Raw genomic sequence first — 57,671 nt, forward strand, 5'->3', positions numbered from 1 at the left:
GAATTCTCAAAAAGAGCCATAAGAACAACTCAGAAATGGTCATTAAAAAATTTACGACGCTCAATCCGCGTGGTCATCTGATCTTCCGTGAGAACCCACCCCGCGCCCGCCACGTCAGCGACCACACGTTCAAACAGATTCAGGCTGCCTTTAACAGCTATCGCAATTATGTCAGAGAAGACATTCGCGTTTTGCTGGCCAGCTATCATCTTTCTGACGTGATTCGCTACAGCGTCGGCGTCGGCAGCTTTGGCACGCGCTGCTTTTTACTGCTGCTGACTGGAATAGACGGCAGTCACCTGGTCCTGCAGATGAAAGAGGCCTTGCCGCTACGCTATAATCTGCTGGCCATGCCGGTTGCCGAATCGATCAAAAGCAGTCTGAATGCCGGGCGGCGAATCGTTACGGCACAAAAGGTTCTGCAGTCGGCTTCCGATCCCTTCCTTGGCAGTACGCATTTTGATGGTCGCGGCTACTACCTGCGCCAATTTCGGGATATGAAGGAATCAATCGACGCGACCCGCCTGGATTTTGAAAGTCTGAGCGTTTATGCCGAGATCTGCAGTTTTCTGCTGGCCATGGCGCATTTCCAAAGTCCCACCGCACCTCGCATCGCCGGCTATCTGCGCAAGCAAAAACAGCTGGATGCTGGCTTGGCCAACTGGGCAGTTCAATATTCCAAGCAAGTCGATCAAGACTACCAACGCTTTTTAACTTATTTAAATCAATAGCCATTATAAAAACACCTCGCCTGGCGAACTGCCAAGCGGGGTGTTTTTAGCTTCAAGAATCGTTAAGCAACTGGTTTGGTAGGCTTCTTAATTCGACGCCGCACCAAGAAATACATGGCAATCAGAATCAGCAGTGCGACCAATGCCCCGCTGCAGCGCTTAAAATCAGCGTTAAACAGCGCATCACCGCCAAATGCATACAAAAACGAGGTTGGCAGCATTCCACCAGCAATCATCAGCAGAAAATGCCCGCGATCAAGCTTCATTCTAACTCCGGCATAATCAACCAAAATACTGGGAATTACCGGAATCATATAGCCAATCGTCAGACCGATCAAAGGATGATGCTGGTCGGTCAGTGCCGTCAGCAGACGACTGGTCTTGATTTTTTTCGAAACGTCGACATGCTTGATCAGCCCAACGACCAGACAGCTGCCAAAGACGTTGCCGACCCAGTTCATCGCAAAACCGATCCATGGTCCATAGCATAAGCCAGCCAAAATGCAGAGCAGCGAATTGGACATTCCCGGAATCGCGTTTAAAAGACCAATCACGATGGTTAACAACACGATATCAGCCGCCCCATGCGAACGAATCAGCTTCATCAGCTGATGCCGGTGTGCCACGGTTGGGTCAATCACCAGCATTAATTCATGGCGGAAATCCCAGGCCAATAAAATCAGACCTAAAAACGCCAAAATCCCACCAATAATCAAAATTACTCTGCGTTTTTTCATTGCAATCTCCCTCAGACTAAGACGACCCCTGTCCAACTGATCAGCCAGGCAGGGGTCGCGCAATAGGTGTGTATATAGTATACGGATTTATTGTATGAAACTTTACCGCCAAGTGCAACTAAATTCATCAATTCACTGACGGTCAGCATTCCATCCAATTCAGCCTTTAGTCACTTCAGCAGGACTTTTTAAGTATTATTACTCGTCTGGCCAATAATCAGTCAATTTCACCAGTAGCCTGGCAAAGCCTTAGTCCCACCAGGTATTGATGTTTTGGAGATCCAGCTGTAGCCGAGCCCACTGCCGATTTAAGAGATGATGAGCGGCTGTTTTTAACTGAGCTGCCGTGACATTGCAATCACTCGTCAAACCGCGCTTGGCAAATTGATGCGCGCTGGCTTTTAGATAGACCGCGTATGGTTCGATCAGCGCTGGGGAAATCTGCAGCTTTTTTACTAAAACTCCTGCCATCATTGCAGTGGCCTGCTGATAACGCTGTTTTTCCAAATACCCGTCCAGCTTGTCAGCCATTTCCTCAATCCATTGGTTAAGCGGATCGTCTGGCGTTAGATCTTCTAGAAACCTTAGATTAAACGACCAATCCCACCAAGGATGCTCGCCCACAAACCAGCGGCGCGCCGTTTGATCTTGAACCAGTGGCGCCAGGCTCTGGTACAGTCGCTTGGTCTGCAAATGGCCAAACTCATTTGCCGGCCGATTCTGTCGGTCTGCAATCACTGGTGCCGCATGGGTTTTGGCAATCAGCTCCCATTGACACTGACCATCATTAAGCTGTTTGAGACTAAGATAGCTATCAAGCGGCACAGTTATTTTTTGCCATTGATCAAATGAATTTACCAGGCCCATATTTTTCCTCACTGATTAATCTTTTTCGTTTTCCAAGCGGTGCAGCGCATCATCCATAGCCGCCTTTTGCTCAGCGGTAACTTCGGGGAAGGAAAGATCCAACTTGCCCAGACGCTTGGTCAAGATATCCGAGACGACCAGCCGCGAGTACCACTTGCTATCGCTAGGAATTACGTACCACGGATTCTTTTTGGTAGCCGTTTCGTTGATGGCTTTTTCATAAGCCAGCTGGTATTCATCCCAATATTGACGCTCCTTGATGTCTGAAGCCGAGAATTTCCAGTTCTTTTCCGGCATGGTGATGCGCCGTTCAAACCGCTTCTTCTGCTCACCTTTTGAAACGTGCAGGAAGAACTTCAAAACCACATAGCCGTTGCGCGTCAAATATTTCTCAAACTGGCGAATATCTTCATAACGGCCATCCCAAAACCGATCATTGACATCATCAATCGTTAGGACGTTTGGCAAGCTGGCATTGAGAATTAACTCAGGATGCACCCGTGAAACTAAAACGTCTTCATAGTAGGAACGATTCAAAACGCCAATTGCCCCGCGTTCAGGAAGTTTCTGGTGGATTCGCCACAAATAGTCGTGACTCAGATCAGTCTTGCTGGGCTGCTTGAAGTTATTGACCGTAAACCCAACCGGATCAATTCCAGAAAAGATGTGGGCAATCATACTGTCTTTACCGGCGGCATCCAGTGCTTGAAAGACCAAAACGACGCCATAGCGTGATCTAGAATACATCTTCTTTTGAAATTTCTTCAATTTTTTTAGATTGGCTTCGATCTGGCCCTTCACGTTTTCAACCATGGCCATGTCGTCATCGTTATAGCCGTCGATTTTGGTTGGGGCCGCTTCAATATCAAAGTCCTTGCCAACAAATTTATACTGTTTGGTATCCATTGCAAAAACTCCCTTCAAAACATCATTAAAAACCATTATACCGCATTGGACGATAACAATTCCGTCAATCAATCGAGTCAGGATGCATTCTTAGCCAATTGTGCAAAAGTCATCCTCAAAGAGTACCGTTGCGGCAGTGCTTAGGTTTGAGAATGAGTGAAAACCTGGCTTATAATTATGTCAGCATTACCAGAGGAGGATTTTTAAATGACCGTGCAAGCAACTCTAGATTGGCAACATGAGATTCACCATGCCATTATTGCCGCATTGCCCAACCGCGACTATGAGCTGATTGCCTTTAATCAGGCCAAGGCGACCGAAAGCATCTATGCCAACGTTTTGCATGGCCAGCGCTTATTTTATCTGCGTTTTTCCTGGCATGAAAACGAACGCTCGCGCCGCTTTGCCGATGCTTCTTTTGATTTGCGCCGGTTCGGCAGTCATCGCGAGCTGGTTGCAGATCTCAGGAAAAACTTCCAGCAGCCGCGCTTTGGCAGTATCAAGCTTGGGTATTGGCATTTCGTCTGGCTGGCCATGCTGGAAAAACTGGGCCAGACTGGCAATGAGCCGCTCCGTTTTGATAACGATGGCGTTTTGATCAACCATCAGCTATTCAGCAATCCGTCGGCCCTGCATCGCTTGCGGGCATTGATCGACTTCGGTTTGGCACTCGCGGTTCATGAAAATGCCTACCTTGCCATCAGCAAAGACGGCCTCAACCTGCTCAATCATTACTGGGACGTTGCCAACTTTTCTGACAGCCGCCAGTGGGACGATAATCCGCGGATCATGACTATTGATGAACTAACCTGGCAGCTAAACAACATCAAACCCCCTGCTCGGCGTGCCAAACGCCATTAAATATCATCGCGCCTTCTCAAGCTTGCGAGGGCGCTTTTTTATGAATCCGCTTGATTGAACTGATGAACCGATCCTTCATTTTGCCAAGTCAGATAAAGCGATTGATCAACAGGATGCTTCAGCAGCAGCTCCACGCCAAAAATCGGCTTATTGGTACCTTTTTGTAAAAACTCATGCGCAGATTCTGGCATAACCTGGCAAGGACCAAGATAGACGAACTGCGCTTGATCCTGTTCATCCGAGTTTTTAACGAACAGATGCAGACTGGCGCTGGGATTCAACAGCTTTTCGGCATCGCGGCTGGCCAGCGTGCGATTAGTCTTGGAATAAAAGGAAAGCTGCGTCCGGCTGCGAAACTGATTGTTAAAGTCAACCGCGGCTCGTGCGTGTGGGTGATGGTAGGTCACAAATAAAATTCCCGTCTCGCCCATAAAATAATAGCCGCCGATTCCATTCGGCACCATGTAGTGTGCGTTGTTCAAAAGCTTAACGGCATCCATACGAGTATAGCGCTGGTTGAGCGTCAGCGGCTTTTTTTGGTCATATTTTGAGGCCTGTAGTCGGCCAGTTTCAATAGCATCATTCCAAAACAGCCTGAACTCAGCGTCCGCCAGGTATCTTTGAATCTGGGGATGCAGCTGGATCTTCTGACCAGTCGTGATAATCAAAGGCTGATTGCCATAGCGAATCCGGCTGCCAATCTTGCCTTTAGTCAGATAATACTCCAACGTCAAGACTCGTTTGACCGATGCTAAAGTCGCGTCATCAACCCAACAGCCATTCTGACGCAGCTGCTCGCTAAAATCAGCGACCGTAATCGTTGACTGCTTGGTTAGGGCAGCCAATAAAATCAGTTCGTGCTGACGCTTGCCATTGGCCAACTCCTCAGTCAGAAACTGTAAAACCGATTCAGTTTGGGGCTTGAGCCTGACTGTTTCTCCCATTTTTTGAAGGAAGCACGGATAAGTCTTAAACTTTTCAGCAAAGATGCTTTCGTCAAGGATTCCTGCTCTTTGAAAATCAGCCATTAAAGGTGTTCTTCCCAGCCGCTGTTTAAGTTGGTTAAACTCGCTTTTGAGCAGACTCATCCCAGTCAGCTGGGCTTTTTCAACTGAAGTCAAGATGCGCTCATAGGCCAGACGGGTAAACGAGATCGTTGAAATTCCCAGCGTGGGCTCGGCACTCAACGTTTGAATTGCCCGACTGCGCTGATGAGAATGGTCATCAGTCAATGCCTGGGGAATCAAATAGTTGTGCTGGTAGTTGCCGATAAAATCAATAACCGTCAAAAACTGCTTACCCGGCGCTTTACGCAGTCCGCGTCCCAACTGTTGCAGAAAAACGATTGCCGACTGCGTATCACGCAGCATGAGCACTTGATTGACGCAGGGAATATCAATCCCTTCATTAAAGACATCAACCGTGATCAGATACACCAGCTCACCGGCCTGCAGTCTGGCAACCGCCTGCTCTCTTCTGGCTGCCGAATCCTGTCCCGTCAAGGCCTGCGCTGGATACCCTCTTTGCGTCAAAAGCGCGGCCAGTTCCTGGGCCTCCTTGGTTCGCGAGCAAAAAATCAAACCATGCAAGACATCCCCGTCATGCCCATAATACTCAGCCACTTTAATTATCCAATCCACTCGTTCAGGCTGAAGCAAGTGTTTAAGCGGCGTTTTTTCGCTAACGGTCTGTCCTTGCCAGACATAGTCACTGACACCGACAAATTGGAATGGACACAGCATTCGTTCGCTTAACGCCTCTTGAAGCCGAATCTCGTAGGCCAGTTGATAGTTAAACAAGGCATAGACGTTGAAATCATCGGTTCGATCCGGAGTAGCCGTCAGTCCCAGCAAAAAGCGCGGCTGCAGCCAGTTGATGATCTTTTGATAGCTGGCCGCGCCGGCATGATGAACCTCGTCAATAATCACATAATCAAAATCAGCAGGTTCAATCTGATCCAAGTGCCTTGCCAGCGTCTGTACCGTAGCAAACACGTATCGCGCGGTGCCAGGCTTTTGTTGACTGGTAAAAAAACCATAGTCCTGATTCTGACCGCCAATGATCTTTTGAAAGCTGGCCCGCGCCTTTAAAAGCAGCTGCTCACGATGGGCAACCACCAGCACGCGGTTGGGCTTGGCACTTTGAACGGCAAACGCGGCTAGGTACGTTTTCCCCGTCCCAGTTGCTGATATCACCAAAGCCCGCTTTTCACCAGCCTGGCGCAGCGTTTCGATTCGTTCACAGGCTGCTTTTTGCATAGCGTTAGGCGTAATCAGAGCAGATCGCCTCGTTTGCAATGCTGGTCTTAAGCCTGGTGCCTGCCAGTCTTTTCGATATGCCGTCAGCCATGCCGCGGTCAATTGAGCAGCCGATTGCCACTGATCGCCAAACTCAGCTGCAAACTGCTGCACAATGGCTCCTTGATGCTTAGAATTGACTTTAAGGCACCACTCGGCATTTTTTAAGAGCGCGTCCATCGTTAGGTTGGCACTGCCGATAATCAAAGTCTCATAGTCTTGATGGTCAAACCAGTAGCCTTTTTGGTGAAAGCCAGTCTCCTTCGTCAGGCGTACCGTCAAATTGGGAATCTTCATCAGTTCGGCAAAGACCTTGGGAGCATTGAACTGCAGATAGGTTCCCGTTAAAAGCTCGCCACCAATGCCTTTTTGCGCTAGATCCATCATGATCGACTTGATTGGCACTAAAACAGCCGGTGTAATAAAGGCAACTGCCATCTTAAAACGCGTACAGGTGCGCAACTCATTTTTTATTTCACTAAAGATCGTATTGCCTTGTCGATTGGTTAGAATTTCCGGTCCCAGTGAGCCAGCCGGCAGACTGCTGTCGATAAAGCCATTTTGTAAGTCAGCTCGCAGCTGATTATCCATCCACGTCATAAAACACTCCTTAAGCTAGCAATGTTGATCATGATATCTACTTTAGGGTAATTCAAAATCTGTGACAAAGCTTTTGCCTATAATCATGGCAGAACCGCTTCAAAATTCATGAATTCTTCAATTTGAGGTGTTAAACTATTTTAGTCTTTACAAAAGTTTTTATATTTTAAATAAAAAAATCATGGAAGGAAATTGTAATGAACCAGCGACCAGCACGAAAAACTCAGTTTAAACCCAATCGAAGGCGCCGTCTTTTTAAATGGCTGACGATCATCTTAATATTCCTTGCCTTAGGATGTACGGCTGGTTTGCTGATTCCTGGTCTGAACCGCTCCCGCAACGCCAGCGTTAAATTATCCTCACCCTTAAAAATCGTTCAAAAGGTCGTCTCTAATGGTTCCTCATCGACTGACAGCAACACCCAGCTTCAAGAAGCCTGGAAACCAACTCTGCAGCAGGCGGACGGGCACGTGGCCATTGCCGTCTACTCGAATCAAACCAAAAAGACCTACACGGCATCCAATGCTGCTAATCATTCATATCACATGGCCAGCACGGTCAAGGTCTCAATTTTAGTTGGCCTCTTGATGAAACAGGGTACACTGAACAGCAGCGAGCAGGCTAATGCCCAGGCAATGATTGAAAACAGCAGCAATACCGCTGCTTCAGCCTTGTTTGTTGAGCTGGGCGAAAAAAACGGCCTGCAGGAAACTTTTGACAAACTGGGAATGACTGACTCTACAGCACATGAAGAATGGGGACTTTCAACCACTACTCCCAGCGATCAGCTTAAACTGCTCAACGCCATTTTCTACTCATCCAACCTCCTGAGCACCAGTCAGCAGTCATACGTGCGCAATCTGATGCAAAACGTAGAAAGCGACCAACAGTGGGGAATTTCAGCCGGCAGCACCAACTTCTACCTTAAAAACGGCTGGCTGGATGAGGACGATGGCTGGATCATCAACAGCATCGGCTATATTCCAGGTAACAATGGCGCCAGCGACAGCTATACGATTGCCGTCTATACTGATGACAATTCTTCAATGCAAAATGGTGAAAACACGATCGAAAAGCTGGCCAAATCAACCAGCAAAATCTTAAATAAATAGGTTCAGCTTAGAATCGGTTTTACTGATTCAATGAAAGTTCAATGAAAGCGCTGATCCAGGCTTTGAGCAGTCTGAATCAGCGCTTTTACTTTAGCTTCAGGGCAACCTGTGGCATATCGTTGGGCGTTAGCGTACTTTCTTTCAGCGTTCCCTTTATCTTAACCGTCTTTTTGCTAAGCTTAGTGTCTTTAGGCAGCCACAGCGTCGTTGTTTTAGCCGCTCGTGCCGTCTTTTGACCCGCTTTGATTAGCGTACCTTTTTTGATCGTTTGTGGTGCAAAACGACCCAGCACGCGATTATAGAGGTTGTTGGTCTGTTGGAACTGATTGTTGAAGTCGCCAGGAACGTTTAAGACTACCGTTACCAGGCGACGATTGTTAAACGTTCCGGTGCTGACAAAGCAGTTGCCGGCTGAATCAGTCGTCCCGGTCTTTAAGCCATCAATTTCGCCATCCGCTCGATCCAATGCCGCCCCCTTGATCATCAGATTGATGTTTTGCATATGATAGGTCTGCGAATCGCTGACTGGGAAGTCTTCTTGGGCTGTCTTGGTAATATTGACGACATCTGGATAATGATTCAAAAGCCAGCTGGCAATCTTAGCCAGATCAACCGCGGAAATTTGATTTTCAGCGTTTTTAGAAACGTTTTTTAAGCGCAGCGTACCCAGATCGCCATTTGAGAGTCCGATCATGTTATAGATCCTGGCATCGGTCACACCAGCTTCTTTGGCCACCTGCTGCATCTTTGCGTTGAACTTGGCCACGCTGCCGGCATCAGCTAAGGCTAGCGCTTCGGCACTGCCATCAGCCGAAACCAGCATCATTGAATCAACCAATGACTTAATCGTATAGCTTTCACCTTCATTCAGCGGAACGTTGGAAAAACGCCAGTCATTGGCCATGACCGCCACTGGATGCGAGATCGTTACCTTTTGATCCCAGCTTAGCTTATGGGCTTGAATATCTTTTTCAATGACGGCCAGTGTGAGAATCTTAATGGTGGAAGCAACCGGATAACGTTTTCGTGCGTTTTTTTGATATAGCACCTGTCCCGTTTTGGCATCCATGGCAATCGCTGCCTTGGCATCAACGTCTTGACTCGTCCCAACGTTTTGTCCTGACTGGTGGCCGTTGCTGTCTGATGAGCTGTTTTGAGCAGCTATCGTTGATTCTTCAGTGGCCTCACCGTCAGCTGCTGCCAGTGAGGTTAAGCCCAATAGGCTCAGGTTTAAACTGAGTAGCATCAAAATCAGGATCTGCAGCCGTTTCTTCCAGCTATGTCTATTCATCTTTGTATCAATCCTTATAATGAGTTCTTTCTTACACTGTCTTTTCTATCTTACCGCAAACCATTGTTGATTTTTAAGACCAAAATAAAAATCTCTTCAACCATTTCAGTTAAAGAGATTTAATGGAAACTAGAGATTCTTATATGGTAGCATCGTTTACCCACACATGCTCTCTAATGTTTATTGTTTGCATAATGATTCAAATTTTCCTATGCTAAAATCGTGAAGGTTAAATAACAATTAATATGAACGACTGACGCTTAAAACGTATTTTTAATCAATTGTTCTAAGCAGATTATTATCAAGAAGACAAGGTGATTCAATGCAGCTAAAGATTACCCAATCCGCCCAGCAATGGCTGATTAAGCAACTGGATCTTAAGCCGGGAGCTGGCGTGCGCTTTTTTACGCCTACTGGTGGCAGCAATGGGCATGTCAATTATGGTCCCAAGCAATCTTATCAACGCGAGGATCAGCCCAAGCAGCCGGTTTTGCAAAACATCGTTGACGAGATCAACTATCATATCGATGACCAGGACAGCTGGTTCTTTTCTGGTAAAACTACTATTATTGACTATGATAAGCAAAACGGTCTGACATTCAGCTTCTACAATGCCAATGGCGATCAGATCGATGCCAATACTGCCGCCTCAAAAGGCAATACGCGCTTTGAAGGACTGTGGGATTAGAAAAAGCAGATGGCTTTGACCATCTGCTTTTTCTAATCTATTTTTCAACTGCTTTGGCAACTGCCTCATTGACTGCAGTCTGCTCATTTTCAATCAATGCGACTCGACTGGCAATCACTTTCTCATCCATTTGAATTTCTCGCTTCAGCATCGGATCGCTTTCTTTGGGTTCAAAGAACTGCTTAAACTCATTCAAACGCTCAGACGTCTTAAAGATTCGTGCAATTACGGTAATGTAGGTTGGAAATTCCATGTCACCGCCAACCGTTTTTTCCAACCATGGCCATTCCTGCTGAATCCAGTCCCAAGCTGCCTGCTGACCATGATCGTTAGCCAGTACGCCTCTAAACCAAGCCCGCAGATCCTGCGGCTTGATGGTATCGGCATCTTCAAAGCACTCAATCAGCTGTGCGATCAGCTTGGAATCTTCAGTCTTGGTCAAGGCAGCACAGAGATCCTGTTTGAAGCCAGCATCCGCCGTATCGCGATAGCTCTGCAACAGCCGGTCAAACAGTGACTGGCTGCCATAGTTTTTAACCTCACTGGCCAAGACCAGCCCACGAACGTCAGCTGGCAAGGTTGCCAATTGGTCGTGATGCTTTTCAAACAGCTCATGAGCAGCTTGAACGGCGGCTTGGTTTTGAGCATACAAAGCTGCACTCAAGACAATCGGCCGCGTCAGCTGATCATCGTTGCTCTCACCGGTTTTAGAAATCCATCCCAAACGCTCAGTCTGCTTGGCACTGAGTTGGTCAAACAATTGCTGCAGATGTTTTTGCTCAACAGTATCCGGCTGGACGAAGTTTTTCAAGCTGTTGGCCACATGATAGAGCATTTCATTGACGATACCGGATTGACTGTCCTTAAAGCGGTTCAGTAATGGAACGATCTGGGCATAGGAAAGCTGGCGACCTTCAGCCAGTAACCGCAGATCCTGTAGCAGCTGCAGCTGATCGATTGCCCCCAGTTCATCGAGATGATCCAAGATATCATTTAACAGTGTTTCATCATATTTAACGATAACGTGTGAATTATCCCCAACGTTAACCCGAAATGGCTTGCCGTTTTGGGCCCGCAGCTGCTGGTAGTCGCCCAGATCCAGGCTTTGTTCGCTAAAGATGGCTGGTGCCTGATCGTAGTTAGCATTTAAAGGAATCTGCCACAACCGGCCCTTATCTTGACCATCACCAATAAAGAACTGACGTTGACTAAGCCGCAACTTGCCATCTTCAATCTTGGCCTCAACCACAGGATAGCCCGGATGTTCCAGCCATGACTCCATGATCTGGCCAACGTTCATTCCTGAAGCCTCGCCTAATGCCTGCCAAAGATCAGCTCCCGTGGCATTGCCATATTGATGGGCAGCAAAGTAGTTCTTCAAGCCTCTGCGCATCGCTTCATCGCCCAGCAGTGCCCGTACCATCACCAGCATCCGCGCGCCTTTGGCATAGACGATTGCTCCATCAAACAGAGTGTCGATCTCCGCGGGGTTATCAACGGCAACGTGAACCGACTGCACGCCATCCGTAGCATCCCGCTGCAGCGCCATTGGAACCTCCGAAGTCTGAAACATCTCCCAAACGTTCCATTCCGGCTCCAGGGCATCGACGGCCACGTATTCCATCATGTTGGCAAATGACTCATTCAGCCAAAGGTCATCCCACCACTTCATCGTAACCAAATCGCCAAACCATTGATGTGCCAGCTCATGCGTGATAACCGTAGCAATCAGTCGCTTTTGATTGAGTGTCGTGTTGTCCGGATCCAAAAGCATGTAGGCCTCACGATAGGTAACCAGACCCCAGTTTTCCATCGCGCCGGCCGAAAAGTCTGGCAGGGCCAATTGATATGAATGCGGCAGCGGATATGGCGTCTGGTAAAAGTCTTCATAAAACTCAATCGCGCGTTTGGCAATATCCAATGAGAAATCAAGCTCTTTGGGTTGGTGGGCCTTAGTGGAAAAGACACCAATCTCAACGCCGCTCTTGGTTTTGGCAAACTTGCTCTGCAACTCGCCAAACGCAAAGGCAACCAGATAAGTCGACATCTTGACGGTTTCTTGGAAGTAGTGCACGCCATTTTCAACATGATCTTCTGGCATATTGGCAATGATGGTTTCACCTGGCTGTTCATCATACTTGATGGCTAACGAAAACGTCGCCTTGGCTTCTGGCTCATCAATACCAGGAAAAGCCTGCCGCGCTGCCGTGGTTTCAAACTGCGTGCCAACCAGCTGCTTTTTTTGACCAGCGACTGTGTAATATGATGGATAGATTCCCATCATCGTGTCGGTCAATTTGGCATCATAAACGATTTTCAATTCTACGTCACCGGGATGCGGCAGTTCTATTTTGATGGCCTCTTGACGGTCGCTAAAGCTAAACGGCACGGCTTGTCCATCAGCCTGGACGCTGGTAACGTCTAAGAACTTTTGATGCAGCGCAATCTTAGAATCCACGGCATTGCCCTTGATCGTCGTAACCCCCTTAAAATTTTTGGCGGCGCGGTCAATATCCAGGTAGATGTCATAGTGGTCAGGTTGAAATTTTTCATAAAAACGCGTTGAGTCTGCCATTTTCTTTCCTCATTTCGTTAATTTTATTGAATATTATAACGCCAATTGCTAAAAAGATTAAAACAGAGCGCCTGGTAGGCATTTAATTCTTAGGATTTTCTAATTTTGCGTGGTATTCTTGGTCAGAATCGGTATAATGGTAGCTAGTTATTTTTAAGGAGTTTTTATGCAGTTTTCCATAACTAATTAAATATCCATCTGATTATGGTCAGCTGCTGAAACGTCTTGATTAAGCTTAACGATAATGATGAGCGTTTCATAATTTGAAGCGCTCTTTTATTTTTGGAGGACACAGCATGAGTGAGAAAAACCACGTCGCGCCAAAATTAAAACGCACGATGACGGCGGGACAAATGGAAATGATCTCTTTAGGCGGCGCGATTGGCGTTGGACTGTTTATGGGATCAAAATCAACCATCAAATGGACCGGGCCTTCCGTACTTTTAGCCTATGCCTTTGTCGGTCTGATTCTGTATATCGTAATGCGGGCTTTGGGTGAGATGATCTACGTCAATCCCAGCACAGGATCGTTTGCTGATTATGCCACGCATTACGTGCACCCAATGGCCGGCTACATGGCAGAATGGGCCAACGTTTTTGAATATATCGTAGTCGGGATGTCAGAAGTCATTGCCTCAACCGAATATCTCAAGTACTGGTGGCCGCATACTCAAACATGGGCTGCCGGTCTGATCATCATCATCTTTTTAGCGCTTGCCAACCTGGCCAGCGCTAAAGCATATGGTACCTTGGAATTTTGGTTTGCCATGATCAAGGTCGTAACGATTATTTTAATGATAATTCTAGGCTTTTTGGTGATCCTGCTGGGATTTGGCAATGGCGGTCACCCCATTGGCTTTAGCAATCTTTGGACCCATGGCGGCTTTTTCACCGGTGGTTTCAAGGGCTTTATGTTCTCAATGTCGATCATCGTGGGCTCTTATGAAGGAATCGAGCTGCTGGGAATTTCGGCTGGTGAGGTTGCCAACCCGCAAAAAGCCGTGGTCAAGTCGGTTAAATCGGTGCTGTTTAGAATTCTGATCTTTTACGTCGGCGCGATCTTCGTCATTGTTACGATCTACCCGTGGAATCAATTGGACAGCGTCGGCTCGCCATTCGTTGAGACGTTTGCCAAAGTTGGCATTACTGCAGCGGCTTCGATTATCAACTTTGTGGTTTTGACGGCCGCTTTATCTGGTGCCAACTCAGGAATCTACAGCTCTAGCCGGATGCTTTTCCGCTTGGCACATGAAGGCAATGCTCCACGCCTGTTTGGAAGACTTTCCAAGCACGTGGTTCCCGATGCAGCAATTCTGGGAATTTCTGGCGGAATTCTGATTGGCTTTGTTTTAGACATCCTCGCTGAATATTTCAGCAAGTCAACTGCTGATCTTTTCGTCGTCGTCTTCAGTTCATCCGTTTTGCCGGGGATGATTCCTTGGTTTGTGATATTGCTGGCTGAACTGCGATTCCGGCAGCACAATCCTGAACTGATGCAGGATCATCCGTTTAAACTGCCGCTTTATCCATTTTCAAACTACTTTGCGTTTGCAATGCTGATCATGATCGTTATCTTCATGTTTATCAACCCTGACACGCGCGTCTCAGTAATCGTTGGCGCGGGCGTTTTAGTTTTGGCCGCTATCGTCTATCTTTGCCGCAATGGTCTGAATGGCAAAGAACAAACTGCTAAATAATCAAAAAGCCAAGCTGGTGGATACACTCCATGCTTGGCTTTTTATAGTTAGCTTATTGACTGGCGATGCGAAAAGACCTGCAGCGGCATCATCTGTAGGAAGGTTGCCAAAATAATCAGGCAGCTGGCCAAGATATTGATTGGGCCAAACTGAGTGTGCAAAAGCACCACTGCCAGAATCGTTGCCACCAACGGTTCAAATGCTCCCAGCATCCCCGTCGTACTTGGATCAACGTACTGCACGCTGGCCAGATACAGGGTATAGGCCAAAAGCGTGCCACCAATGATGATCCAGCCAATTAAAGCCACGTCTAACGGTCTCAGTACTGGTATTGGCATGATAAAATACAGCGGAATAAAACAAACACCGCAGATCAACATCGACCAGGCCGTGACATTAAGCGTGCCATAGCGGGCAAACAGTCGACCAGGCGCCATCGTACTGATTGCATTGGCCAAAGCAGCCAAAAGCGCCCAAAAGCATGCTTGCGGCGACAGCGCCAGATGATTCAGATTGCCGTTGGTCACCAATAAAAACGTCCCGAGCAAGGCCACGATGATCGATATCACATCGATTCGGCGTGGCAGTGCTTTCTGAGCAGCCGCCGTATAGACAATAATGATGACTGGTGCCAAGTATTGAATCACCGTGGCCGTGGGGGCATTGCTGTATTTAACAGCCGCAAAATAAGTCAGCTGCGACATGCCCATCCCAAAAAAGGCAAATAAAATCAGCTGCAGCACATCATGACGATTGCTAAACAATGCCTTGGTCGATGATCTTCCAGTAACCTTGGCTAAGATCAGCAGCAGCGTGCCAGCGCCTAAGAGCCGTAACCCGACCAGCCAAAATTCACTGACCGTCGTCTCGCCAAACAGATACTGTACGGCAACGCCAGACGTCCCCCAAAAGGATGCTCCAGTCGTAGCCAGCAAAATGCCCTTGGTTCTTTTTCTCAAATCTTTTCCTCCCTAATCCTAGGTGTACTGGACAAGGATAAGCGTTTCTTAAGTAAAGCACAACCATCATAAAAAAATAAAACGCTTGCCTAAATAAAAAAATCCCCACTTCATTTTTGAAGTAGGGAATAGATCTTCACCAATACGATTTGACAAAGAACCATAAAAATTATCCGATTGATGACTGCGAGACTTCCAGCCAGTCATAACTAAAAACGTTTGGCTAATAAGACTTTGGTACTCAGCCACGGGCCACCCCACCAGCCCCTAACACCGCATTTTTTTACCATAACGTTATGAAAGCCCAGATTTTCCAAGACCTTTTGATACTCATCAACATGTTCAATGTCGATAATAGCAAGCGTTCCATCGGCCTTTAAAACGCGGGTAGCCTCTTGAATGGCCCGCGCTCGATTAATTGCCGGCTTGACGTTATGGATCGACAGACTGGCAAATACACAGTCAAACTGATGATCATCAAATGGCAAATTGATCATATCGGCTGTCTGCACCTCGGCTAAGTCAGCCAACTCAGCCGCTTGCAGGTTGGCTTGAGCCCGCTTAAGCGAATTATTGGACTGATCGGATTTTTTCCATAGATCAATGCCAATCACGCGTCCCGGTACTTCTAAGTGCTGCGCAATTCTAATCAAGGCTGCTCCTTGCCCACAGCCCAGATCCAATACTTGCGCAGTCGGCTTGAGGTGTAGATTCCGAATCGTCTCATCAATAATCTGATACTTGCCATTTAGTGAAGCATTCAAATACATTCCCAAACAGATCAAGACCAGTAAGGCCGCCAACCAATACAGCCATTGATGATCAGTGATTGCCGAGACAATCAAAAAGACTGCCACGATCAGCATAATCAATGGTCCCATTGGCGCGTCAATTGCACGTATTTTCATGAATTCCTCCTATGCCTGCATCCACTTGGAGACGGCCATGCTTAAGGCAACACCCAGTCCTAGTGGCAATAGGGCCGAAAAGTTCAAGTGGCAAACCTCAAACAGCATAAACATCGCCATCAGCGGGGCTTGTTGCGTAGCCGCCAGGAAAAAGGCCGCGCCTAAAACGGCAAACTGCATCAAAGACTCACCAGGGATTACTTGAATAAAAATCATCCCCAGCAGCACGCCTAAAGAAGAACCCATCGCAATCGATGGCGTCAGCGTCCCGCCATAGCCACCGCCGCTAATCGTTGCCAAAGTCACCAGTCCTTTGGCAAAAAAGCCGAACAGCAGTAAAGCAATGGCCGAATGAGAAACACTGGTCACATTGATTGCCATCTGGGCCACGCCTCGGCCATTACCCATGATTTCTGGGAAAAACCAAGCCACGGCACCAGTCAGCGCACCTACCAGCGGCATCGTGACAAAAATCCGCCGATCTTTGACACGCATTGCACTGGCGCGGCCAATCAAGCGTTTGTAATAAGTGCCCAAAAAGCCCATCAGCGGTGCCACAATCACCACAAAAGGAATCAAGCGCAGTGAAAATTGACGCGATGCCACCAGATAGTATGGCTGCCAGCCTTTGACGATCGCACCGACCATCGTTGCAATTGAAGCCATGGTCAGACTGACGATGGCCGCTTTTTTATCAATCTTTTGATAGAGGATCTCCAGACAAAACATCGCTCCCGTAATTGGGGCAATGTAGACACCAGCAAACCCAGCCCCGGCTGCCGCGGCAATCAGCAGGCGGCGGTCTTCTGGCGCCAGCTTAAGCCAGCCAATCCGATCACCTAATCGGATCCATGACTGAGCCCACATTGCGCCAGCTTCTCTTGGGGCCAGTTCCCGACCGATGGATCCCCCAGTACCGACATAGAATACTTGGGCCGTAACATGCATGATCGTGGCCCCCATTGGCATTTTTTCACCATCAACGGCCTTGCCCAGCTTAACTGGTCGATAGTGCAGCTGCATGAAGTACCAGATGACTGATACGATCAGAGCCCCAATAATCGGTCCCAGCAGCCGGTTTAATGGCGTGGCTGAAAATGCGACCGGAATCGCGTTGGTTTCGGTAAAATGAAAAAATACTCTTTCCGTTGCGTCCAAAACAATGCTTAACAAACCGGAACTGGCTCCGGCAATAATTCCCATGACAATCGTTGCAATTGCCAGCGCGCGACTGTCACTTGACTTCTCTGTTCTCAATTCTCTCTTCCTATCCTAATCCGCTACAAAAACCAAATTATCATTCGTCGATGCCTGCTCATCATAATGATAGCCAAGATCAAACTGCTTTACGACCGCCAGATCATCAGCCTGATGCTCAGCCAGATAGCGCACCAGATTACCCCGCGCAATCTTGGCCCGAGTAGCTTGAGTCTTGAAACGGCCGTGCTCTGCTTTGACAAACGTACAACTGACCAATTGGCGCTTACCTTTAACATAAGGAATGACTGCTTTGGCATATTCCTTTGATGCCAGATTCAAAACCAGCTTATCTTGTGCATAAAGCTCATCGGCCAGCCGACTGCCCCAAAACTCATACAGATTCCTGGTACCCGCAACCTGCGCTCGATCACCCATGCCTAAGCGATAAGAAACGATCCCGTCAAACGGCCTCAATAAGCCATAAAAGCCCGACAGGATGCGCAAGTGGTCTTGAACGTAGCCAAGCGCCGCCTCATCAAAAACGCCTGGTGCCATCCGCTGATACTGCAGGCCGGTAAATGCCAGCAGCGCCGGGGTCAGTTGATGGTAAAGATCCATCTGCTGCACCCATTGATAGTTGGGAATGGCAATTTTTTCGCTGCAGTCCCACCAAAGATGATGGAGCTGATCGTAGCTTAGACTGCGCAGATAATTTAAAATCGTTTCCGTTTGCGGCAAGAACTGCGGTAAGCCTTGAATCGGCAATGAATCCGGATCAGCTTTCATAGTTCGAGCCGGAGCAATGATAATTTTCATAAAAAACTCCTTTTATCGACCCATCTATTTTAGCATGTTCCTAAATAGGCACCACTAACTAATCAAGCAATAGTTGTCATAGTTTAGATAATCAGCTAAGATTAGAAGAAATTTTAGATCACGGAGGAATTATCTATGATTGCACAACCGCAGCGGACCGGGGTTACCGTTGGCTATCAAGGCGTACCGGGATCATTTTCTTCCCAAGCCATGCATCAGTGGTTTGGCCAAGTCGAAAGTCGAAATTACCCTAAGTTTGAAGACGTTTTTTTGGCCCTTAAAAAAGGTGAAATCGATTATGGCGTCGTCCCCATGGAAAATTCCTCAACTGGCGCCATTAATGACAACTACGATCTGATCAACAAGTATCATTTTTTCATTGTTGGCGAGCAGTCCATCTACATCGCCCAAAATCTGCTGGGCGTTAAGGGAGCCCAACTTGCTGACATCAAGGAAGTCTATTCGCATCCCCAGGGACTGTTGCAGACCAGCCAGTTTTTAGCCGCGCACCAGATTCAAGGAAAAGAATGCCTCAATACGGCACTGGCAGCTAAAATGGCCGCTGAAAAGCAGGATCCGGCAGTCGGCGCGATTGCCTCAACTGAAGCGGCTGAATTATATAATCTGGACGTTTTGGCACCCAGCATTGAAAACGATAAGTCCAACCACACGCGCTTTATCATTTTTGGCCGGGAACCTGAAGTCTTACCGGATGCTGATCGGATTTCATTAATCTTTACCTTGAAAAACGAGGTTGGCACGCTCTATGAAGTTATGCGCGTCATTAAGGAACATGATATCAACATGGTCCGCATCGAATCGCGGCCATTGCTGGGCAACCCTTGGGAATATTATTTCTACGTTGACTTGGATGGCAACCTGGCTGACCAACACATTGCCGAAGCTTTAGCTGAACTGAAAAACTACACGACTTCACTGCGTCTGCTTGGTAATTACCATCGTCAAGAAAATTAATCCCGCAAGCGCAAATTAAAAAGGCACACTGTTCAAGAACAAGCTTGACAGCGTGCCTTTAATATTTTCTTTAAGCTGCCGCTTTTCAATAAAGATTGACTAGCGCAGGATCTCAATCAGGTTCTTATTGGCAGCTTGTTTAGCCGGCAAGATCCCAAAGATGATTCCGACTGAAGCTGAGACCCCAAATGCCAGCAGGAACGAATTCAAAGTCACGACGGCATGAATGTGGTAAGGCATGAAATTGCTGATTATGCCCGCCAGCAGCCAGCCAATGACAAAGCCCAGCAAGCCGCCGCCAACCGTTAAGACGATGGCTTCCAACAAGAACTGGGCCATCACGTTTTGCGGCGCGGCCCCAACTGCCAGCCGAATTCCGATTTCTTGCGTTCGTTCAGAAACCGAAATGTACATCATGTTCATGACCCCAATCCCAGCGATAAACAGTGAGATCCCCGCAATCGCACTGATAAAAGCCGTCAAGCCGGTAATCATTTTGTTGACCTTGGTTAGTTCCGCGCCGGCATCGACTGCCATGTAGGTACCGTCATGTGCACTGGTTCCCTTCTTTTCCATGTACTTCTTGATTTTTTTGGTAACCTTGCCGGCATTAGCGCCTTGATAAAAGGTCAGCTTAATGCCATAACCGGTTGTCGCCGTAGTACCGGAATAAAACAGCCTGGTGCCGCCAATGAGATCCGCGCCATATTTATTGTCACCATAAGTATTGGCCTGCGAACGATACACGCCGACTACCCGATAATCGGTATCGCCAATCGAAACTGAGGTGCCGACTGCGTTTTGAACCGTGTGATACTGCTTTTTAGCTAACGACTCTTTCATCAGAATAACTGGTTCTTCAGTCAAAAGCTCATTGGTCGTAAGATTGCGGCCCGCTATAATGGAAATTTTGCTGGTTGGCCGCTTAAACAGCGAAATCGTTACGTTATTGATTCGTCGATTGCCAACCAATGGCGAAACGGAGGCATTATTGGTTTCATGAGAGATTGCAGCTTTTTTCACCTTGGCGCCAAACCGTTCTTGAATCGCGTTTAAGTCAGTTTCATTAAAACCGGTCGCTGCTGATTGCGAATCGTTGGGCGTAAAGTAAAGATAGGTATACTGCTCACCATTTTGGGAAGTATTAAACTCGTCGCTGAGCCTTTTTTTAACCCCATTTCCCAGTGCCAGAATCGTAATTACGGCCGCGATCCCGATCGTAATCCCAATCGTCGTCAGAAAACTGCGCTTGGGATTGGCTTTTAGTGATTGGAGGGCACTACGTAAGAGTTCGGCATTTCTCAATTTGCTCCCACCTTTCGATCGTCGACAATCTGACCATCAATAATCTTGACGACGCGCTCGCACTGCTCGGCAACCCGTGGATCATGCGTCACCATAATGATGGTTGTATGCTGAGTCTGGTTGAGCTGCTTAAACAGATTCATAATTTCCTGACTGGTTTTCGTGTCTAAAGCCCCCGTAGGCTCGTCGGCAATCAAGAAATCAGGATTGGCAATGATGGCTCGTGCGATTGAGACCCGTTGCTGCTGACCGCCCGAAAGCTCAGTGGGCAGCTTGTCGTCATAACCGCCCAGACCAACACGTTCCAAGACCCGCGCCGCCGTCTTTTTAGCCTGCCGCCGACCTACTCCCGCGTACAGCAGCGGCAGGATTACATTTTCGGCAATGCTGATGTCGCGAATCAGCTTAAAGTTTTGAAAGACAAATCCCACATGCCGATTGCGCAGCTTAGCAAAATCTGCCCGCGTATAGTCATGAATCGCCTGTTCATTGTAAAAATAGTTTCCTTCAAAATCATCATCCAAAAAACCGATAATATTAATCAAGGTCGACTTGCCAGACCCTGATTCCCCGATAATGGCTAACAGTTCACCGGCATCAACCTGTAGATTGATATCATGCAGCACGTGAAAACGAGTTGCACCCTGGCCATAGTATTTGTTGACGTGTTCCAGTCTAATCATTGCCATCAGCGTTCACCTTGGTTCCGTTATGCAGCTTGCGATCCGGGTTGGTGATGATCTGCTGACCAGCCTTGACGCCGCTTTTGACTTCAAAGTATTCGTTGACCCGCTTGCCTTCAACGGCAACTGCCTTGGCTTTACCATTTTTAACAATGTAGACTTGGCCGTTTCTAACGCTGGACTTTGGAATCCGCAGCTGATTTTGTGCAACTGAGGCCTTGACCGTCTGCCCATCCATAAAGTCTTTGCTGCTCAAATCGGCATCGACCTCGTAGCTGGCATCATTGCTTTGCGAGTTCGTCGTCGGTACCGTTGCCAGGTAGCTGATCGTCGTGTCGGCCTGCTTGCCGGTTGCCAGTGCCCGCACGTGAATCTCCTGACCGGTTTTAAGCTTGCTGTAGTTATATTCCGATACCTTGGTCTTAAGCTTCAGATCATTAGAATAGATCGTGATTACCGGTGCGTCCTGTTTGGTGTCGTCAACCGTGACCGTGCCATCAAACGGTGCCGTTAAAGTCTGAGTAACCTTTTGGCTCAGCGTATTGACCTTGTTTTGAGCTGCCGTAACATCGCTTTGCGCATCAGCCAGACTGGCTTGCGCCTGGGCAACGCTGCTGGCCGAGCCGGCAGTCGTGCCATCATCGCTTTGCGCCGTTGCATCCTTTTGCGCGGCACTGACATTATTTTGCTGAGCCGTTACGTTGCGTTGCGCCTTAGCCAGTTCCTGTTTGGCATCGGTCAGTTCTTCATTGGCACTTTCACTGTAGGTCGTTACCAAAGGATCACCCTCACTGACTTTTTGACCATTGGCAACCCCGATCGACTGCACCTTGCCTGATGGCAGACTCAAGACCTGCTGCTGTTGAGCTACAACGGTCCCGGTCAGCGTCAAAGGCGTCGTTTTAGCAACCTTGGCAACGACATAGCGTGAAGACTGCGCGGCCTTATGCTGCTTGATCTGATTGATAATCCCCATCCCAATCAGCAAAAGCAAAACGATTGCCGTGCCGATTGTTGTCTTACGGTGATTTTTTACCCAATGTTTTATTTTTTGCATAATCTTCCCCAATTTCTCCGTTTCAAAAATCCCAAATACGACAGATGCTTCAATTGCGATTGTCATCTTAGTTAGTTACTCAAGTAATTAACTAGATAATACCAGATTATTTACAAAAGGCAATCCTTATTTTCAGATAATTTTATTATTCCCCTGTTAAAGCTATTAGATTGGTGCTTTAATGGATATTGAAATAAAACAACTCTGTCTGGGGTGCCATTGATTTGGCTGAGAAATACCCACATAACCTGATCTAGTTAGTACTAGCGGAGGGAGACAGCTTAATTTTGGCATAAGCATAAATACGCGCTTTTGATAATGAATTAGGCACTCTTTCTCGATTCCGGGAAGGAGTTTTTTTATTGGTTGATGATGCTAAAGTTCTTTAGGAGGAATTCATGAAAAAGCGTACTTATAAATTGGTTTTGACGGCTATTTTATCTGCATTGGCCGTTTGTGGCGGCAGCATCTTCTCGTTTCCAATCGGTTTTGCCAAATGTGCACCCACACAAAGTCTGATCAATATCGTATCAGGCGTTGTCTTAGGGCCGGAATGGGCAGTCGTGCAGGCACTATTGACCTCAACCGTTCGTAATCTTTTGGGAACCGGCACCATTTTGGCCTATCCTGGCAGTATCTTTGGCGCCTGGCTCAGTGGTTGGCTGTTCAAGCGCTTTGGCAAAATTTGGCTGGCAGCGATTGGAGAATTGATCGGCACGGGACTGATTGGCGCACTAACCGCCTATCCGATTGCAGCTGCCTTAATGGGTGCCAAGGGATCACTTTTCTTGTTCGTACCTAGCTTTGCGATCAGTGCCATTGTCGGCGGCTTGTTAGCCTGGGTCATCTTAAAAGCCGCCTGGCAACCAATCCGACACTTCGCTAAGATTGAGTAGTTTTTATCAGGCAGTTGGTTGGCTTTTTTAGATTGATTCTTATATAATTCAGTTATCAAGTTACAATCGTTTTCTCGTCAAGGAGGAATCATTAATGGAAAAGACATTTACCTTAGCTGAATTAAAGCAATTCAATGGCCAAAATGGTCAGCCGGCCTATGTTGCCGTTAAGGGCACGGTCTATGACGTAACTGAGGTATCAGCATGGCAAGGCGGCAAGCACCATGGCGTTACAGCAGGCACTGATGCTACCGCGGCCATTGCCCATGCTCCTCATGGCGAAAGCGTCTTGGGCAAGCTGACGGTAGTCGGTAAGCTGGCTGACTAGCTGCCGAGATTCATCGACATCATCTAAACGCAAAAACAGTCATGGCACTTAGCCGTGACTGTTTTTTGATTGAAGCGCTTGCTTGATTCGATTATGATGGTAATAAACATTCAAGAGGTGACACAAATGACTAAGGGTTCTGCAATCGCCTACCAAGAACTGCTTGCCGAGCTGCAAAAATTGGATATCAAATACGAAATGGTGGATCATCCCGCAGCTACGACCACTGAAGAAGCCGACGCCTATATCGCTGATAAAATCGGTGTCTGCACCAAGTCAATGTTTCTAAAGGATAAGCATAAAAACTTCTACCTGGTAATCATGGACGATGCCAAACGTATGGACTTTAAGGAGTTTCAAGAACTGACCGGCGCTAAACGCATCTCAATGGCTCACGACAATGAGATTGAAGAGCAGCTGGGTCTTGAGGCTGGGATCGTCTCGCCATTTGGTATTATGAACAACTCGGCTCACAACATTCAGATCTACTTTGATCAAGATATGCTGGCTGAAAACATTCCATTGACGTTTCATCCCAACATTAACACGCATACTATTTTTCTTTCAGCGGCTGATCTGATGAAGTTTATCAAAGCTCAAGGATTCGACTATCAAATTATTGACCTTTAAGACTCAAAGCGTCTATTCAAAAAATGAATGGACGCTTTTTTATGCCTTCGCGCTATTCAGCAACGCGATTGCCCAGTTCCCAAAATGCTAGGGCCGAGGCTGCCGCGACGTTTAAAGAATCGACTCCTGGGGCCATGGGAATCTTGATCGTAAAATCACTTTGTTCGATCGTTGACTCCTTTAGTCCCGGACCTTCCGAACCCATGATAATCGCCAGACGGTCCGCCGCTGCCAACTTAGGATCATCAATGCTGACGGTATTATGCCGCAATGCCATGGCTGCCGTCTGATATCCGGCCTGATGAAGCAGCTCGATACCGCCATTCTGCCAGGTTTTGGCATCAATATAGGTCCAAGGCACTTGAAAAACGGTGCCCATCGCCACGCGCGAAGAACGACGATAAAAAGGATCTGCCGAGTCGCTGGTCACGATGACGCCATTAATCCCCAAAGCCGCCGCCGACCGGAAAATCGCACCAATGTTAGCTGGGTTGACCACACTCTCAAGGACGGCAATACGGGGATGCTCAGTCGGCATGGTCGCCAAAAAGTCAGCCAGCTCCAAACGCTTAACGCGATGCATCGCCGCCAGCGCCCCACGCAAAAGGTTATAACCCGGCAGCTGGCGAAGCAGTTGGCTATTGGCAACGTAAATTGGCGTTTGACCTAAGCCGCTGGTCTGATTAGCCGCCATTTCACGATCCAGATCTGCTAAGTCGCGATCCAAGGCTTTCTCTTCTACCAATAGCGAGGCCGGTCGATAGCCAGCGCGCATGGCCCGTTCGATTACCTTGGGACTTTCCGCGATAAAAAGGCCAGGGTTGGGCTCCAGGGCATGAAACAGCTGGGCTTCATTCAATCTTACGTATGGGTCCAAATCCGAGCCATTCAGATCATCGAGAAAAATTAAGTTATGCATGTTTTTTACCTGTCCTTAAAAATCTAAAACTATTTTAGCATAACTAACCAATGCCCTTTAGTTAGGCAGTCGTGCTAAAGTTAATCGAAAAGCCCGACAACGTTCGCACTTGTTTCAAAATTTCCAGCTATAATTGCTGATTAAATCAATTGGAACGAGCAACAATATGAAAAACATCTTCAAAAACAATCGCGCGGCCGGCTTGATTATCCTAACGATTGGCCTGTTGCTGACTGGTCAAATGATTACTGGACATGGGATCGTCGGTGCCGACAGCGTTTTTCACTATAACCGTTTTTATGAGACCTACTCACAGCTGAAACATTTAAACTTCAGCTGGTTTCAGTCAATCTATGGCTTTAACCAGAGCGGTCGGATCGTCAATGTCGTTTATGGCCCGCTGTTTGCCTATCTAAACGGTAGCCTGCTGCTGTTGGTACGCAGCTGGTATCAATATCAGATCGTCTCCAGCATCATTATCTACCTAATCGGTGGCTTTGGCATGTACCGGCTGTTAAAACGCCTCCGTATCCGCCCCATCATCGCGGCAATGATGGCCAGCTTCTATCTGACGGTAGGCTGGATGCCGCGCTGGCAGATTGGGAACAATACCACTGCCCTGGGAGCAATGCTGATGCCTTGCCTGCTGGTGATCACGTTTGACATGATCACGGATGCCAACCGTCCCATTCGCTGGAAAAAGCTAGCTCTATTGATGAGTCTGACTATCGAGATCCATTTGCTGAGCGCGCTTTTATTCATGCTGGTGCTGATTCCGGCCTGGCTGTACGCTTTAAAAATCGCCAACGATAAAACGCAAATGCTGCTTGATACCGTTAAGGCGGTCTTGACAGCCATCGTTTTAACGGCCAACACCCTGGTTCCACTGATTTATCTGAGCCTCACCAACCACTTGGCCATGCCTGCTGATTTTGACGTTATAAAGAATACGCTGCGCCTTGACTCATTAAACAACACGCATACTACGATTACCGTCTTTTTACTGGGCATCTTGATTCTGCAGATGATGTTGGCGATCTTGAACTGGCGTCATGACCGTTTGAATCTGATCGTTACACTGCTGGGCGCCATCTTTTTGGGAATGAGCTCGCGATTCTTCTGCTGGTCAATCATCGTCAGCCATTTTCCCATCATCAGCCGCCTGCTGCAGTTTCCCGTTCGCTTGACGATGCTGGCCTATCCGTTGCTCATCGTTGGCTTGGCAAGATCTTTTGAAACGATCAGCAACCTACCAGGTAAAAATCGCTTCTTTAACCAGCGCCGGCTAAGCGTTGGCGTTTTAAGCGTCATCTGGCTGGTCTGCTTGGCTCAGGCTGGACTGTTCATCAATCAGAAAGCACGGATTGGCTTTATGCCACGCGTTTTAAGCAGCAAAACCACATCAATCGGCAAAAACAACAATCAAAATGACCAGCGAAACGTCTTAAAAGCCATGCATGCCAGCGACTACCAAACATTTTTGAAACAGCTGCAAAAACGCGTCCCTGACTACCTGGCCACTACCAAGGCCAATGTCAACGCTATGCAGGTCGCCTACAGCTATGGCGCTTCAGTCGTTGATCAAAAATCAGCGATCAAGATCCAAGCCGTCAGTCATGGCCGCTTAAAGCTGACTTGGCAGGCTGATGGCGGTGAAAAGATTCAACTGCCAATCGTCACTTACCATCAGTCGCGACTGATCGTCAATGGCAAAAATATGACTCATTTTAAGCGTTCCTTGGTTGGCTCGCCGACGATCGCTCAAAAGTCAGGGCATAACACTGCCTATTTAAGCTACGCCGCGCCATTATGGCTCAATGCCTTAATCATTATTTCATTGCTGAGCTGGCCGGCTTGGGCGCTCAGGATGGTTTTTAATCATCGCTATCCCCAAACCAATGATCATTTCGTTTCAAAAGACGAGCTGGCCGTAAGATCTTATCCATAATCTTGGAATTGTTCTGCCCACTGCTGTCTAAAAAGTCAACAGAAAAAGCCCCATGACCACGTTTCAGTGAATCACCGGGCTTTTGTTTTGAGTGAGATTGGTTGGCAGAAATGCCGTTATATCAACTTTTCTCTTTAATCAATCCCTATTCCCATTCAATTGTCGAAGGCGGTTTACTCGTGACATCGTAAAGAATCCGGTTAACGTGATCAACCTCATTTACGATGCGAACCGAAATCTTTTGCAAGACATCCCATGGAATCTTGGCAAAGTCAGCCGTCATTCCATCGATACTGGTTACGGCTCGGATACCAACCGCGTAGTCGTAGGTCCGACCGTCACCCATCACGCCGACGGAACGAATGCCAGGCAGAACCGTAAAGTATTGCCAGATTTCTTCATCCAGACCGGCCTTCTTGATTTCTTCACGCAGAATCGCGTCACTTTCGCGTACGATTTCCAGCTTTTCAGGCGTAATTTCGCCCAATACCCGGATCCCCAGACCAGGACCTGGGAATGGCTGACGCCAAACCAGATCATGAGGAATGCCAAGCTTTTCACCCAGTTCACGAGTCTCATCCTTAAACAGACTGCGCAATGGCTCGATCAGCTTAAAGCCGAGCTTCTTTGGCAGGCCACCGACATTATGGTGTGACTTGATCGTTTGTGCCGTGTCGGTACCGGATTCGATAACGTCAGTGTAGAGCGTACCTTGCGCCAGATATTCAGCATCCTTCATCTTCTTGGCTTCTTCATTGAAGACTTCCACGAATTCCTTGCCAATGATCTTACGCTTTTGCTCTGGATCGGAAACGCCCTTCAGTTTGCCTAAGAAACGATCGGCAGCATCAACCTTGACGATCTTAACGCCCAGGTCGCGGCTCAAGGCATTCATTACCTCATCAGCCTCGTTTTTGCGCAGCAGGCCGTGATCAACAAAGATGCAGGTTAATTGATCGCCAATTGCCTTGTGGATCAAAACAGCCGTTACACTGGAGTCAACCCCACCAGAAAGGCCAAGGATAACCTTTTTGTCGCCGACTTCTTTACGAATGCTTTCAACCTGCATGTCAATAAAGTCGTCCATTGACCAGTTCGCCTTTGCACCACAAACGTCAAAGGCAAATTTCTTCAAGATGTCCAGACCATATTGACTGTTGCGGACCTCAGCGTGGAACTGAATGCCGTAAAGCTTCTTTTCGTCGTTGGCGATGGCTGAGATTGGGCAGTTTTTACTGGTAGCTACGACCTTAAAGCCTTCTGGCGCCTCAACGACGCGATCGCCATGGCTCATCCAGACGTACTGCTTCTTTGGCAGGCCTTTAAACATTACCGCGTCGTCATCGATAACTTCAATATCAGCTCGACCATATTCAGAATCATCGGCTGGTTCAACTTTACCGCCCAGATCGTAAGACATCAGCTGCATGCCGTAGCAGATCCCCAAAATTGGAATGCCCAGCTTGTAGATTTCTGGATCGACCTTAAAGGCGTCCTTTGCATAGACACTGTTGGGACCCCCAGAGAAAATGATGCCTTTGGGATGCATCTCTTTGATTTCTTCAGCGCTCAGCTTGTGGGAGAGCAATTCGGAATAGATGCCAAAATCGCGAATCCGGCGCGTAATCAGCTGGTTGTACTGACTACCGAAGTCGAGCACGAGGATCTTGTCGAATGCATCAAGATTGACGTTAGCCACTTAGTTTCCACTCCTTTTGTAAAAGATCATTGTTATTAAATCTAAAGGCTATTTTACGGGTAAAACCGAACAAGGTCAATCCTCAAGATGATTTTATACCGTATATTGCTTAACATATTTCACTAAACTAGCATTCTCATACCACATTTACGGACAATTCATTCAAAATCAACCGGTTCAGAACAAAGCAACCGCTTAATATCCGAACTGACAATCGCTAACCAAGACTTAGCAGACGCAAACCGACTAAGATCAAGCAGGTTATTTCTTAAGGTTTATTTTAATAATTCTTCAGTTTTATTTCTTAAGTTAAAACCTATTTTGCGTTAACATTAATTATTATCAGCAATCCGTTTTATAGAATTGAGGAATGATGGAAATGGAAATCTACGGTCCGTGCGCCGACAATCTGCCGCTGATTCTAAACGACGTGCTCGAGCGGATCAAACAGTTAAGCAACACCCAGGTTGCCAACGGTCATCCCAAGCTGTATGAGCACTTGATTGGTCGGGTTAAGGCCAACGACAGCATGACTGAAAAATGCCAGCGCAAAGGCTACCCAGTAACGCCCAAGTCAGCCCTGCGCAAATGTCGCGACGCGGTCGGCATTCGCGTAGTCTGCAACTTCATCGACGATGTCTACCGCTGCATCGATCTTTTACGTGATGCTGACTGGTGCACCATCGTCAAGGAAAAAGACTATATTGCCAATGCCAAACCAAACGGCTACCGCAGCTATCATCTGATTTTAGACGTCGTGACACCATATCAGGATATTGATGGACAGACGCCTGGTCATTATTTTGTCGAAATTCAGCTGCGCACGATCGCAATGGATTCCTGGGCCAGTCTGGAACACGAAATGAAATATAAGCATAACATTGACAATCCAGAACGTATCGGCAAAGAACTGCGCCGCTGTGCCGATCAGCTGGCGGCCTGCGATGTCCAGATGCAGACGATCCGTCAACTTATCCACGAAAATGATTAGGGGGATTTTTCTATGAAAATTCTGCTTGCTGAAGATGAAAAACAGCTTTCCCGCGTACTGGTCATGGCAATGAGGAGTGTCGGCTATGACGTCGATCCGGTTTTCACCGGTCAAGAAGCAATTGAGCATGCTCAGGCCAATGCTTATGACGTCATGATTTTTGATATTATGATGCCCGTCAAAACCGGTTTGGAGGCCCTTAAAGAGATCCGTGCAACCGGCGACCGAACCTATGTCATTATGCTGACTGCCATGGCCGAAATCGATGATAAAGTAACCGGTCTTGATGCCGGAGCCGACGACTATTTAACCAAGCCGTTCTCACTTAAGGAACTGCTGGCGCGGCTGCGCTCGCTGGAACGCAGGACTGAAGAATATGACAGCGACGTACTGGCATTTGGCGATCTTAAAGTTGATCAGGCCGAACAGCGCTTAGCAAGTCACAACTCAATGAGTCTTTCAGGCAAGGAAACTCGTCTGCTCAGTTATTTCATCTTGAATGCCGATAAAGAGCTCTCCACGCAACAGCTGCTGAACCAGGCGTGGGATCGTGATGAAAACGCCGATGCCGAAGACGTATGGATCTACATCTCATATCTAAGGCAAAAACTGCAGGCAGTAGGATCAAGCACCACTATTGATGGTCAAAAAGGAGGTCCTTATCAGTTAAGCCAACCAGCTTAAAGGGGGTACGCCAATGATTCAAAGACTCCGCAACAAATTTATTGCTATTTCTACGGCGGCCTTGGTAGTCGTTTTGATTACGATTATTGGCAGCATGGTTTCAGTTTCCAGCATCCATGCCCATCGCGAAACGAATGATATTTTGACCCTGCTTTCTCAGCATAATGGTCAGCTTTCTACCAAAAATGCCAATGCCGCGGCGAAAAAACGGTTGGGCTCGCGGTTCAATCGCGAGGAAATGTTTCAGTACCGCTATTTTAGTGCCAACATCAGCAAAGATGGCAAGAATATTAAGATTGACAATTCTCATATCCTGACGGTCTCGCCAGATGCAATTGCCGATCTGGCGGAAACCGTTCAGCAGCGTGGACGATCGCGCGGCGTAATCCGTTATCAAGGTACCAGCTATGCCTATAAGATGGCCAAAAAGAAAAATGGTCAGATTGGCATCGTCTTTTTGGACCAGTCGATGATTTTCAAAAACACGCATGATCTGATACTTTCAGGCACCATCTTAGGCATCGTAAGTTTAATTTTGTTTGAATTCGTGCTGATCATGTCATCAAAGCGGGCCATCAAGCCGGTCATCGAAGCCGAGCAGCGGCAAAAAGAATTTATCACCAATGCCGGTCATGAATTGAAGACGCCACTTTCAATCATTTCGGCCAATACTGAATTAGAAGAGATGATGAATGGCGAAAGCGAATGGACCCAGAGCAACAAGCAGCAGATTCAGCGGCTCACGCACCTGATCAATTTGATGATCTCATTAGCCAAGCTGGATGAGCGCCCCGAACTGCAGCTGCAGGAAATCGATCCAGCGACTGAAGTACAAAAAGTCATCAACAACTTTAAGGCCGTTATCGCTCAGTCCAATCACCAGCTTAAATATCAGCTGCAGCCTGGTCTTAAAATTAAAGCTGATCCTAATTATTACTATGAGCTGATCAGCATTCTATTGGATAATGCCAATAAATACTGTGATCCCAATGGTACGATCTTCGTTAACGTCAGTGCTGACAAGCATGGCAAAAACGTGCTGCTGAAAGTCGGCAACAGCTATGCCGAGGGTCAAAACGTTGACTACAATAAGTTCTTTGAGCGGTTCTACCGCAATGACACCTCGCATAACAATGAAAAAAAATCTGGTTTTGGAATTGGTCTTTCAATCGCCCAAAACCTGGTCAAAAACTTCAAAGGCAGCCTAAGTGTTGATTGGAAAGACGGCAATATCTATTTTACCGTCAGCTTCAAAAGTCTCAGGCAGTCCACTCGCAGTACGTCAAAACAGCTAAATAAAACACAGTAGATTACTACGACTTTGATAGATAACTAGTCACGGTACCGCGATCAAAACAATAGCGCCCCAACAAGCCTGCTTGCTGGAGCGCTTTTTTAATCGGATCAAAATTGCTTTTTATTGTAAATTCAGCTGGCAATTGTCAAAAATCGGCGCGGCTTACCTTAACCATCTTACTATTGCCAAACTACCAAAGCCATTGCTGTTCCTTGCCATCAAGCTTTGTCAGCCAGTCACAAGCCAACTATCCAATGCTGCTGACAGATTGTCTTCACCGTCTCGCCATTATGGTTTGGATAGCGTTCTTTAGTCCTCACGCAGATAAATCTGATCAATATGATGATTTTCGGCCTTATGCAGAATCACATCAGCCCGATTACGCGTTGGCAAGATGTAATCGCGCAGATTAGGCAGATCAACCGTATCCCACACTTCCCGCGCCATCGCAAAGGCTTGTTGACGATTGCCCTTGGTATAAGGATAGTAGTAGTTGCTTGGATCTTGAAAAGCCGTGTCCAAAAGCATGCCGAACCGTTCTAGGTACCATTGTTCAATCAATTCCGGCTCGGCATCAATATAAATCGCGAAATCAAAAAAGTCGCTGACGTAGATCCGCTGAGTGGTTGGCAGCTGTAAGACGTTAATTCCCTCAACGATTAAGACGTCTGGCTTTTCAATTACCTGGTACTCGTCAGGAATAATATCATAGATACTATGCGAATAGATTGGCGCCTGCACGTAATCCTTACCAGCATTGACGTCATTTAAAAAAGTCAACAGCTTTTCCATATCGTAGCTTTCCGGAAATCCCTTGCGCGCCATGATCCCCCGCTTTTCCAACTCTGAATTGGGGTAGATGAAGCCATCAGTGGTAATCAACTCAACCTGTTTATCTGGCATCAAACGTTTCAGCAAAATCTGCAGCAATCGCGCGGAAGTACTCTTGCCGACTGCCACTGAACCAGCGATTCCAATAATATAAGGTATTCGCCGCATGGGTTTACGCAAAAAGGTCATCTTCTGCAGCTGCATCTGCAAGTAGTTTTGATACTGCAGCTGGATCAGCTTAATTAAAGGCAAGTAGACCTCGCGTACATCTGTCAGCGAAATCTGGTCATTGAGCGACTTAATATCATCAAGGTTTTCCTGGGTTAAGAAAGTTTTGCCATATGGAAAAAAACTATGCCAGGTTTCACGATCAAAACGATCATAATTCAGCCATTCATCCATCTTTTTGAATCCTTTTTTATCAAATTTCCTTTAATTTTATCACAACCGACAATCTTAGGTGAAAACGTTCGCAAATACAAAATTAATCGTAATCTTTTCTCGCGTGCCGTGATGTTGACTAATCTTATAGTACGACATCAATCAGTTGCTGCTAAAAGATTCCTACTCAAAAAGCCCAGCCATTTAAACGACTGAGCTTTTTTGGTTATTTAGTCGGGAACTTCAGCGTAACGCCCTTTAATTCAGGTGCATCGGTCGTGTATTGATCCAGCGTTGATTGGTCATTATTTTGACTCTTCAGGCTGGTTTTGCTCTTCTTTTGCGCCTGTTTAAGCTGTTTCAAGCCATTCTTCAGCGTGTATGAGTAGTTCTTCTTATTGACCGTCTTAAAGCCTTTCAGTTTGTAGAAACGCAGCAGGTCGCCATTGACGACTTTATCCGACAGACCGAGATCCGTCGTGACATACTTTTGAATCTTGGCAAACTCAGCTTTCTGGGCCTTGGTTGGCGACTTGATCTCTTTGCCGCTGCTGGTGTAGTAGTAGTCCCCATTGTACTTAGTGTACTTATTGGTTACCCAGTCGCCATTTCTAAACGGCACGATCTGGTTGCGGTTCTTAGAAAGCAGATCCTGGCCAAACTGAACGTATTTATTGGAACTGATGCCCAAAAGATCCTCGATGGTTGGCAAGACGTCAATCTCGCCACCATAAGTATGGTTGACGCCACCCTTTAAGCCTTCCATGTTGATCATGAACGGTACTTTCTGGAACATTGCCAGGTCATAATTATCAACTGACTTCTTCCCAAGAATCTGAGCAATGGCCGCCTTATGGTTGTTGGAGATACCATAATGGTCACCATATAAAACCAGCATCGTATTCTTGCGCAGACCAGTTGAATCCAGGTAGTTGAGCAGTTCGCCGACCGATTCATCCAGGTAGCGAGCTGTTTGGACATAATGATCAACCGTACTGTCACCGGTATTCCATGACTTGATTGAAGTGTTCTTTTTGTCAATGATGTAAGGATAGTGGTTTGAGACCGTAATCAGCTTAGCATAGAATGGCTGTGGCAGCTGTTCCAGATAGTACGCGGATTCTTTTAAGAACAGCTTGTCTTTGACCCCATAACCCATGTCTTCATCCTTAACCTTTGGCAGATAGTCCTTGCTAAAGAAGTACTGGTAGCCAAAGCTCTTGTAGGCATTGTCACGGTTCCAGAAACTAGGCACGTCACCATGGAATGAAGCCGTACTGTAGCCCAGCTTTTGTTCCAACAGAGCTGGAGCTGACTGGAACGTGTTGGTAGTCCCATCAGTAACCATGGCCGAACCTTCTGGCAGACCATACAACGAGTTTTCCAGCATTAATTCCGCATCGGCCGTCTTCCCTTGACCAACCTGGTTAAAGAAGTTGTCAAACGAAATCGTATCACTGGCATGATAAAGCTTGTTTAAGTTAGGCGTAACCTCTTCGCCTTTCCACTTGTAGTCAATCATAAACTGCTGGAAGCTTTCCAAGTGAATGATAATGATGTTCTTGCCTTTTGCCTGACCATAATATTCAATATTTGGCGAAGCATAGTTTTTCTTTAAGAACTTCAAGACTGGCTTAATGTCGTTGCTGTTGGCCTTCGCCTTAACCGCACTGTTGTGGGTGGTCTTGATACCATCATAGATCGTATAAGCTTGCAGTCCCAAGTATTTGACGATGTAGTTGTTGTCAAAAGTCCGCGTCAAAAGCTGAGGACGATCCTTTTCCGCCATGGCCAGATTAGCACCAAACAGCACGAAGCCAATCATCGTGATCGTCATTGCATAGCGAACCTTAAAGTAGCGCATGTCAATTCGAATAAAATGCGCAGCCAGCAGAACGATCAAGATGATCACATCAGCATAAACCAAAAAGTCGGTTGGCTTGATGATGCCCATAAGACTCTTGCCCAGGTTGTTTGATGCCGCTCCAGAACCTTTGATGATGTTAAAGGTAATAAAATCGGAAAATTCTCGGTAATAGAGAATATTGGCAAACAGCCAGGTCGAAAGCAGAAAATTAATCAGGATCATCAGCCAGTATGAAAGCCGACCGCGGAAATAAAGCGCGATGCCTAAAAAGACCAGAGCCCCAGGCAAGGTGTTAAACGCCAGCAAAAACTGCTGCATACCGTCGGAAATCCCCAAGTTGAACTTGGTTTTATAAGCCCAGTAACTCTTAATCGCAAACAAGAGCACCGTGAGAAGAAAGAAGCCCAGCTTGGCGTTCAAGCCACGTCTTACCTTCTGCAACGCTGTTTTCATAATCTTTCCTCCATCAAAAAATATCAACATTAGGTATCATACAATAAAAGATCCCTAGTCGTTACGATTATTCAACGTTTTTTAACAAATGTTTGTAATTTTTTTGCGACATGGCTTAATCTACAGTCATCAACTCGGCTTACTGGCGCTTCAAGCACGTGTAGCATCATCAATTTTGAAGATTTTATGACAAATGGTCAATCAGCCCATATTCGCGGCTCGGCACAGCTTCAAATAACTGACTGGCTCGGCCAACGCTGACGATTGTCAAAGCATGCATCGCGCGCGAACAGATCGTGTAGAGCAACTGACGCTCACCGTCGCCATGATACTTCTGGTCGTTGGCATCCCAGACGATCACTGCGTCAAACTCAAGCCCTTTTGCCAGATATGAAGGTACGACCAACACGCCATCAACCAATCGCTGATTTTCGGTACGAATCAAGGTTGCCTTGATGCCTTGCTTAATCAACAGCTGATGAATCTGCTCACTGTCAGCCAAGGTCTTGCCGATAATGGCAACCGCGTCATGTTGTTTTTGATAGTCGCTTAGTACTGCTGTGACCTGAGAAACGGCACTGTTTAGATCTTTCAGCTGGAAGATTGTCGGCCGTTCTCCCTGGCGTTCAAAGGCCTCGATTTTTTCGCCATCTTTGAGAAGATGCTTGGTAAAGTCGGTAATCTGCTTGGTCGAGCGATATGACTTGGTTAATTGAACTACCTTTGTCTTTTCTGGATCAAACATCGTGCCCAGCTGCCGCAGCAATTGCCGACTGTTGGCGCCCGTAAAAATTGCCTGGTTAAGGTCTCCTAGCAGCGTAAAGCGGGCATTGGGGAAGCTGAACTTGAGATAAGCCAGCTGGAAAGCGTCATAGTCTTGAACCTCATCGACAAAGACATAACGAATATCACGTTCACCGCGCTTGCCCGTTAGCAGATCATACAGGTAAAGATAGATTGAGATCCCAGCAGCACTGATTTGTCGCTGTTTTAGATTCTGTGTGGTCTTTTCGATAAATGCCGCCCACTGCTGCTCGGTCAAATCAAACTTCTGCAGATCAACCATCTTTGGCAGGGCCTTTAAAAACAGCAGATACTGGGCATTGATATTGATCCACATGTTATGGCGAATTGCCCGGTGAATCGGTGCAAACTCCTTTAAAACAATCTGCTTAGCGTAGAAGTTGTATTCCTGCTTGTCTGATTCAAACTCGCGCGGCCGATTATTCATCATTGCGTCCATCTGCTCTTTGCTAAGGCTTTGAACAGCTGCTTCTGCCCATTTTGAGCGCATGGCCCCACCAACTCGGCTTTTCAGCTGATGATCCAGCGCATCTTTGGTCGCATCCAGACGATTGCCCAGGTTATAGTTGCGATTGAATGAATAATAGATTGTCTTGATTTGTTCCTTGGTAAAAAACGGCTTGCCATGAAACATCAGATTCCGAAAGCGCAGTCCCCGCTGACCAAGCGCCTTGGCATAGGCCCCAACTGCTTTAAAGCTGCTTAGGCTCGTCAATAGGCGATTGATGTTTTGATCAACGGCCGCCTGACTGCTTTCAAAACGCTGCTGCAGCGTCTGAACGTGCAGTCTTGGCACCCGCCGATTAACGTATTGGAAGTAGGTCATTTGAACCATATTGTGCTCGCCCAGTTCCGGCAGTACTTGGTCAATATAGTCGTTGAACAGTTGGTTGGGACTGAACAAAACCACCTGACTGGCCGTCAGATTACCGCGATAGCGATACAGCAGCCACGCCACGCGCTGCAGTACGGCGGCTGTTTTACCTGAACCCGCGGCCCCTTGAACAAACAGCAACTCATCTTTAGCATCCCGAATGATTTCGTTTTGCTTTTTTTGAATCGTCGTTACGATGCTCTTCATTTTGGTGCTGGAATGGGTTCCTAAAGCACTCAGCAACATCTGATCAGTAACTGCCTCATCCGTGTCATAAAGCGTGACGATCGTGCCATCCTCAATCTGGAACTGGCGCTTGAGTCTGACATCGACTTCCTGCTTGCCAACGGGGGTTTCATAAGTGACCGGTCCCAGCTTGCCATCGTAGTAGATTGAGGAAATCGGCGCCCGCCAATCATATACCAGAAAGTGGTCCGGACGATCAGAGAACGAGGCCAGACCAATATAAATAGTTTCAGGTTTTTGCGCGCCTTTTTCCAAAAAATCAATGCGGGCAAAGTAAGGTTTGGCTTCCAAGCGTTTCAGCGTACTCAAACGATCGGCGGCATGCTGCCAGCTGTTTTCTCGTTCATCAAGCATCTGCTGCTGGGCGCGAACCGACATGGCCGTATCCATCATTCCCGAATAAGTCGTGGTATTCATGTGGATATCATTGAACTGCTTGCTCAGGCCCTTCACATCCCGTTTGGCGTTTTCAATCGTGCCGCTGGCTTTTTCCTCAGCCTTGCGAACTTCTTTAACGACATGCTCCAAATGATGCTGTTCGTATTGTTGGATTGATTCTGTCAAACTTGAACATCCTTCCTGTCTTGAAAATCTAATCTTAGAATTATAACATTTTTTGCACCATGATTCCGTTATTAAGGCTCGCCAGCATAAGGTTTGCTTAACTTAAAGCCACTGGTCTGGTCTAAGGAAGCAGAAAATACTAAAATGATCTCAAAAAGCTGATTTGAAGGTGGAAGCAATGACGCAGCTCTTATATGCTTTGACGCATATTCCTCAAGTTGTCCTCCCTTTATTCAATTCGCTGGGCAGCTGGACCTATGTCATATTATTTGGCCTGATTTTTATGGAGACTGGGTTGGTCGTTTTTCCTTGGCTGCCAGGACAGTCGCTGATTTTTGTCACGGCTTCATTTGCTGCTTTGCACGGTGCCGAGGTCAAAATGAGCATTTTAGTACCCGGCTTTTTCATTGCGGCCGTACTGGGCGACACGCTTAACTATCTGATCGGTACTCGTTTGATCAAATGGCCATGGTTAAAGCGGCGGTTGGCTGGTCCCACTATGGAAAAGGCCCAGCTCTTTTTTAGCAAGTACGGTTTGCGTGCAATCATCTTTGGGCGTTTCGTCCCATTAATCCGCACCTTTGTCCCATTGATTTCCGGAATTGCTAAATACCGTTTCGATCGGTTTATGCTAGGAAACGTTTTGGGGGTAGCCATCTGGGTCGTCTCGGGCGCGCTAGCCGGTTATTATCTTGGCAGCATTCCATTCGTGCAGGCCCATTTTTCAACACTGCTGCTGGGGCTGGTCATCTGCGGATCTTTACCCGCCATCTTTTTCAATCTCATCAAGCGGATCCGTCGGCATATTATTGAACGCAACCTCTAACGCAATTTCGTACAATTTACCATGGAATAATGGTAAACTGAATACTAAACAACGTACAGAATAATGGAGGTTTTTCCCTTGGCAGTAAATGTTTATTTCGTTCGGCACGGTCAGACCTACTTGAACCTGTTCCACAAATATCAAGGCTGGTCGGACGCACCACTGACCCAAAAAGGTATTGAGGACGGCAAGCGTGTGGGCAAGGCCTTAGCCAAGATTGACTTTGACTATCTTTTCTGCAGCGATATGCGGCGGACGGTTAAAACCGCGGAACTGCTGGCGGCCAGTCACCCTACCAAGATCGTTCATCCAGAACCAGATTCATCCTTCCGCGAAGTTTTTTTCGGCTTTTTCGAAGGCGAGGATACGGCTACGGCTTCCATGAACATTGGGCTTTGCCGTTCCTATGACGAGCTGGTCAGCAAGTATTCCGTTGAAAAGGCGCGTGATATCACCAAAGCAGCTGACCCATTCCATCTGGCCGAAAATGATGCTGAATTCTGGCAGCGCATGGACAAGGGCTTAGACCGGCTGCGCAACCTTCCTGATGGCAGCACTGCAGTCGTTGTTTCCCATGGTGCTGCCATCCGTTCAATCGTCAGCCGCTATGCTAAAGACAAGAGCCTCGCCAACGATGCCCCTGTAAACGGCAGCATCACCAAACTTTCCTTGACCCCAGATCAAACCGAGATCGTCTTTTACAACCAACTAAGCTTGCCTGAATAAAACCTTGCTAAAAGGGGGAACTTTCTGTTAATGGACACTAATATACAAAGTGCTGAACCAGTAATTATCATTGGCCTTAACACGGACCAGGAAGACTATGAATATTCCATGGAAGAATTGGCAGCCCTGGCCGAAGCCAACCAAATGGAAGTCATTGATCGTTTGGACCAAGCCTTGGATCGGCCTAATCCAGCAACCTACTTTGGTTCTGGCAAGGTCGAAGAATTACGTCATCTGGCCGAGGCTGAAGAAGTTGCCACGGTGATTGCCAACGATGAACTGACGCCAAGTCAACTGCAGAACCTGGCTGATCAAACCGGTGTGCGTATTTTGGATCGCACTGCCTTAATTTTGGAAATCTTTGCCAAGCGCGCGCAAAGCCGTGAAGCCAAGATCCAAGTCGAGATTGCCCAGCTTCAGTACCAATTGCCGCGGCTGCAGACGGCTGCCAACCAGCGACTTGACCAGCAGACTGGTGGCGGATCCGGTTTTACCAACCGTGGTGCCGGTGAAACCAAGCTGGAAATGAATCGGCGGACTATTAACCATAAAATCAGTCATTTGCGGGCTGAACTCAAAGAAATCGCCAAATCTGAGGACGTCAAACGGGCTAAGCGGGAAAAAAGCGATACGCCAACGGCTGCCTTGGTCGGCTATACCAATGCCGGCAAATCGACTATTATGAATCAGCTGGTCAGTCGTTTCGGTGTTTCTGAAGAAAAGCAGGTTTTTGAAAAGAACATGCTTTTTGCCACTCTGGATACCAGCGTACGTCAATTAACGCTGCCGGATCAAAAACGCTTTTTGCTCAGTGATACGGTTGGTTTTGTCAGCAAACTGCCTACCCATCTGATCGAAGCCTTTAAATCAACCTTGGCAGAAGCTGCCAGTGCTGATCTTTTAATTCAGGTAATTGATTATTCCGACCCTAATTATGAGGCCATGATGCGCACGACCGAAAAGACGCTCAAACAGATTGGTATTGAAAACATCCCAATGCTGTATGTCTTTAATAAAGCTGATCAGACCGAGTTTGAATATCCAGTCATGGAAGGCGACAACCGGATTATTATCTCAGCCAAGGATGATGAATCCATTCAGCTCTTGGTCCAGGCCTTGCGTCGTCATCTTTTCAAAGACTACGTGCAGACTGAGCTGCTGATTCCATTTGCCGATGGACGAGCGGTTTCCTACATCAATGAAAACTGCAACATTTTAGAGACTGAATATCTTAACAATGGCACACGACTCAAAGTTGAGATGTCACCGCAGGATTTTGCCCGTTTCGAACGCTACGTTATTAAAAATTAAAAAAATCTGACATCGACTGTATCGATGTCAGATTTTTTGATTGAAGCGTTTAGTTTAAACCATCGCGTTCCAATTGATTCGAAAGATTGTGCATTGACTGCTTAACAAAATCAATAACGTCTTGCTGCGGAACCTCATAGTTATTTTGCCGCCACCAATAAAAGGCCCCCAGAATCGAACCACTTAAAATATAGGCCAGCATTTCTGGGTTCTTTGAGTTTCTCAAAGCCGTAACGATCGTGTCTTGATTTTCAGCAACGTGACGCTGCTGCAGCAGAATCTCGCTGACAATCTTCATAATCTCGCCATACAAAGAGCTTTGCGAGCTGCTGTCAGCCAGATTGCGGAAGAGTTCCCGATTGTCGCTGACATAATTGATCAAGATCTCAATGAATTCATCCTCGTTGCGATCCGACTGCTCAATCAAAATATTCAAACGCGTACTGATTGTCTGTTCCAGCAGATCATATTTATCATGAAAATAACGATAAAAGCTGCTGCGGTGCAACAATGCCTCATTACAGATTTGATCGATTGTTAAATGTCCAAACTGATGGGTCTTTAACAAGTTTTCCAGAGCGTTTTGGAAATCTCGAACTGTTCGATTCATTTTCATTAAAATCGGCCTTTCTATTTTAAGATTATACTTAGATTATAAAACGTTTCTTTATGATACAAAATATCTTTCTTAGTATTATAGTCTTTTTAAAAGACAGATCAATTAATATGTTTGCTTAGTTTGTCTTATTTTTGGTATTTTTAATCACAAACTAGCGGAATATGGTACAATCTTTTTATGAAAACGTTTGCTTTTAAGAGGTGGATTTAATTATGGAAATTAAAGAAAGCAATTTTGGCACTTTTGAAGGACAAGAAGTCAAAAAATACACGCTGGTCAATGATCAAGACATGCAGGTCAGTGTTTTAAACTATGCCGGTCTGCTACAGGAAATCTCTGTCCCAGGCAAGGATGGCAAGCGCGTTAATCTGGTTCTGAGCGCAGCCGACATTGAGCACTTTACCGACAATGGTATGTGCAACAACCGCGTGATTGGCCGAGTTGCCGGACGTCTGGCCAAGGGCAATTTTACGATCGATGGTCAGGAATATCACGTTGATACCAATGAAAACGACAATACGCTTCATGGTGGTCCTAACGGTTTGGGAAACCAGTTCTTTGAAGCCAAAACCGTTACGACGCCAAATACCGTTAAAGTCGTCTTAACCAAGACCATGACGCCTGAAATCGACTCTTTCCCAGGTAATGAGAAGTTTACGGTTACCTATTCACTGAGCAATGACAACCGCGTCGTCATCGATCTGGACGGCGAAACGGATGCCAACACGCTATTCAATCCAACCGTTCACACCTACTTCAACCTTGGCGATTCTGACGTGGCAACCATTGAAGATCAAGTATTACAAGTTAACTCCAAGTTCCACTTAGACGTTGACGATGAAAAAATCCCAACTGGCAAAAAGCTCGTAAATGCCGGCACGCCATTTGATTTCCAGACTCCTCGCCGTTTGGGCGACGCGCTTAACGAAATGAAGAGTACTAAGGAAGGCGGCTTTGATGACATCTGGCAGGTTGAACCAAGCACAACTGTCAACCACGAACCAGTTGCCACACTGTCTGACCCTGCCAGCGGCCGCAAGATGAAGCTGTACTCCGATCGCAACGGTCTGGTGATGTACACAGCCAATGGAATGGACAAGTCGCTCCAATTCAACCGCCCAAGTGCCTCATGGTGTGCGCTGGCAATGGAAGCTCAAACGCTTTCTGACACGCCTCACCATCCCGAATTTGGCGACATTACCCTGCGTCCTGGCAAGCCAGCTCATCACCGCATCGTTTACGCAATCGAATTTTAGTTAAAAACCGACAGCCAGCAAGACAGACTGTCGGTTTTGCTATAGAATAGGGTCTAGATAAGGAGTGATCGATTAATGAGAATCAATATCTTGCAGCACACCCCCAACGAAGGCCCCGGCGTGATCAGTGAATGGGCGCACCAGCGCGGCCACGAGATCTACGTTTATCATCCGGCCCAGTTCAACAAGCTGCCCACGGCTGATGAAACCGATATGCTGGTCATCTTAGGCGGGCCCATGAGTCCTAATGATAATCTGCCTTGGATTATAAAGGAGCGGCAATTGATCAAAGAACTGTTAGCCCAAGACAAGCCAATGTTTGGGGCCTGCTTTGGCGGACAGCAGCTGGCCATGACTTTGGGCGCCACGGTGAAGGATTCACCCGTAAAAGAAGTCGGTTGGGCGCCAGTATATAAAAAAAGCGACGTAATTCCTGACCTGCCTGAAACCTTAACTGTTCTGCATTGGCATCAGCAGATGTTTACTATTCCCAAAGGCGGTCAGCTACTCTTTTCTTCAGATGGCTTACGTGAGCAGGGCTTTGTCTATGGCCATCGTGTCGTTGGTCTGCAGTTTCACTTTGAGCCGCTAGCCGATAACGTACGCGAGATCGTGGTCAATGACGGCGACTACGCGGCAGGTTCGATTCTAAATCAGACACCAGCTGAGATCATGGCTCATCCGGTGCCTAAAGAAAATGCCGCGACCATGTTTAAGATCTTGGACTGGATCAACGAATAGCCCACTGCCTACCTTATCAAAATCATCAATGCATCAAAAAAGCTGTTGGTTAGCATGACTAATCAACAGTTTTTGATTTTAGCGTTTTTCTCGATCGCGATAGGCAACGTTGGCAACCAAGCCATACTGACCATCCATTAAGATCGTTGAGCCATTGCGCCCGGCAATCTTATGCGGTCCTCCCGTCACAAACAGGTTGGCTAAATAGAGCTCGTATTGCTCGTGGGCAGTGTGAATATCCGTCAAACCAACTTTGGCAATATGACCAACTGCCAGCTTTTCCATTTGGTTCAAGCCCATGTAAATCTCAATTCGCCGCAGATGCTTATCATGGTAGAGTTCAAAATAAGGCGGCGTCTGTTGCGAGTCAAGCGCATAGACCGGTTCGCCCGCTGCAGTTTCAGCTACGATCTGACTGTCGCTTAAGCCATCATAATCCGCGGTAAAAAATCCGTCATCCAGCAGTTCTTGCACGACACGCTGCAAATTGCGCTGCTCATGATCATCAACCTCTACCTGGGCTGGAATAATATCTTGATTGGTGAAGTAGCCATTTGGCGCATTGTTGATGGCGTGAGCATTACGCTTTGGCTTGGCATCGTCAGCAGTGGGAACGACCCCGGTAATCTTTGAAAGCCAAGGCGACAAAAAGTCAAACCTTGAGTTGCGGTCCAAGTAGTAGTAAACCGCGTTGATGTACAGACAATAGGTAATCACAATCACGGCCAGGCAGTATAGCAGGCCCCGCACCCATGCATGGTTGATCAACAGGCGCGTGGTAACGTAGATTAGGTACAGATCACCCAAAAAGGCAATGATAATGTAGATTCGATTCTTCAGCTTGGCATTGATATTAAAATATCCCAGCCAATGGTTGATCATGTCTAAAAAACTAAGCACTGTCGCGATCCCCCTTATTGATTGGCGTCAGTCGTGGTTGTCGTCGTGCCAGTCGTCGAATTGGTACCAGTCGAATTATCAGTTGTCGTACCGGTAGTCTGACTGGTGGTATTGGTTGACGAGCTGGTAGTACCAGCGCCAGCAGTCGTACCATTATCCGTATTATTGTCGGTTGTTTTAGCTGATGAGGTCTTGGTCGTTGACTCCTCATCAACGCTGCTGGTCTGATGAATGCTTTGTACATCAGAATCGCTTTCACTGCTTGGTTTTTTGCGATCACTGCTATGACTGCTGTCTTGGTCATCTTTTTGGCTAGTACTCTGACTAGTTGATGAGGTGCTGACAATCTTAGCCCCTTCACTGGTATTGGTGGTTTTGTTGACCACCACGTTGGTAGCACCTAACGCCAAAACCAATGAAACCAGCGCAAATGGCGTCACAAACGGTGGTGTTTTCATTACTTCTCTCTCCTTTTGTCGTCTGCTCTCTATCTTAGCGCAAAAATTGCCAGTGAGAGTTTGCGAAAAAAATAAGAATTGATGAATTTAATGCGAAGACAGCTGACGACACTGAGCACATAATCCATACAGCTCAAAACTATGTCCCGTAATCTCGGCGCCGGGCAGCTGCTGAGTCAAAAAGTCCCAATCAATCGTTGGCAGCTGAATCTCTTGCACCCGACCGCAGCGCTGACAGATAAAGTGATGATGATGCGATTCGTCACAGCGATACTTAACCACCATGCCGCCAGACTGCGAACTTAATTCAACCAGGCCGATTTCTTGAAACTCTTCCAGATTGCGATAGACCGTGTTATGGCTGGCACCAGGAAACGCCTGGCGCATATGCCTGTCAATCTCCGTAACACTGACATAGCGATCCGGATAGGCAACCAGCAAATCAATCAGCGTTTTTCGCTGCTTAGTGACACGCAGATGATTTTTCTGCAGGATTGCCATGGCTTGTGCTTTAGGATCCGTCATTTTTTCATCCGTCCTTTTTGAAATTATGATTTTAGCACATTTATTTTCAAATGTATCGGCTAAGCAACTGATCCAGTTTTTGCTGCGTCACTGACCAATCATCATTGACAAGCTCAATTGCCTGGCCTTTCAACTCTTGTGGCAGCGACAGATCACGCTGATATTCGCAACTGTTGATTCGCGACTCAATCGCAGCTGGATGATCGCCTCTGGTATGCAGGCGCTCAAAAAGTTGTTGCGGATGACTGACCGTCAAAAAGATTACGACGGCTTGATCGCCCAACTTGGCTCGGTATGTCAGCGCTCCTTTGGTGTCTAAAACAATCACGTCAAATTGATGATGCCGCCAGCCGTTTTCCAGGCCCTCAATTGAAGAGCCATACAGATGATGATCATATTCAACTACTTCCAATAAATGCCGCTTTTTCATTGAGGAGCGCGTCTCAAAATAATAGTCGATGCCATCTTTTTCATTGGCCCGCGGCAAGCGTGTCGTATGCGTAATTACCTTGGCCATATCGTATTTTTTCCTTAAATAGTCGGCCACCGTCGTTTTACCGGTTCCCGCCGCGCCAGTAATTACAAAAACCTTATGCTGTTGATCCATCATGCCTGCGTTAAATGAGCATTAACCTGATCCAACAATTCTTTAAGGTTGTCATAGGTTAAACGCTGGCGAGCATCTTGATAGTTGAACCAGCCGGCATTCTTGATTTCTTCAGCCTGCAGATGCAGATCCTCATTTTTGGGCAGCGCGGCTGTATAAAGCGTCATTTGCTTACGATTGCCATTAGGCAGGTCATATTCAGTATAGACAGAAAAGCTGGTATCAATTGGCAGAACCAGACTGGTTTCTTCCTTGATTTCACGCTGTGCCGTTTCTAAAAGCGTTTCATCACCTTCAACGTGTCCTTTAGGAAAGCCCCAGAAATTGCCTTCGTTTGTACTTTGCAACAATAAATATTCGATTTCTTGGGCGTTTTTCCGATAAACAACGGCTCCTGCGGTCTTTTCAATCGCCATTTATAGCTCCTCCTTAATGTTCTTCTAATTGACTTTTAATGATTATAACATTATGATTATTAATGTCATTATGGCTTATTCTGTTCGGTAAATCCAATGATTATTTCGCAATTATTGCTCATTATCTTTGCCTATGATAAGCTATCACTTAAATTTATTAAGCTATTGGATATTATAACAAAGGTGGTTAAGGTCGGATGAGTTTAAATCTTTTTCGAAAAGAAAGCCTCTCACGCTACCTCAAAGCCGATAACAAATTCGTCAAGTCGCTGTCGGCTGGCGATTTGATGGCCATGGGGATTGGTGCGGTTATTGGGACGGGGATCTTTATTTTACCTGGGACCGTGGCAGCCAACGACGCGGGGCCTGGCGTCTCACTGTCGTTTTTGGCGGCAGCGGTCGTCTGTGCTTTAGCGGGAATGTGTTACGCTGAGTTTTCTTCTGCCATGCCGGTTGCCGGCAGCGCCTATTCTTATGGTAACGTGGTCTACGGTGAATTCATCGGCTGGATCATGGGCTGGGCACTGGTTTTGGAATATATGCTGGCGGTCGCTTCAGTCTCTACCGGTTGGGCAGCCTACTTTAATTCACTGCTGGCCAGCTGTGGAATCAACATTCCTAAGGCGCTGTCCGGTCCATTTGATCCTGTGCATGGCACCTACGTCAATATAGTCGCAATTATTATCGTTTTGCTGATTACTTGGATGCTTTCATTTGGGATGACTTCATCAGTACGCGTCAATAACATTGCCATTGCGATCAAGATTGCAATTATCGTTGCCTTCATCGTGGTTGGCGCCTTCTTCATCAAGAAAGCCAACTACCAGCCATTCCTTCCATATGGCATGCATGGGGTCTTCAAAGGAGCCACGACAGTCTTCTTTGCCTTCTTGGGCTTTGACTGTATCTCAAGCTCGGCTGCCGAAGTTAAAAATCCACAAAAGAACATGCCAATTGGAATCATCGGCACACTGTTAGTCGCGGCCGTACTCTATATGGGCGTTTCAATCGTCTTGACGGGGATGGTTAAATACACCAAACTTGACGTTGCCAATCCAGTTGCCTTTGCACTGCAAGCCGTTCACCAAGACTGGCTGGCTGCCCTGCTTTCAATTGGTGCTTTGATTGGGATGGCCACCATGATGTTTACCATGATTTACTCTTCATCCCGTTTAATCTACTCCATCAGTCGTGACGGTCTTTTACCATCATTTTTGCATAAACTGGATGCCAAGACTAGCACGCCAAAGATCTCACTTTGGATTGTGGCCGCAATTATCGCCGTCATGGGTGGGCTGGTTTCTCTGGATCGCTTGACTGATCTGGTTAATATTGGTACGCTGTTGGCATTTACGCTGGTTTCATTTGGAATCATCCCACTGCGCAAGCGTAAGGACATCGGTAATCAAGGCGGTTTCCGCGTTCCCTGGTTCCCTGTCTTGCCAATCATTTCTGGCTGTGCCTGCCTGTTTATGATGTCGTTTCTTTCCCTTGATACTTGGATTGGAGCCGGTATCTGGTTCTTGATCGGTCTGGTACTATACTTTGGCTATGGCTATCGTCACAGCAAGTTGGCTACTGAAGAATAATCATCAATCAAAAAGCTGATCGAAAACTTTCGATCAGCTTTTTAGTTACTTTTTAAACATCTTAAATTCCAAAAACAGATCATTATAGATACCAATATCTTTTAGTGGCAAGTCATGATAAACCTGCAGATGCTTCATCGTCTGTTTTGGCGGATAGAAAGCCTGATTGCTGGTAACGCTCTTTGGCAAATACTTTTTGGCGGCCTTGTTTGGCGTTGCGTAGCCGATATATTCAGCATTTTGCGCGGCATTCTTGGGATCCAGCATAAAATTCAAGAAAGCATAGGCTGCTTTTTTGTTTTTAGCTGTTTTAGGAATCACCATGTTGTCAAACCAGATATTGCTGCCTTCGCTCGGTACAATGTAATGCAGATGTGAATTGGCATCAATCATCTCACTGGCTTCACCGGAATAGGTAATGCCAACCGCCGCTTCGTTTTGTTCCATGTACATCTTCATTTCATCAGCAATCACAGCCTTGATGTTAGGCGTCAGCTGATCAAGCTTGTCAGCGGCTTCTCTTAATTCCCTATTATTAGTCGTGTTAACGGAATGATGCTGAGTAATCAGTGCAACTGCCATAGCATCACGGGCACTGTCGATCATCATGATGTTGTTCTTGAGCTTTGGTGACCAGAGCTGGCGCCAATGCGAGACATCTTTGCGACTTACTTTTTGATCATTATAAACAATCCCCAACGTCCCCCAGAAATATGGAATTGAATAGCGATTATGCCGGTCGAACGACAGGTTTAAAAACTGCGGATCGATATATTTAAGGTTCGGCAACTTACGATGATCGATCGGCTCTAACAGATGTTCTTTTTTCATCCGCTGAATGGTGTATTCACTTGGAACGGCAATATCATAGTGCGTACCACCCTGGCGAATCTTGGTCAGCATCGCCTCATTGCTGTCAAAGGTCTCATAATCGACATGATAGCCGGTCTCATGCTCGAACTTGGTAATCAGCTGGGGATCAATGTAGTCGCCCCAGTTATAGATCGTCAAGGTTTTATTGCCGCCATCGTTTGCTTTTTGGTTTAGCAGCTTATTGCACCCAAACAGCGCGCCGCACAGCAGCAGGATGCCAATGGCAAAGCTGAGCAGTTTTTTCATTGGACATCACCTTCTTTAACCGTTACGATCTGATTTTTGCGGCTGCTGCCATGCTTGCTGATAAAGTAGTAGCCGATTACCAGCGCCAATGATACCAAGAACATCAAAGTCGAAAGCGCGTTGATCTCCAAGTCAATGCCTTGTCGCGCCCTGGAATAGATTTCAACTGACAGCGTCGAAAAACCATTGCCAGTTACAAAAAAAGTTACCGCAAAGTCGTCCAGTGAGTAGGTAAAGGCCATAAAGTATCCCGACATGATCCCTGGAGCAATCGCCGGCAGCATTACTCGCGTCAATGACTGCCATGGACTGGCCCCTAGATCCGCGGCTGCATCCAGCAGCGTTGGCGACAACTCATCGATTTTAGGTAATACCATCAAAACCACAATCGGAATCGAAAAAGCAATATGGCTGAGCAAAACGGACCAAAAACCAAGCTTCATGCCAATCACCGTAAACAGAATCAAGAAACTGGCCCCAATAATAACGTCTGGTGAAACCATTAAAACATTATTAAACGAAAGCAGGGTGTTCCGCATGGCATTCTTGGTTCGCTTAATCGCCAGCGCCCCCATCGTTCCGATAATCGTCGCCAAAAGCGCTGACAGCAAGGCAACGATCAGCGTATTGATCACAATGGTAATCATTCGCGTATCTTCAAACAGCGTCTGATAGTGCGTCCATGAAAAGCCTTGATACTTTTCCATCGTTTTGCCGGAACTGAATGAAAAGCCAACCAGATAAAGAATCGGCAAATATAAAACAATAAAAACGATTACTAAATAGATCGCGCCCCAGTTGATTTTATGTTTCATTTAGCACGACCTCCCTTTTTCTTTTGCCGATCACCAGTTGCAAACATTACGATGAACATGGCAATGATCAATACCACACCAATCGTTGAACCCATGCCCCAGTTCTGCGTTGTCAAGAAATGCTCTTCAATTGCCGTCCCTAGAGTAATTACACGATTGCCGCCAATCAGACGCGTAATCATGAACAAGGAAAGCGATGGAATAAAGACTGCCTGTACCCCGGCCTTAACCCCAGGCATCGTCAATGGCAGCTCAACGTGCATAAACGTCTGCCAAGAGCTGGCGCCCAGGTCACGACTGGCATTGATCAACGAAGAATCGATCTCGGCCAGTGAGTTAAAGATTGGCAGAATCATAAACGGGATCTCAATGTAGGCCGCGACAAAAATAAAGCTGGCATCAGTAAACAGAATCTGGTGGCTGCCCAGACCGACAAACCGCAAAAACTGATTGATCGAACCGTTTTGACTAAACAGTCCGATAAAGGCATAGGTCTTCAAAAGCAGGTTGATCCAAGTTGGCAAAATGACCAGCAGCAGCCAAAACTGACGATTCGGCAACCGGTTGATCACATACGCTGCCGGATAGCTGATCAAAAGCGTGATCAGCGTGATCAAAAACGCGTACCAGACCGAATTGAACGTCATCCTTAAATAAACATTGGAAGTCAGGTAGCTCTGATAGTTGCCAAACGTGAACTGGCCGTTGATGTTAAAAAAGGATTGATAAAGAATCAAGACCAACGGCGCCACGACAAACAGTACAATCCACAATGCATAGGGAACGACAAACCAGATTTTTTGCTGTTTCAACGTTCATCCTCCTCATCATCACCTTCATAGCTGTCCAACCGTGCATCAAAGGCCGCTTCGGTTTCATGATAGCGCATGATGTGGATGTCTTCGGGATCAAACGTGATGCCGACTTTTTCACCCACTTTCGTTTTATGAATCGAATTGATCTTCCATTCGTGTCCTTCCTCGTCATGAACCATGATCTGATAGTCAACTCCCCGGAACAGCTGCGTATCGACCGTTGCAACCAATTTTCCTTGATCAACGGTCGTAATGTCCAGATCTTCAGGACGCAAGACGGCTTCTACCTTTTCATTCGGCTTCATACCGGCATCAACGCATTCGAAATCATGACCATTGATATTGACCAAAAAGTCTTTCTTCATGATACCTGGGACAATATTGCTCTCGCCAATAAAATCAGCCACAAAATGATTCAACGGTTCGTCGTAGATATCAACCGGCGTGCCGCTCTGCTGAATCATACCATCATTGATAATGAAGATCTGGTCACTCATTGCCAGTGCTTCACCTTGGTCATGCGTGACAAAGATAAAAGTGATTCCCAAACGACGCTGCAAAGCCCGCAGTTCAGCCTGCATCTCCACCCGCAGCTTATGGTCAAGGGCAGAGAGCGCCTCATCCAAAAGCAACACTTTCGGACGATTGACGATCGCACGGGCAATTGCAACCCGTTGCCGCTGACCACCAGACATTTCCGTGATTTCACGTTCGCCATAGCCGTCCAGCTGCACCATATGCAAAGCATCTTGTACCCGCTTGGCAATCTCTTCTTTGGGGATCCGCTTGATTTTCAAGCCAAACGCTACGTTTTCAGCAACGTTCATATGTGGAAAAAGCGCATAGTCTTGAAAGACCGTGTTTACTTGTCGTTGATTAGCAGGAATATCATTGATTCGCTGGCCGTCAAAAATAACGTCGCCACTGGTAGCATCGTCAAAACCAGCAATAATTCGCAGGATCGTAGTCTTTCCTGATCCTGAAGGGCCTAGCAGCGTGTAGAACTTACCGGCCTCAATCGTAAAGTTGATGTCGCGCAGCACAAGGTTATCATCATACTGCTTACTGACATGCCGAAATTCAATTACTTGATTGGTCACGATGTTCTCCTTTTCATCTTTTATTTCCGCGAATTTTTCACGATTACAGCAAACTCAATTATACGCCGAAAGATACTTATCTGTCGCCTTTCAGAGCAAATTAATTCGATTAGGTTTCACGTGGAACATGCTGGTTTGGCAAATCATCCACTGACTGATTATTTTAATGTTGATTTATGTTTTTAAAAGTTTTTATTATTTTTATAACTTTGCATTCAAGATGAGTTATCCTATAAAAGCTGATTATAAATGAGTGATTTTTCGGTAAGAACTTTATTTTAGGGAGAGAAAAAATTGAACACGCAAAAGAGGCTGGGAAAAAAGTCTCAAAACTTAAAAATCGCTAAAAACCACGTTACTGAAAACGTTGATTTCTAGCGATTTTTCATATTACTATTTTCTAAAATTTATCTGAAAATATAGTTTCTTCCCAACCTCTTTACTTTGAATATTCAGTTTAAAAAGGCTGGAATTAGATAAATTGAATCCCGCCATCGATTTGAACGGCTTGACCAGTCATGTAGTCGGACTTGGTCGATGCCAGCCAGGATACATAGTTGGCCACGTCAGCCGGCGTTTCAACCCGGCCCAGCGTGATGGAGCCAGAGTACTTCTTAAGGTAGTCGCCCTTGTTGCCGCCCCATGCTTCAACCATCTTTTCATCGATGTAGTCCCACATGTCAGTGCCAACGATGCCTGGGCAGTAGGCGTTGACCGTAATGTGCTCACGACCAAGTTCCTTGGCGGCAGCCTGCGTCAAGCCCCGAATGGCAAACTTGGATGCGGAGTAGGCGCCAAGCATGTCAAAGGCAATGTGGCCGGCAATACTGGAGGCATTGATGATCTTGCGGATCTTGTCGCCATCGTCCTGCTTGCGGAATTGAGCAGCGGCTGCCTGCATCCCAAACAGTACTGAGTAGACGTTGATGTGGAAAATCTCGTCCATGTCAGCCTCGGTTTCATCCTTGAGCAGCTTGATCTGGGCAATTCCGGCATTGTTTACGTACGTGTCCAAACGGCCAAAGTTGTCAACGGCAGCCTTAACGAAACGTTCGTGACTCTCTTTTTTGGATGCGTCACCGGCTACGGATACGACTTTGCCTTCGTACCCTTGAGCGTTCAATTCTTCAACAGCTTTCTTACCGGCTTCTTCATTGCGGTTGGCGATTACGACATAATAGCCATCCTTAAGCAGCTGGTCTGTAATGCCGCGGCCAATCCCACGGTCTCCACCAGTAACGACAGCAACACGCTTTTCTTCAGACATATCATTACCTCCAAAATACAAACCAAATATGTGATAGGTTCATCTTATCACTAAAGAAAGCGCTTGATCAATTAATTTGTATAAAATGTCACAAATAATTGTCTTTGTCGATGTCATGTATTTCCTTGTTTTTTTAACTTGCAAAAATAAAAACCAAGCGTTTGCAACTATCGTTAATGAACTTCTGCACATAAATTACGAAATTAATCCCAATCAAATATAATTTAAAAAATTACATCGGCGTTGGGAATCCGTGGTATTTCTGGCCGTCATCATTACCATGTCGATCTGACATACTTGCAAAATTCCGACCATCCAAGTTAGCGATTATTCAGCTAGTGTCAAATAATTGCTGAGCCACATCCCAGAAAACGTGAGAATGTTATAAAATATTCACTAATTAATAAGCATCAGCGCTTAGCGTAATTTGGGGAGGTTCTGCCAATGAAAAACAATCAATTTGCCATGATGAGTCTGCCTTTTGAACAGCAATGCCATGAGCTCCAGACTATCCAGCTTCTAAAAGATAACGAGAGCAGCACGCTTAAGCCCAACCAAATGTGGCAGACGCTGCTAGACAGAATCAACTGCAGCTGCATTTCTGAACCGGCATTAAAGCGTTGGCGCCAAGACATTTTGGCAACGCCTGAGCTGAATTTGGATGACTGGCTGGCAAGCGCTCAGCCACTCAATGACCAGGTTTTCTATCTTGTCGGCCTGCAGCTGTTAGAATTTGAGCCAGCAATTGATTTTGCGATTACTGATCCATTAGCTGGGATGGATCAAATGCAGCTTTTACATCATCATTTTGAACAATGGACTACCGCAGACGTGATTGCTGCTTTTTATGATCTTTTAAATACGCATACCAAAAATGGCCAGACACTCTTGGATGCACTCACGGCTCAGGGCTTGCTGAAATGGGCTCAAGCGCTGCCCGCTGACCAAAAGCCGCTCTTTTTTAACGGCAAAGCGCTCGCCGTTTTTGATCCGCACGAGTTCATCTATGAGGTTGTCTATATTGAAACCGACGTTGATACTGATTTCGATGATCAAGCCGATTTGGTAAAAGTTGAAATCATGCGACCCGCTGAATCTAATCAAGGCTTGAAGGTGCCTGCCGTCTTTACCGCCAGCCCCTATAATCAGGGAACCAATGATGAATGGGGCGTAAAAGCAACCCATAACGTTAATCAAACTTTGAGCCATAAAGAACCAGGCCAAGCATCCCCTGTTGAACCATCTTTTAATAATCATCCGCATCATCAACCGATTAAAGGATCTTCAAAAGCTACTGAAACCTTTAGTCAGACGCCGGCCTACACGTTAAACGACTATCTGGCGCCCCGCGGCTTTGCTTCCGTCTATTGTGCCGGAATTGGGACCAGAGATTCTGATGGTCTGCAGACATGTGGCTCGCCTGAACAGGTTGAATCAATGCAGGCCGTGGTTGAATGGCTGCATGGCGATCGCACGGCTTTTTCCGATCGTACCAGCGGATTGGCTGTCAAAGCCGATTGGTGCAATGGCAATGTAGCCATGACAGGCCGCTCCTACTTAGGAACGCTTTCGACTGCCGTTGCAACGACTGGCGTGAAGGGACTCAAAGCCATTATCAGTGAGGCCGCCATTTCCAGTTGGTATGACTATTATCGTGAAAATGGTCTGGTCAGAGCTGCGGGTGGTTTTCAAGGCGAGGATGCCGATACGCTGGCAGCTGAATGCTTTAGCCGTACCAAGCGACCTGGCGACTATCGGCGGGTTGAGAAAATCAATAACCGCTATCTGGCCCAGATGAATCTGGCAATGGATCGAAAAACCGGTAATTACAATGATTTTTGGGATCGCCGCAATTATCGCAAACGGATCGATCAAATCAAAGCCAGCGTTATGATGGTCCATGGGCTCAATGACGACAACGTTAAGCCAAGCAACGTCAAAGCTCTTTATGACGATTTGAAGAAAAATGCAGCCAACAGCAAGCTGATCCTGCATCAAGGCCAGCACATCTATATCAATGCCTTTCGCTCGCTGGACTTTACCGACATGGTGAATCTCTGGCTTTCCAACAAGCTTTGGAAAATCGACAATCATGCCGATGATCTGCTGCCGGCCGTATTGGTTCAAGACAATGCCACACCAGAAACCTGGACGGCCTATCAAAATTGGGATGAAGATCACAGTGCCAAATTCTATCTCAATGCTCACCAAAAGCTGAGTGAAAAAGAGCCATTGGTAACGCCAACTCGCGACTTTACCGATTATCAATGGCAGACAGAGATCTACCAGGATTGGTGCGCTCATCCCGCTCATTGGAAAAAGGCTCTGCTAAGCGAGAAGAATCGCTTCAGTCTCAGCTATCTGACCGCGCCGTTGACTGATGACTATCTGTTGCGCGGCACGCCAACCGTAAGACTAAGAGCGGCTTGTGACAATGATCATGGCCTGCTCTCTGTCTTTTTGATCGACCAGGGATCGGCCAAGCGTCTGGCTGAGAATCCCGTCTTATTGAGCCGTAATGGGCTTTCGCTGGGCTATCACTGGAAATATGATGATCTGCGCGAATTCAAGCTGCAAAATGAGTCAACACCTTATAAGGTAATCGCTTATGGCCATATTAATCTGCAAAATCCCCACGATTCCGCCGTCACTGAGCCACTCTACCCGAATGAATTCGTGGATCTCACTTTATCGCTGCAGCCCGTTTTCCATCGACTGCTAAGGGGGCATCAATTGCGGCTGGTGATCTGCGGTACCGACTATGAAATGACGCTGCGTGGCAACGAAAAAATCAATTATCAAATCATGACTGAAAATTCGGCACTGTTTTTGCCTGATTTTGAAAAATTATGATAGATTTTCTGTCACATTTGCCAAAGTGGCAGTGTTTTTGGTTTACGTTATCTAATAAAAAACGTAAAATAGTCTTTAAACTATTAATTTAGCGTTTATATCTGAGAGAATGGGAGTTGACGATTTTGAAACAAGGTACAACGATTTTAACCCTTGATAACGGTTATCATTTATGGACCAACACGCAAGGTGAAGGTGACATTCATCTGCTGGCGCTGCATGGTGGCCCTGGCGGCAATCATGAATACTGGGAAGATGCTGCCGATCAATTAAAGAAGCAGGGACTTAACGTTCAAGTTCACATGTATGACCAATTAGGCTCTTTGTATTCTGATCAGCCAGACTATTCTGATCCTAAGATTGCCGACAAATACCTGACTTATGAGTACTTTTTGGATGAAGTCGAAGAAGTACGGCAAAAGCTAGGGATTGATAATTTCTACTTGATTGGCCAAAGCTGGGGCGGACTGCTGGTTCAAGAATATGCCGTTAAATACGGTCAACACTTGAAGGGCGCCATCATCTCCTCAATGGTTGACGAAATCGACGAATATGTTGCCCATGTCAACAAGGTTCGCGAAGACGTCTTGCCCGCTGAAGAAGTTGCCTTCATGAAGGAATGCGAAAAGAACAACGACTATGACAACGATCGCTACCAAGCCGACGTGCAGGTCCTTAACGAAAACTTCGTCGACCGCAAGCAGCCATCCAAGCTTTACCACGTCAAGGATCTTGGCGGTACAGCTGTCTACAACGTCTTCCAGGGTGATAACGAGTTTGTGATTACCGGCAAGCTCAAAGACTGGCACTTCCGCGACCAATTAAAGAACATCAAGGTACCAACCTTGCTGACGTTCGGGGAACACGAAACCATGCCTTTGGATACTGCCAAGACTATGGAAAAAGAAATTCCAAATGCCAAACTGGTTACCACGCCAAATGGGGGTCATCACCATATGATTGACAACCCTGACGTCTACTACAAGCACTTGGCTGACTTTATTCGTGAAGTCGAATCTGACACTTTCAATAAATAATCAAAATGCTCTGCCTAAAGATTTAAGCAGAGCGTTTTTTGACTATGGTCGTTTTTGCGCAAAATCATTTTCCGGCTGTTTATTCGTCTTGTTTTTTTCGGGATGACTGGCCAGATACTGATTGCCCCAACTATGAATTGCTTTTAAGATCGGATCCATGCTTTGTCTAAGACTGGTCAAGCTGTATTCAACGTGTGGCGGTACTTCGGGAAAGACCTGCCTTTGTACGATTCCATCAGCCGTCATCTCATGAAGACTTTGTGTTAGCATCTTTTGACTGATACCAACAACGTTGCGCTGCAGCTCACTATATCTTTCGCTTGAATGCATCAGTAGTTCTCGCATAATCAGAATCTTCCACTGACTATTCAACAGTGAAAGAGTGGTCGCGACTGGACAGCTGCCATCTTGAGCTAATTTTTTCGTCAAATTTAATTCCTCCTTTATTTAAAGGATTTCACAATTCCTACCAATTGGTGCGTAGCGAACTTAAAAGTTGGTACTTACTAAAAGTAAGATTTAGTCTTATTATAATCTACAATGATATAAGAAAACAGCTTTTAGAACCAGGAGGACAAAAAAATGGAAATCACAATTTTTGGTAAAGGTAACATGGGACAAGCAATCGGTAAAAACTTTGCCGATGCTGGCAATGACGTTCAATACTATGGCTCAAAAGACACTGCTGAACGCCTCGGCGACATCGTAATTATGGCCGTTCCATATCCAGCATTGGTAGCACTTGCCAAGCAGTACCAAACCAAGCTGGCTGGTAAAATCGTTGTTGACATCACTAACCCATTGAATTTTGAAACTTTTGACGAACTGGTAGTGCCAGCTGACAGCTCAGCAGCGCAACAACTGCAGAAACTGCTGCCGGCAAGTACGGTACTGAAGGCTTTCAACACTACTTTCGCAGCTACGCTTCAAAGCGGCAAAATTGGTGATCTGCCAACAACGGTTTTGGTCGCTGGCGACGATGAAGATGCCAAGGAAACCTTTAAGGCAGCCTTA

General features: G+C 46.6%; 52 protein-coding genes and 1 riboswitch (2 of these 53 cut by a window edge). Of the genes, 22 read left to right on the top strand and 30 right to left on the bottom strand.

The features are described from left to right. Positions 1-731: the 3' portion of a DUF2252 domain-containing protein gene (locus ACLUWI_RS00620; protein WP_412145720.1), read on the top strand. The gene continues 655 nt to the left of window position 1, outside the view; only the last 731 of its 1,386 coding nucleotides appear in the window; its start codon lies beyond the left edge, outside the window; it ends in the stop codon at positions 729-731. Between the two features lie 62 nt (positions 732-793). Here ACLUWI_RS00620 and ACLUWI_RS00625 read toward each other — a convergent pair whose 3' ends face one another. From ACLUWI_RS00625 to ACLUWI_RS00635, 3 genes are all read right to left on the bottom strand, one after another. Beyond that, complete coding sequence (locus ACLUWI_RS00625; RefSeq protein WP_412145721.1) at positions 794-1,468, bottom strand: TVP38/TMEM64 family protein; 675 nt, start codon at positions 1,466-1,468, stop codon at positions 794-796. A 249-nt stretch (positions 1,469-1,717) separates the two neighbouring features. After that, positions 1,718-2,335 (bottom strand): hypothetical protein, encoded by a 618-nt coding sequence (locus ACLUWI_RS00630; protein WP_412145722.1) that lies wholly within the window; start codon positions 2,333-2,335, stop codon positions 1,718-1,720. Between the two features lie 15 nt (positions 2,336-2,350). After that, entirely contained in the window at positions 2,351-3,241 is an 891-nt protein-coding gene (locus ACLUWI_RS00635; RefSeq protein ID WP_412145723.1) for a PPK2 family polyphosphate kinase, read from the bottom strand. Positions 3,242-3,448: 207 nt separating this feature from the next. Between ACLUWI_RS00635 and ACLUWI_RS00640 the strand changes: the two genes are divergently transcribed. After that, positions 3,449-4,102 carry a hypothetical protein gene (locus ACLUWI_RS00640; protein WP_412145724.1) on the top strand — a complete coding sequence of 218 codons (654 nt, stop codon included), beginning with the start codon at positions 3,449-3,451 and terminating at the stop codon, positions 4,100-4,102. A gap of 38 nt (positions 4,103-4,140) precedes the next feature. On the opposite strand, the gene ACLUWI_RS00645 is transcribed toward ACLUWI_RS00640, so the two are convergent. Then, on the bottom strand, positions 4,141-6,999 hold the full coding sequence (locus ACLUWI_RS00645) for a DEAD/DEAH box helicase (protein WP_412145725.1): 2,859 nt from the start codon (positions 6,997-6,999) through the stop codon (positions 4,141-4,143). Between the two features lie 197 nt (positions 7,000-7,196). Between ACLUWI_RS00645 and ACLUWI_RS00650 the strand changes: the two genes are divergently transcribed. Beyond that, positions 7,197-8,111 (top strand): serine hydrolase, encoded by a 915-nt coding sequence (locus tag ACLUWI_RS00650; RefSeq protein ID WP_412145726.1) that lies wholly within the window; start codon positions 7,197-7,199, stop codon positions 8,109-8,111. A gap of 85 nt (positions 8,112-8,196) precedes the next feature. Here the strand turns inward: ACLUWI_RS00650 and ACLUWI_RS00655 are convergent, their stop codons facing one another. Beyond that, the gene (locus ACLUWI_RS00655; RefSeq protein WP_412145727.1) at positions 8,197-9,402 is read right to left on the bottom strand and encodes a D-alanyl-D-alanine carboxypeptidase family protein; all 1,206 of its coding nucleotides are present in this window, start codon (positions 9,400-9,402) and stop codon (positions 8,197-8,199) included. Positions 9,403-9,724: 322 nt separating this feature from the next. Between ACLUWI_RS00655 and ACLUWI_RS00660 the strand changes: the two genes are divergently transcribed. Further along, on the top strand, positions 9,725-10,090 hold the full coding sequence (locus ACLUWI_RS00660; RefSeq protein WP_272215340.1) for a HesB/YadR/YfhF family protein: 366 nt from the start codon (positions 9,725-9,727) through the stop codon (positions 10,088-10,090). Between the two features lie 37 nt (positions 10,091-10,127). Here the strand turns inward: ACLUWI_RS00660 and ACLUWI_RS00665 are convergent, their stop codons facing one another. After that, positions 10,128-12,665, bottom strand: coding sequence for a M1 family metallopeptidase (locus ACLUWI_RS00665; protein ID WP_412145728.1), 2,538 nt, complete (start codon positions 12,663-12,665; stop codon positions 10,128-10,130). A gap of 296 nt (positions 12,666-12,961) precedes the next feature. On the opposite strand from ACLUWI_RS00665, the gene ACLUWI_RS00670 reads away from it, so the two are divergent. Then, on the top strand, positions 12,962-14,362 hold the full coding sequence (locus ACLUWI_RS00670) for an amino acid permease (protein ID WP_412145729.1): 1,401 nt from the start codon (positions 12,962-12,964) through the stop codon (positions 14,360-14,362). A 47-nt stretch (positions 14,363-14,409) separates the two neighbouring features. Here ACLUWI_RS00670 and ACLUWI_RS00675 read toward each other — a convergent pair whose 3' ends face one another. From ACLUWI_RS00675 to yaaA, 4 genes are all read right to left on the bottom strand, one after another. Next, a complete protein-coding gene (locus tag ACLUWI_RS00675) occupies positions 14,410-15,321 on the bottom strand; it encodes a DMT family transporter (protein WP_412145730.1) in 912 nt (303 codons plus the stop codon). Between the two features lie 209 nt (positions 15,322-15,530). Continuing rightward, positions 15,531-16,229: a class I SAM-dependent methyltransferase gene (locus tag ACLUWI_RS00680; protein ID WP_412145731.1), complete on the bottom strand. Its 699-nt coding sequence runs from the start codon at positions 16,227-16,229 to the stop codon at positions 15,531-15,533. A 9-nt stretch (positions 16,230-16,238) separates the two neighbouring features. Then, positions 16,239-17,432, bottom strand: coding sequence for a chloride channel protein (locus tag ACLUWI_RS00685; protein ID WP_412145776.1), 1,194 nt, complete (start codon positions 17,430-17,432; stop codon positions 16,239-16,241). Positions 17,433-17,501: 69 nt separating this feature from the next. Further along, positions 17,502-18,245, bottom strand: coding sequence for a peroxide stress protein YaaA (yaaA, locus tag ACLUWI_RS00690; RefSeq protein ID WP_412145732.1), 744 nt, complete (start codon positions 18,243-18,245; stop codon positions 17,502-17,504). 135 nt (positions 18,246-18,380) lie between these two features. On the opposite strand from yaaA, the gene ACLUWI_RS00695 reads away from it, so the two are divergent. Beyond that, the gene (locus tag ACLUWI_RS00695; protein WP_412145733.1) at positions 18,381-19,220 is read left to right on the top strand and encodes a prephenate dehydratase; all 840 of its coding nucleotides are present in this window, start codon (positions 18,381-18,383) and stop codon (positions 19,218-19,220) included. A gap of 99 nt (positions 19,221-19,319) precedes the next feature. Here ACLUWI_RS00695 and ACLUWI_RS00700 read toward each other — a convergent pair whose 3' ends face one another. The 3 genes from ACLUWI_RS00700 to ACLUWI_RS00710 are packed head-to-tail and all read right to left on the bottom strand — an operon-like array spanning position 19,320 to position 22,265. Continuing rightward, positions 19,320-20,525, bottom strand: coding sequence for an ABC transporter permease (locus tag ACLUWI_RS00700; protein WP_412145734.1), 1,206 nt, complete (start codon positions 20,523-20,525; stop codon positions 19,320-19,322). Next, on the bottom strand, positions 20,522-21,208 hold the full coding sequence (locus tag ACLUWI_RS00705; protein WP_412145777.1) for an ABC transporter ATP-binding protein: 687 nt from the start codon (positions 21,206-21,208) through the stop codon (positions 20,522-20,524). The genes ACLUWI_RS00700 and ACLUWI_RS00705 overlap by 4 nt, the downstream gene beginning before the upstream one ends. Then, positions 21,201-22,265 (bottom strand): efflux RND transporter periplasmic adaptor subunit, encoded by a 1,065-nt coding sequence (locus ACLUWI_RS00710; protein WP_412145735.1) that lies wholly within the window; start codon positions 22,263-22,265, stop codon positions 21,201-21,203. The genes ACLUWI_RS00705 and ACLUWI_RS00710 overlap by 8 nt, the downstream gene beginning before the upstream one ends. 199 nt (positions 22,266-22,464) lie before the next feature. After that, a riboswitch (TPP riboswitch) is annotated at positions 22,465-22,557 on the top strand. A 106-nt stretch (positions 22,558-22,663) separates the two neighbouring features. On the opposite strand from ACLUWI_RS00710, the gene thiW reads away from it, so the two are divergent. From thiW to ACLUWI_RS00725, 3 genes are all read left to right on the top strand, one after another. Further along, complete coding sequence (gene thiW, locus ACLUWI_RS00715; protein ID WP_169462032.1) at positions 22,664-23,161, top strand: energy coupling factor transporter S component ThiW; 498 nt, start codon at positions 22,664-22,666, stop codon at positions 23,159-23,161. A 94-nt stretch (positions 23,162-23,255) separates the two neighbouring features. Further along, the gene (locus ACLUWI_RS00720) at positions 23,256-23,489 is read left to right on the top strand and encodes a cytochrome b5 domain-containing protein (protein ID WP_347964067.1); all 234 of its coding nucleotides are present in this window, start codon (positions 23,256-23,258) and stop codon (positions 23,487-23,489) included. Positions 23,490-23,615: 126 nt separating this feature from the next. Continuing rightward, positions 23,616-24,119, top strand: coding sequence for a prolyl-tRNA synthetase associated domain-containing protein (locus ACLUWI_RS00725; RefSeq protein ID WP_412145736.1), 504 nt, complete (start codon positions 23,616-23,618; stop codon positions 24,117-24,119). A gap of 52 nt (positions 24,120-24,171) precedes the next feature. Here the strand turns inward: ACLUWI_RS00725 and ACLUWI_RS00730 are convergent, their stop codons facing one another. Beyond that, a complete protein-coding gene (locus tag ACLUWI_RS00730; RefSeq protein ID WP_272209457.1) occupies positions 24,172-25,038 on the bottom strand; it encodes a TrmH family RNA methyltransferase in 867 nt (288 codons plus the stop codon). A gap of 166 nt (positions 25,039-25,204) precedes the next feature. Here ACLUWI_RS00730 and ACLUWI_RS00735 point away from each other — a divergent pair, with 166 nt between their 5' ends. Then, positions 25,205-26,986 (top strand): hypothetical protein, encoded by a 1,782-nt coding sequence (locus ACLUWI_RS00735; RefSeq protein ID WP_412145737.1) that lies wholly within the window; start codon positions 25,205-25,207, stop codon positions 26,984-26,986. Between the two features lie 145 nt (positions 26,987-27,131). Here the strand turns inward: ACLUWI_RS00735 and guaA are convergent, their stop codons facing one another. Beyond that, the gene (gene guaA / locus ACLUWI_RS00740) at positions 27,132-28,685 is read right to left on the bottom strand and encodes a glutamine-hydrolyzing GMP synthase (protein ID WP_006500536.1); all 1,554 of its coding nucleotides are present in this window, start codon (positions 28,683-28,685) and stop codon (positions 27,132-27,134) included. A gap of 379 nt (positions 28,686-29,064) precedes the next feature. Between guaA and ACLUWI_RS00745 the strand changes: the two genes are divergently transcribed. Genes ACLUWI_RS00745 through ACLUWI_RS00755 form a run of 3 tightly spaced genes read left to right on the top strand, consistent with a single transcriptional unit; the run spans position 29,065 to position 31,669 of the window. Further along, the gene (locus ACLUWI_RS00745) at positions 29,065-29,676 is read left to right on the top strand and encodes a GTP pyrophosphokinase family protein (RefSeq protein ID WP_412145738.1); all 612 of its coding nucleotides are present in this window, start codon (positions 29,065-29,067) and stop codon (positions 29,674-29,676) included. A gap of 12 nt (positions 29,677-29,688) precedes the next feature. Then, the gene (locus ACLUWI_RS00750; RefSeq protein ID WP_412145739.1) at positions 29,689-30,360 is read left to right on the top strand and encodes a response regulator transcription factor; all 672 of its coding nucleotides are present in this window, start codon (positions 29,689-29,691) and stop codon (positions 30,358-30,360) included. 13 nt (positions 30,361-30,373) lie between these two features. Continuing rightward, positions 30,374-31,669, top strand: a complete 1,296-nt coding sequence (locus ACLUWI_RS00755) for a sensor histidine kinase (RefSeq protein WP_412145740.1) — start codon at positions 30,374-30,376, stop codon at positions 31,667-31,669. Positions 31,670-31,966: 297 nt separating this feature from the next. On the opposite strand, the gene coaA is transcribed toward ACLUWI_RS00755, so the two are convergent. From coaA to helD, 3 genes are all read right to left on the bottom strand, one after another. Next, positions 31,967-32,890 carry a type I pantothenate kinase gene (gene coaA, locus ACLUWI_RS00760; RefSeq protein ID WP_412145741.1) on the bottom strand — a complete coding sequence of 308 codons (924 nt, stop codon included), beginning with the start codon at positions 32,888-32,890 and terminating at the stop codon, positions 31,967-31,969. A gap of 205 nt (positions 32,891-33,095) precedes the next feature. Beyond that, positions 33,096-35,189 carry an LTA synthase family protein gene (locus ACLUWI_RS00765; protein WP_412145742.1) on the bottom strand — a complete coding sequence of 698 codons (2,094 nt, stop codon included), beginning with the start codon at positions 35,187-35,189 and terminating at the stop codon, positions 33,096-33,098. Positions 35,190-35,373: 184 nt separating this feature from the next. Further along, complete coding sequence (helD, locus tag ACLUWI_RS00770; protein ID WP_412145743.1) at positions 35,374-37,677, bottom strand: RNA polymerase recycling motor HelD; 2,304 nt, start codon at positions 37,675-37,677, stop codon at positions 35,374-35,376. A gap of 178 nt (positions 37,678-37,855) precedes the next feature. On the opposite strand from helD, the gene ACLUWI_RS00775 reads away from it, so the two are divergent. From ACLUWI_RS00775 to hflX, 3 genes are all read left to right on the top strand, one after another. After that, positions 37,856-38,503, top strand: a complete 648-nt coding sequence (locus ACLUWI_RS00775; protein WP_412145744.1) for a VTT domain-containing protein — start codon at positions 37,856-37,858, stop codon at positions 38,501-38,503. Positions 38,504-38,581: 78 nt separating this feature from the next. Then, positions 38,582-39,229 carry a histidine phosphatase family protein gene (locus ACLUWI_RS00780; RefSeq protein ID WP_412145745.1) on the top strand — a complete coding sequence of 216 codons (648 nt, stop codon included), beginning with the start codon at positions 38,582-38,584 and terminating at the stop codon, positions 39,227-39,229. A 30-nt stretch (positions 39,230-39,259) separates the two neighbouring features. Further along, positions 39,260-40,540 carry a GTPase HflX gene (gene hflX / locus ACLUWI_RS00785; RefSeq protein ID WP_412145746.1) on the top strand — a complete coding sequence of 427 codons (1,281 nt, stop codon included), beginning with the start codon at positions 39,260-39,262 and terminating at the stop codon, positions 40,538-40,540. 49 nt (positions 40,541-40,589) lie between these two features. Here the strand turns inward: hflX and ACLUWI_RS00790 are convergent, their stop codons facing one another. Then, positions 40,590-41,156: a TetR/AcrR family transcriptional regulator gene (locus tag ACLUWI_RS00790; protein ID WP_412145747.1), complete on the bottom strand. Its 567-nt coding sequence runs from the start codon at positions 41,154-41,156 to the stop codon at positions 40,590-40,592. A 215-nt stretch (positions 41,157-41,371) separates the two neighbouring features. On the opposite strand from ACLUWI_RS00790, the gene ACLUWI_RS00795 reads away from it, so the two are divergent. Then, a complete protein-coding gene (locus tag ACLUWI_RS00795) occupies positions 41,372-42,415 on the top strand; it encodes an aldose epimerase family protein (RefSeq protein ID WP_412145748.1) in 1,044 nt (347 codons plus the stop codon). Positions 42,416-42,490: 75 nt separating this feature from the next. Continuing rightward, positions 42,491-43,156 (top strand): type 1 glutamine amidotransferase, encoded by a 666-nt coding sequence (locus ACLUWI_RS00800; RefSeq protein WP_412145749.1) that lies wholly within the window; start codon positions 42,491-42,493, stop codon positions 43,154-43,156. A 78-nt stretch (positions 43,157-43,234) separates the two neighbouring features. Here the strand turns inward: ACLUWI_RS00800 and ACLUWI_RS00805 are convergent, their stop codons facing one another. From ACLUWI_RS00805 to ACLUWI_RS00825, 5 genes are all read right to left on the bottom strand, one after another. Then, positions 43,235-44,056, bottom strand: coding sequence for a DUF6681 family protein (locus tag ACLUWI_RS00805; protein WP_412145750.1), 822 nt, complete (start codon positions 44,054-44,056; stop codon positions 43,235-43,237). Between the two features lie 14 nt (positions 44,057-44,070). Further along, positions 44,071-44,514 (bottom strand): hypothetical protein, encoded by a 444-nt coding sequence (locus ACLUWI_RS00810; protein ID WP_272215379.1) that lies wholly within the window; start codon positions 44,512-44,514, stop codon positions 44,071-44,073. An 87-nt stretch (positions 44,515-44,601) separates the two neighbouring features. Next, a complete protein-coding gene (locus ACLUWI_RS00815) occupies positions 44,602-45,039 on the bottom strand; it encodes a Fur family transcriptional regulator (RefSeq protein ID WP_412145751.1) in 438 nt (145 codons plus the stop codon). A 46-nt stretch (positions 45,040-45,085) separates the two neighbouring features. Beyond that, the gene (locus tag ACLUWI_RS00820; RefSeq protein ID WP_412145752.1) at positions 45,086-45,646 is read right to left on the bottom strand and encodes a guanylate kinase; all 561 of its coding nucleotides are present in this window, start codon (positions 45,644-45,646) and stop codon (positions 45,086-45,088) included. Beyond that, entirely contained in the window at positions 45,646-46,062 is a 417-nt protein-coding gene (locus ACLUWI_RS00825) for a bis(5'-nucleosyl)-tetraphosphatase (RefSeq protein WP_412145753.1), read from the bottom strand. Before ACLUWI_RS00825 ends, ACLUWI_RS00820 begins: the two co-directional genes overlap by 1 nt. A 197-nt stretch (positions 46,063-46,259) precedes the next feature. On the opposite strand from ACLUWI_RS00825, the gene ACLUWI_RS00830 reads away from it, so the two are divergent. Further along, positions 46,260-47,651, top strand: coding sequence for an amino acid permease (locus tag ACLUWI_RS00830; protein WP_412145754.1), 1,392 nt, complete (start codon positions 46,260-46,262; stop codon positions 47,649-47,651). Positions 47,652-47,696: 45 nt separating this feature from the next. Here the strand turns inward: ACLUWI_RS00830 and ACLUWI_RS00835 are convergent, their stop codons facing one another. The 5 genes from ACLUWI_RS00835 to ACLUWI_RS00855 form a co-directional block, all read right to left on the bottom strand. Continuing rightward, on the bottom strand, positions 47,697-48,770 hold the full coding sequence (locus tag ACLUWI_RS00835; protein WP_412145755.1) for an ABC transporter substrate-binding protein: 1,074 nt from the start codon (positions 48,768-48,770) through the stop codon (positions 47,697-47,699). Beyond that, the gene (locus ACLUWI_RS00840) at positions 48,767-49,585 is read right to left on the bottom strand and encodes an ABC transporter permease (RefSeq protein ID WP_412145756.1); all 819 of its coding nucleotides are present in this window, start codon (positions 49,583-49,585) and stop codon (positions 48,767-48,769) included. Before ACLUWI_RS00840 ends, ACLUWI_RS00835 begins: the two co-directional genes overlap by 4 nt. Beyond that, entirely contained in the window at positions 49,582-50,397 is an 816-nt protein-coding gene (locus ACLUWI_RS00845; protein WP_006500557.1) for an ABC transporter permease, read from the bottom strand. Before ACLUWI_RS00845 ends, ACLUWI_RS00840 begins: the two co-directional genes overlap by 4 nt. After that, positions 50,394-51,500, bottom strand: a complete 1,107-nt coding sequence (locus ACLUWI_RS00850; RefSeq protein WP_006500558.1) for an ABC transporter ATP-binding protein — start codon at positions 51,498-51,500, stop codon at positions 50,394-50,396. The genes ACLUWI_RS00845 and ACLUWI_RS00850 overlap by 4 nt, the downstream gene beginning before the upstream one ends. Before the next feature lie 472 nt (positions 51,501-51,972). Next, a complete protein-coding gene (locus tag ACLUWI_RS00855) occupies positions 51,973-52,767 on the bottom strand; it encodes an acetoin reductase (protein ID WP_412145757.1) in 795 nt (264 codons plus the stop codon). Between the two features lie 444 nt (positions 52,768-53,211). On the opposite strand from ACLUWI_RS00855, the gene ACLUWI_RS00860 reads away from it, so the two are divergent. Together ACLUWI_RS00860 and ACLUWI_RS00865 are read left to right on the top strand one after the other, a co-directional pair. Then, positions 53,212-55,620 carry a Xaa-Pro dipeptidyl-peptidase gene (locus tag ACLUWI_RS00860; RefSeq protein WP_412145758.1) on the top strand — a complete coding sequence of 803 codons (2,409 nt, stop codon included), beginning with the start codon at positions 53,212-53,214 and terminating at the stop codon, positions 55,618-55,620. Between the two features lie 125 nt (positions 55,621-55,745). Next, positions 55,746-56,657, top strand: coding sequence for a proline-specific peptidase family protein (locus ACLUWI_RS00865; protein WP_056967656.1), 912 nt, complete (start codon positions 55,746-55,748; stop codon positions 56,655-56,657). Positions 56,658-56,699: 42 nt separating this feature from the next. Here the strand turns inward: ACLUWI_RS00865 and ACLUWI_RS00870 are convergent, their stop codons facing one another. Continuing rightward, positions 56,700-57,086: a winged helix-turn-helix transcriptional regulator gene (locus ACLUWI_RS00870; RefSeq protein ID WP_412145759.1), complete on the bottom strand. Its 387-nt coding sequence runs from the start codon at positions 57,084-57,086 to the stop codon at positions 56,700-56,702. 153 nt (positions 57,087-57,239) lie between these two features. On the opposite strand from ACLUWI_RS00870, the gene ACLUWI_RS00875 reads away from it, so the two are divergent. Further along, a protein-coding gene (locus tag ACLUWI_RS00875; protein WP_412145760.1) for an NADPH-dependent F420 reductase crosses the window boundary here: on the top strand, positions 57,240-57,671 show its 5' portion. It continues 144 nt past the right edge of the window; 432 of the gene's 576 nt are visible here — the first part of the coding sequence; it begins with the start codon at positions 57,240-57,242; its stop codon lies beyond the right edge, outside the window.

The sequence above is a fragment of the Limosilactobacillus mucosae genome (assembly GCF_046939755.1).
Taxonomy (GTDB): Bacteria; Bacillota; Bacilli; order Lactobacillales; family Lactobacillaceae; genus Limosilactobacillus; species Limosilactobacillus mucosae_A.

Bases quoted from the DNA above. Each gene is read 5' to 3' on its own strand.
- ACLUWI_RS00625 (WP_412145721.1), bottom strand. From the start codon at position 1,468: ATGAAAAAACGCAGAGTAATTTTGATTATTGGTGGGATTTTGGCGTTT.
- ACLUWI_RS00630 (WP_412145722.1), bottom strand. From the start codon at position 2,335: ATGGGCCTGGTAAATTCATTTGATCAATGGCAAAAAATAACTGTGCCG.
- ACLUWI_RS00635 (WP_412145723.1), bottom strand. From the start codon at position 3,241: ATGGATACCAAACAGTATAAATTTGTTGGCAAGGACTTTGATATTGAA.
- ACLUWI_RS00640 (WP_412145724.1), top strand. From the start codon at position 3,449: ATGACCGTGCAAGCAACTCTAGATTGGCAACATGAGATTCACCATGCC.
- ACLUWI_RS00645 (WP_412145725.1), bottom strand. From the start codon at position 6,999: ATGACGTGGATGGATAATCAGCTGCGAGCTGACTTACAAAATGGCTTT.
- ACLUWI_RS00650 (WP_412145726.1), top strand. From the start codon at position 7,197: ATGAACCAGCGACCAGCACGAAAAACTCAGTTTAAACCCAATCGAAGG.
- ACLUWI_RS00655 (WP_412145727.1), bottom strand. From the start codon at position 9,402: ATGAATAGACATAGCTGGAAGAAACGGCTGCAGATCCTGATTTTGATG.
- ACLUWI_RS00660 (WP_272215340.1), top strand. From the start codon at position 9,725: ATGCAGCTAAAGATTACCCAATCCGCCCAGCAATGGCTGATTAAGCAA.
- ACLUWI_RS00665 (WP_412145728.1), bottom strand. From the start codon at position 12,665: ATGGCAGACTCAACGCGTTTTTATGAAAAATTTCAACCTGACCACTAT.
- ACLUWI_RS00670 (WP_412145729.1), top strand. From the start codon at position 12,962: ATGAGTGAGAAAAACCACGTCGCGCCAAAATTAAAACGCACGATGACG.
- ACLUWI_RS00680 (WP_412145731.1), bottom strand. From the start codon at position 16,229: ATGAAAATACGTGCAATTGACGCGCCAATGGGACCATTGATTATGCTG.
- ACLUWI_RS00685 (WP_412145776.1), bottom strand. From the start codon at position 17,432: ATGGGAATTATTGCCGGAGCCAGTTCCGGTTTGTTAAGCATTGTTTTG.
- yaaA (WP_412145732.1), bottom strand. From the start codon at position 18,245: ATGAAAATTATCATTGCTCCGGCTCGAACTATGAAAGCTGATCCGGAT.
- ACLUWI_RS00695 (WP_412145733.1), top strand. From the start codon at position 18,381: ATGATTGCACAACCGCAGCGGACCGGGGTTACCGTTGGCTATCAAGGC.
- ACLUWI_RS00705 (WP_412145777.1), bottom strand. From the start codon at position 21,208: ATGATTAGACTGGAACACGTCAACAAATACTATGGCCAGGGTGCAACT.
- ACLUWI_RS00710 (WP_412145735.1), bottom strand. From the start codon at position 22,265: ATGCAAAAAATAAAACATTGGGTAAAAAATCACCGTAAGACAACAATC.
- thiW (WP_169462032.1), top strand. From the start codon at position 22,664: ATGAAAAAGCGTACTTATAAATTGGTTTTGACGGCTATTTTATCTGCA.
- ACLUWI_RS00720 (WP_347964067.1), top strand. From the start codon at position 23,256: ATGGAAAAGACATTTACCTTAGCTGAATTAAAGCAATTCAATGGCCAA.
- ACLUWI_RS00725 (WP_412145736.1), top strand. From the start codon at position 23,616: ATGACTAAGGGTTCTGCAATCGCCTACCAAGAACTGCTTGCCGAGCTG.
- ACLUWI_RS00730 (WP_272209457.1), bottom strand. From the start codon at position 25,038: ATGCATAACTTAATTTTTCTCGATGATCTGAATGGCTCGGATTTGGAC.
- ACLUWI_RS00735 (WP_412145737.1), top strand. From the start codon at position 25,205: ATGAAAAACATCTTCAAAAACAATCGCGCGGCCGGCTTGATTATCCTA.
- ACLUWI_RS00745 (WP_412145738.1), top strand. From the start codon at position 29,065: ATGGAAATCTACGGTCCGTGCGCCGACAATCTGCCGCTGATTCTAAAC.
- ACLUWI_RS00750 (WP_412145739.1), top strand. From the start codon at position 29,689: ATGAAAATTCTGCTTGCTGAAGATGAAAAACAGCTTTCCCGCGTACTG.
- ACLUWI_RS00755 (WP_412145740.1), top strand. From the start codon at position 30,374: ATGATTCAAAGACTCCGCAACAAATTTATTGCTATTTCTACGGCGGCC.
- coaA (WP_412145741.1), bottom strand. From the start codon at position 32,890: ATGGATGAATGGCTGAATTATGATCGTTTTGATCGTGAAACCTGGCAT.
- ACLUWI_RS00765 (WP_412145742.1), bottom strand. From the start codon at position 35,189: ATGAAAACAGCGTTGCAGAAGGTAAGACGTGGCTTGAACGCCAAGCTG.
- ACLUWI_RS00775 (WP_412145744.1), top strand. From the start codon at position 37,856: ATGACGCAGCTCTTATATGCTTTGACGCATATTCCTCAAGTTGTCCTC.
- hflX (WP_412145746.1), top strand. From the start codon at position 39,260: ATGGACACTAATATACAAAGTGCTGAACCAGTAATTATCATTGGCCTT.
- ACLUWI_RS00790 (WP_412145747.1), bottom strand. From the start codon at position 41,156: ATGAAAATGAATCGAACAGTTCGAGATTTCCAAAACGCTCTGGAAAAC.
- ACLUWI_RS00795 (WP_412145748.1), top strand. From the start codon at position 41,372: ATGGAAATTAAAGAAAGCAATTTTGGCACTTTTGAAGGACAAGAAGTC.
- ACLUWI_RS00800 (WP_412145749.1), top strand. From the start codon at position 42,491: ATGAGAATCAATATCTTGCAGCACACCCCCAACGAAGGCCCCGGCGTG.
- ACLUWI_RS00810 (WP_272215379.1), bottom strand. From the start codon at position 44,514: ATGAAAACACCACCGTTTGTGACGCCATTTGCGCTGGTTTCATTGGTT.
- ACLUWI_RS00815 (WP_412145751.1), bottom strand. From the start codon at position 45,039: ATGACGGATCCTAAAGCACAAGCCATGGCAATCCTGCAGAAAAATCAT.
- ACLUWI_RS00820 (WP_412145752.1), bottom strand. From the start codon at position 45,646: ATGGATCAACAGCATAAGGTTTTTGTAATTACTGGCGCGGCGGGAACC.
- ACLUWI_RS00825 (WP_412145753.1), bottom strand. From the start codon at position 46,062: ATGGCGATTGAAAAGACCGCAGGAGCCGTTGTTTATCGGAAAAACGCC.
- ACLUWI_RS00830 (WP_412145754.1), top strand. From the start codon at position 46,260: ATGAGTTTAAATCTTTTTCGAAAAGAAAGCCTCTCACGCTACCTCAAA.
- ACLUWI_RS00835 (WP_412145755.1), bottom strand. From the start codon at position 48,770: ATGAAAAAACTGCTCAGCTTTGCCATTGGCATCCTGCTGCTGTGCGGC.
- ACLUWI_RS00840 (WP_412145756.1), bottom strand. From the start codon at position 49,585: ATGAAACATAAAATCAACTGGGGCGCGATCTATTTAGTAATCGTTTTT.
- ACLUWI_RS00855 (WP_412145757.1), bottom strand. From the start codon at position 52,767: ATGTCTGAAGAAAAGCGTGTTGCTGTCGTTACTGGTGGAGACCGTGGG.
- ACLUWI_RS00860 (WP_412145758.1), top strand. From the start codon at position 53,212: ATGAAAAACAATCAATTTGCCATGATGAGTCTGCCTTTTGAACAGCAA.